Source organism: Variovorax paradoxus, from assembly GCF_024734665.1.
In the GTDB taxonomy this organism is placed as follows: Bacteria; Pseudomonadota; Gammaproteobacteria; order Burkholderiales; family Burkholderiaceae_C; genus Variovorax.
In genome coordinates, this window is the sequence record NZ_CP102931.1 from 1,945,555 (window position 1) to 2,000,687 (window position 55,133).

Below are 55,133 nucleotides of genomic sequence, written 5' to 3' on the forward strand. Positions count from 1 at the left end.
AGCCTCGGGGCATGGCAACCCGCACTCAGCGTACCGACGGCAACACCACGCGCCTGCACATCCTCGAAACCGCTGGCCGGCTGTTCGCGGCGCAAGGCTTCGCAGAAAGCACCAGCAAGGAAATCTGTACCCGCGCCGGCACCAACATGGCCGCCATCAACTACCACTTCGGCGGGCGCGACGGGCTCTACGAGGCGGTGCTGGTCGAGGCGCACAAGCAACTGGTGAGCCTCGACGAGCTGATGGCGCTGTCATTGGAGTCGACCGATCCGCGCCTGAAACTGCGCGCCTTTCTCACGCACATGCTCGAGATGAGCGCCCAGCCGAAGGCACCATGGGGGTTCCGCGTGGTGCTGCGCGAGGCGCTGTCGCCGTCGCCGGCCATGCCGGCGCTGATCCAGCGGGCTGTGCTGCCCAAGGCCAGGCTGATGCGCGGCATCGTCGGCGAGATCATGGGCCTGCCCGACGACCATCCCTCGGTGCAGCGCAGCCTGCTGCTCACGGTGCTGCCGTGCCTCGTGATGACGGTGGCGCCCAAGGACCTGAGCAGCAAGGTTCTGCCGGCCCTGAAGGACACGCAAGCCCTTGCCGAAGAAGTTGTGCGCTATGTGCTCGCGGGGCTCGATGCCGTGGCGAAGGAGGCAAAGGCCACCGAACCGCCCCAGGCGTCCACAACGCCTAAAGCTGGAAAGCGACGGTGAGCAGCAGCCCCTCGGCCACGTCGCGCATCAGCCCCGGGCGCCGCGCACGATAGGGCTCGCCAGCCGAGGCGGTGGTCTCGATCCACTCGGCCAGCCATTCGATGTCCTCACGGCCATAGAACACAACGGCTGCCTCGTGGTTCAGCAGCAGGCTGCGCAGGTCGAGGTTGATCGAGCCGCACATGGCGAGTTCGTCGTCCACCACCACGGCCTTGGCATGCGCCATGAACGGCAGCATGCTGAAGCTCACGCCCGCGCGTGCCAGGTCGCGCATGGCGCGCGCGCGTACGAAGTCGGCAAGGCGATGGTTCGACTGCGCGGGCATCGCGATGGTCACTTGCACGCCGCGCCGCGCGGCCAGCCGCAGTGCATCGCGCAGGCCGTCGCCGGGCACGAAGTAGGGCGTGATCGCAAGCACGCGATGCTCGGCGCGAAAGCAGGCGTCGATCAGCAGCGCATGTGCCGTGTCCTCTGTCTGGTCGGGGCCGCTCGGCAGGAACTGCGCCATCGCTGTGCCCGGCCCTTCGGGCACGTCGTCGGCCGTGATGGCACGGGCCTTTCGGCTGCGCACCGAGGCCCAGTCGTGGTCGAACTGGCGCGCCGCCGCCGCGGCCACGCTGCCATGCAGGTCGAAGGACAGGTCGCGCCAGGCCTCGGGGTGCTTGTCGTTGCCGGTGAAGTATTCGCCCGCGAGGTTGCGCCCGCCCGACCAGAGCCAGCCGTCGTCGGCAATGGTGAACTTGCGGTGGTTGCGCAGGTTGCGAGGGCCGATGCGGCGCAGGCTGAAGAAGGGGCGGAACACGGCCACCTCGCCACCTGCCACACGCAGCCGGTCGAAGTGATGGCGCGGCAGCGACAGCGCGCCGAAGCCGTCGAGCAGCACCCGCACCTTGATGCCCTCGCGCGCCCGCTTGGCGAGCCGGTCGATCACCGCGTGGCCGAGCGGATCGTCGCCGATGATGAAGGTGCACACGTCGATGCGCTCGCGCGCGCCGTCGATCACCTGCCACAGCGCATCGCGCGCGGCCTCGCCGTCGGCATGCATGCGGATCGCGCAGCGCCCCGGCGGCGCGAGACCGAAGCTTTCGATCAGGTCGGCGGCCCAGTGGCCCGGCGGCACAGAGCGCGGCGGCCTGGGCGAGCCTGCCGGGCGCAGCTTGCGCTGGCCGAACAGCAGGTACATCGGCAGGATGAAGTAGGGCATCAGCACCAGCCCCATGACCCAGGCGATGGCCGTGGTGGGGGCGCGCTGCTCGCGGCGCGCGCGCGTGGTCAGCACGTAGACCAGCAGCGCGAAAGTGACGACGAGAAAATGCTGCGAAGGAGAGGGCAGCCAGTCGAACTCTTTGGTCGGCATGGACCGATGATGCCTCAGCGTTGCGGGCTGTGCCTTCAGTGTCCCTTCAGCGTTGCAGGAAGGCCGGCACACCGCGCCCTTGCGAGGCCAGGAATCGCATCATCGGATCGACCACCGCGCGCACTGCGGGCCGCTCGCCCACACGCGTGCGCCAGGCCAGCAGGCGCGGTGTGGCGTCGGTCATGCCGGCGCCCTTGCGGTCGGCGAACACGTAGGCCATGTAGAAGGCGATGTCGGCGAAGGAGTAGGGGCCGGCCAGGTATTCGCGTGTGGCCAGCAGGCCTTCCATTTCTTCGTAGAAGCGCGCGCAGCCGGCGCAGGCCGCGATCGCGGGAGGGCTCTGCATGGCGTCCTGCAGGCCGAAGAGCTTGATGACATTCGGGAAGAAGACCTCGTCGGACTTCTGCTCCAGCTGCCGCGCGCGGGCCCGTTCGGCAATGCCTGCGGGCCACAGCGCAAGGCTGGGGTAGCGGTCTTCGAGGTACTCGAAGATCTGCGTCGAGTCGAACAGCGAAACCGCGTCGTCGACCAGCACGGGCACCTGCTGCTTGACGGGATTGACCCGAAGCACTTCAGGGTGCTTGGGCTCGTAGGCATCGTCCTTGGTGAAGGGCACCATGACCAGTTCGAAGGGCACGCCTTTTTCGCGTGCCGCGATCTCGACCTTGGCGCCGAACATGCTGAGGGGGCCTGAGTAGATGTGAGTCGTCATGCCCCCGACTTCACCAGAAACGGCGCGTCAGGTCGAGCCCCAGACCTCCTGCGCCGTCTCGACCACCAGGCGCAGCTTGTTGCGCTGCGCTTCCACCGCGATGTTGTTGCCGTGCACCGTGCTGGAGAAGCCGCACTGCGGCGACAGCGCGAGCTGGTCGAGCGAGGCGTACTTGGCGGCGTCCTCGATGCGGCGCTTGAGCTCGTCCTTGTCTTCCATCTCGCCGAACTTGGTGGTCACCAGGCCGAGCACCACGGTCTTGCCCTTGGGCAGGTAGCGCAGCGGCTTGAAGTCGCCCGAGCGGGCGTCGTCGTATTCCATGAAGTAGGCGTCGAGGTCCATCTCCTTGAGCAGTGCCTCGGCCACGGGCTCATAGTTGCCGGCCGCGGCGTGCGTGCTCTTGAAGTTGCCGCGGCACAGGTGCATGGCCAGCAGCATGCCCGGCGGCTTCTGCGCGACCACCTTGTTGATGAAGGCGGCATAGCGGTGCGGCAGCTCGTTCGGGTCGTCGCCGCGCTTGCGGGCGGCTTCGCGCATGTGCTCGTCGCACAGGTAGGCGAGGTTGGTGTCGTCCATCTGCACGTAGGTGCAGCCGGCGGCGGCCAGCGAGCGCAGCTCGTCGCCATAGGCCTTGGCCACGTCGTCGTAGAACGTCGGGTCGAGCTCGGGGTACGCCTCCTTGCTGATGCCGGCGCGGCCGCCGCGGAAGTGCAGCATGGTCGGCGAGGGGATCGTCACCTTCGGTGTGCGGCCCGCCGAGACCTGGCTCTTGAGGTACTGGAAGTCGGCGAGCTGGATGTCCTTGATGTGGCGCACCTTGTCGAGCACGCGCATCGCGGGCGGAGCGAGTTCTTCGGTGCCGTCGGGCTTGCGGATGGTGACCGGAATGTCGGTCTTCACGCCGCCGAGCTGGTCGAGGAAGTCGATGTGGAAGTAGGTGCGGCGGAACTCGCCGTCGGTGATGCTCTTGAGGCCGATGTCTTCCTGGAAGCGGACGATCTCGGTGATTGCCTTGTCTTCGACGCGGCGAAGCTGTTCGGGCGTGATCTCGCCCTTGGCTTTCTGTTCGCGGGCTTCGAGCAGGTACTTGGGGCGCAGGAAACTGCCCACGTGGTCGTAGCGGGCAGGCAAGGCGGCGTGCTGTGACATGGATGACTCCGTCGTGATTTGGGGAACGAGCGGAACATCGTATCGCCTTCGAAATGTCGATGCCTGTATACAGATGTCTCGGTGTTTACCCTCGAAATGATTCAAAAGACTGGAAATTTCAGGTTTTCTGTATACATTGAGTATTCATGAAAACGCCCACGACCGCCTTTCCACTGAACGCTTGGTATGCCGCCGCCTACGACGTCGAAGTGCGTCACGCGCTGCTGCCACGCACCATCTGCAACCAGAAAGTGGTGCTGTTCCGCCGCACCGATGGCCAGGTGGCCGTGCTCGAAGACGCCTGCTGGCACCGGCTGATGCCGCTGTCGCTGGGCCGCCTCGAGGGCGACGAACTGGTCTGCGGCTACCACGGCCTCGTCTACAACAGCCAGGGCCGCTGCACCCACATGCCGAGCCAGGAAACGCTCAACCCCTCGGCTTGCGTGCGCAGCTTTCCGGTGGTGGAGAAGCACCGCTTCGTGTGGATCTGGCCAGGCGATCCGGCCAAGGCCGACCCGGCGCTGGTGCCCGACATGCACTGGAACGACGACCCCGCCTGGGCCGGCGACGGCAAGATGATCCGCGTCAACTGCGACTACCGCCTCGTGGTCGACAACCTCATGGACCTGACGCACGAGACCTTCGTGCACGGCTCGTCCATCGGCAACCGCGAAGTGGCCGAGGCGCCTTTCGTGGCCACGCATGGCGACCGCTCGGCAACCGTCACGCGATGGATGGAAGACATCGACCCGCCGCCGTTCTGGGGCAGCCAGATCCGCCATGCGCGCGGCTACACCGGCAAGGTCGACCGCTGGCAGATCATCCGTTTCGAAGGCCCGTGCACCGTGAACATCGACGTCGGCGTGGCCGAGGCGGGCAGCGGCGCGGTGCCCCAGGGCAGCGACCCTGGCGACCGCAGCAAGGGCGTCAACGGCTACGTGCTCAACACCATCACGCCCGAGACCGACAAGACCTGCCTCTACTTCTGGGCCTTCTCGCGCAACTACTGCCTGGGCGAGCAGCGCCTCACGCACGAGCTGCGTGAAGGCGTCGCCGGCATCTTCCGTGAAGACGAGCTCGTGCTCGAGGCGCAGCAGAAGGCGATGGATGACCACCCCGACCACAAGTTCTACAACCTCAACATCGACGCCGGCTCGATGTGGGCGCGACGGCTGATCGACCGCATGATCGAAAAGGAAAAGCCCGCGCGCGCCGCGATCCCGATCCGGCCGGCCGAAAAGGCAGCCGCGTGAAGGTCGCTGCCGTTTCCACCGCCGCCGAGCCCGGCGACAGCGGCAGTTCGCAGGCCGTGAAGGCGCAACTGCGGCTGCGCGAGATGATCCTTGCGGGCGAGCTGCCCGGTGGCGCGCGCATTGCCGAAGTGGCCATCTCCGAGCAGCTCGGCGTGTCGCGCACGCCGGTGCGCACCGCGCTCATGCGGCTCGAACAGGAGGGCCTGCTCGAAGCGCTGCCTAACGGCGGCTATGCGGTGCGTACTTTTTCGGAGCGCGACGTGGCCGACGCCATCGAGCTGCGCGGCACGCTCGAAGGACTGGTCGCCCGGCTCGCGGCCGAGCGCGGCGCGGCGCCCGTCGTGCTGCGCGAAGCGCGCGCCTGCCTGCAGCGCATCGACGAGCTGCTGCGCGAGCCCGCACTCGACGACGCGGCCTTCTCGCGCTACGTGACGCACAACGAGCGCTTCCACGCGCTGCTCTGCGAAATGGCGGGCAGCCCCGTCATCGCGCAGCAGCTGGAGCGCGTGATCAACCTGCCGTTTGCCTCGCCCTCGGGCTTCGTCATCGTGCAGGCCAACTCGCCGGCCGCGCGCGACATGCTCGTGATTGCGCAAGACCAGCATGTGCAGGTGCTCGACGCCATCGAGTCCGGCGAAGGCTCGCGTGCCGAGGCGCTGATGCGCGAGCACAGCCGCATCGCGCGGCGCAACCTGCGCGATGCGCTGCACGGCACGCCCACCGCCGAACAGCGACCGCTGCCGGGCGTGCAGCTGATACGCCGGCGCGGCTGATTTCTCCTTTTTCTCTCTCCGGTTGTTCTCCCGATGAAAAGCGATCTTCAATGGATGCAGGCGCAAGTCGTTGCGCTGCGCGATGTCACGCCCACCGTGCGCGAATTCGAACTGCGCCCCGACGGCGGCTTTGCCGAATCCCATGAACCCGGCGCCCACCTGCAAGTGCAGGTGCTGACGGCGCAGGGCAAGGTGCAGACCCGCTCGTATTCGCTGGTGGGCGAGGGCGACGGCCAGTGCTGGCGCATCGCCGTCAAGCGGCTCGACGACGGCCGTGGCGGTTCGCTCGCAATGTGGCGGCTGGCCGTGGGCGACCGCCTGCAGGTGAGCGCGCCGCAGAACCACTTTCCGCTCGACCTTTCGGCGCCGGGCTACCTGCTGGTGGCGGGCGGTATCGGCATCACGCCGCTGGTGCTGATGGCGCAGCGGCTGGGCGCGCACGCAAGGCGCACCGGCGTGCCGGTGAAGATGCTCTACGGCGCGCGGCATGCGGGCGAGCTCGGCTATCTGTCGCATCTGCAAGAGGCATTGGGCGAGGGCGTCGAAGCTCATGAAGGCTCGGCTCCCATCGACTTCGCCGCTGCCATCGCCGCGCTGCCGTCCGGCGGCCAGCTCTACACCTGCGGCCCGGTGCCCATGCTCGAGGCCGTCAAGCGCGCGTGGCACGCAGCCGGCCGTGCCATCGAGGATTTGCGCTTCGAAACCTTCGGCAGCAGCGGCCGCCTGGCCACGCAGTCCTTCCAAGTGCGCATTCCCCGGCACGACCTGGCCATTACGGTGCCGGCCGACTGCACGCTGCTCGAAGCCCTCGACGCAGCCGGCGTACAGACGCTCTCGGACTGCAAGCGCGGCGAATGCGGCTTGTGCGCCATGGACGTGATCGCCGTCGACGGCGAGATCGATCACCGCGACGTGTTCCTCAGCGAGCACGAAAAGAAGTCGACCACGCGCATCTGCGCCTGCGTGTCGCGCGCCGTGGGCACCCTCACGCTCGACTCCGCCTACCGCGCCGACAGCTGACCTGCCCGCTCTGCAAGCTGCCTTGCGCGATGATCGCGCAGTTCATTTGGCAATCGCGCAACAAAGGTCAACGGTAATGGCCGGCTAGGTGATTGCCTGCTCCGCCGGATGTTGCAAAGTGTTGAAAATAGCCCCGGTTCGCGTTCCGCCCCTCAAAGGAAAAAACATGCAAAGACGCCATCTCATCCAGACCGCCGCCCTCTCGGCACTTGCGCTTTCAATGTCGCTGGCCAGTGCCCAGGACGCCAACAAGTTCAAGATCGGCCTGATCCTTCCGATGACGGGCCAGTCGGCCTCCACCGGCCGCCAGATCGAAGCCGCCGCGCGCCTGTACATGGCCCAGAACGGCGACACCGTGGCCGGCAAGAAGGTGGAGCTGATCGTCAAGGACGACACTGGCCTGCCCGACGTGACCAAGCGCCTCGCGCAGGAGCTGGTGGTGAACGACAAGGTCAACGTGCTGGCCGGCTTCGGCCTGACGCCTCTGGCCCTCGCCGTGGCGCCAATTGCCACGCAGTCGAAGACGCCCGAAGTGGTGATGGCTGCTGCCACGTCGAGCATCACCGAGGCTTCGCCCTACATCATTCGTTCGAGCTTCACGCTGCCGCAGGTGTCGGTGGCCATGGGCGACTGGGCGCCGAAGAATGGCGTGAAGACGGTCGTCACGCTGGTGGCCGACTACGGCCCGGGCAACGACGCCGAGAAGTTCTTCAGCGAGCGCTTCCAGCTCAACGGCGGCAAGGTGCTCGACAAGCTGCGCGTGCCGCTGCGCAACCCCGACTTCGCGCCGTTCCTGCAGAAGGTGCGTGACGTGAAGCCCGACGCGCTGTTCGTCTTCGTGCCCTCGGGCGCGGGCGCGGCGGTGATGAAGCAGTTCCTGGAGCGCGGCATGGACAAGGCCGGCATCAAGATGATCGCCACCGGCGACGTGACGGACGACGACCAGCTCAACGACATGGGCGACGGCGCGCTGGGCGTGGTCACCTCGCACCACTACTCGGCCGCGCACCCCTCGGCCATGAACAAGAAGTTCGTCGAGGCCTTCGAGAAGGCCAACCCGAAGATGCGCCCCAACTTCATGGCTGTGGGCGGCTACGACGGCATGCGCGTGATCTACGAAGCACTCAAGATCACCAAGGGTCAGGGCGGCGGCGAAGCGCTGCTGGCGGCCATGAAGGGCCAGGTCTTCGAGAGCCCGCGCGGCCCGGTGCTGATCGATGCGCAGACGCGCGACATCGTGCAGGACGTGTACCTGCGCAAGGTCGAGAAGAAGGACGGGCAGCTTTACAACGTCGAGTTCGATGTGATCAAAGGCGTGAAGGACCCAGGTAAAGCCAAGTGAGGCTTGTCTCTGGGGGGCGTTGTTGTTCGGGGCGCGATCACGCCGACGGGGTACCTTGCTCCGCGAATGTCCCCCGGCCTTCGGCCTCCTCCTTTATTTCGCTGCGCAAGGCACCCCATCGGCGTGATCTTTCAGAGCAGTCGTTGATCGGCCGGCATAAGCACGCACCCCGAACGAAACGAACAGCCCCAGAAATAGCTTCGTAAAAAACACGACATGCTGACCATTCTTTTCGACGGCATCGCCTACGGCATGCTGCTCTTCGTGCTGGCGGTAGGCCTCGCCGTGACGCTCGGCCTGATGAACTTCATCAACCTCGCGCACGGCGCTTTCGCCATGGCGGGTGGCTACCTCACGGTGTTCGCAATGCAGAAGCTCGGCGTGCCCTTCCTGGCCTGCCTGCCGCTCGCATTCATCGTCGTCGCGCTGGCCGGGGCCTTGCTCGAACGCACGCTCTACCGGCCGATGTACGGCAAGCCGCACCTCGATCAGGTGCTCTTTTCCATCGGCCTTGCCTTCATGGCGGTGGCGGCCATCGACTACTTCGTGGGCTCCTCGCAGCAGAACGTGCAATTGCCTGAATGGCTGCGCGGGCGCACCGAGATCGGCGACGGCGCGCTGCTGCTGGGCATGGGGCACTACCGGCTCTTCATCATCGGCGTGTGCGCGGTGCTCACCGTGGTGCTGCAGCTCATTCTTTCGAAGACGCGCTTCGGCAGCCGGCTGCGCGCCGCGGTCGATGACCCGCGCGTGGCGGCGGGCCTGGGCATCAACGTGAACATCGTGTTCCTGCTGACCTTCGCCGTGGGCTCAGGGCTCGCGGGGCTGGGCGGTGCGCTGGGCGCGGAGATCCTCGGCCTCGACCCGACATTCCCGCTGAAGTACATGATCTATTTCCTGATCGTGGTGTCGGTCGGCGGCACCTCGTCGATCACCGGGCCGCTCGCGGCGGCGCTGCTGCTTGGCATTGCCGACGTGGCGGGCAAGTATTTCATTCCGAAGATGGGTGCATTCACCGTCTACCTCCTGATGATCATGATCCTGATGTGGCGGCCCCAGGGCCTGTTCACGCGCAAGGGAGGCCGTTGATGAGCACGCCTTCAACCACCGAGTTCCAGTCGGCCCTCTTGCGCAAGGCGCGCTGGCACCCGCTCGAATTCGTGGCCTGGGCCGTGGCCTTCGCGCTGCCGCTCGTCATGCCTTCGCACTCGCTGCTGGTCAATGAGATCGCCATCGTTGCGTTGTTCGCGATGTCGCTCGATTTGATTCTTGGCTACACCGGCATCGTGTCGCTGGGCCATGCCGCCTTCTTCGGTTTCGGCGCGTATGCGGCGGCGTTGTTCGCCAAGCTCGTGATGCCGGACCCGACCGTGGGGCTGGTAATCGCAACCGTGCTGTCGGCCTCGCTGGGCCTCGTGGCCAGCGTGACGATCTTGCGCGGCAGCGACCTCACGCGGCTGATGGTCACGCTCGGCACCGCGCTGCTGCTGCTCGAACTCGCCAACAAGCTCGACTGGCTCACCGGCGGCGCCGACGGCCTGCAGGGCGTGGTGATGGGGCCGGTGCTCGGCCTGTTCGAGTTCGACCTGTATGGCCGCACGGCCGCCTGGTATTCGCTGGCCGTGATGCTGGTGCTGTTCCTCGTGATGCGCCGGCTCGTGCATTCGCCGTTCGGCGCCACGCTGAAGGCCATTCGCGACAACCGGCTGCGCGCCATGGCAATCGGCATTCCGGTCGTGTCGCGGCTCGTGGTGATCTACACCGTGGCGGCGGGCATCGCCGGCGCCGCGGGCGCGCTGCTCGCGCAGACCACCGGCTTCGCCTCGCTCGACGTGCTGGCCTTCGACCGCTCGGCCGATGTGCTGCTGATGCTCGTCATCGGCGGCGTGGGCTGGCTCTATGGCGGCGTGGCGGGCGCCATCGTGTTCAAGCTGCTGCAGACCTGGCTGTCGGCCGTGACGCCGCAGTACTGGATGTTCTGGATCGGCCTGATCCTGGTGCTGCTGGTGCTGGTGGGACGCGACCGCCTGCTCAAGCCGTGGACATGGTTTGGCTTGGGCGGCAAGAAGAAGGGCGAGAAAGGTGGTGTGGCATGACCGACACCGTGCTCTCGACCCATGGCCTCGTGATGCGCTTCGGCGGCATCACCGCCACCAACAACGTGACGATGGAGCTCAGGCGCGGCGCACGCCACGCGCTGATCGGCCCCAACGGAGCGGGCAAGACCACGCTCATCAACCAGCTGACGGGCGTGCTGACGCCCACCGAAGGTCGCATCACGCTGCTGGGCGAAGACATCACCACGCTCGCGCCGCACAAGCGAGTGGCGCGCGGGCTGGTGCGCACCTTCCAGATCAACCAGCTGTTCGATTCGATGACGCCGCTCGAAACGCTGGCGCTCGTGGTGTCGCAGCACCAGGGCATCGGCGCGCAATGGTGGCGGCCGCTCGGCGCCAGCAAGGCGATTGCCGAGCGCGCGGGGCAACTGCTCGAACAGTTCCACCTGGGCGACGTGGCGCAGCAGCAGGTGAAGCACCTGGCTTATGGCAAGCGCCGCCTCCTGGAGATTGCGATTGCGCTGGCTTGCGAGCCTCGCGTGCTGCTGCTCGACGAGCCCGTGGCGGGCGTGCCCGCCGGCGAGCGCGAAGAACTGCTGCAGACCGTGGCCGCGCTGCCTGCCGATGTGTCGGTGCTGCTGATCGAGCACGACATGGACTTGGTGTTCAGCTTTGCCGACCGCATGACCGTGCTGGTCAACGGCACGCTGCTGACCGAAGGCGACCCAGAAACCATTGCCAACGACCCGAAGGTGAAAGAGGTCTACCTGGGCCACGGGGAGAGCGCTCATGTCTGAGCTGCTGCGCATCGAGAACCTGAGCGCCGGCTACGGCGAGGCCGTGGTGCTGCACGACGTGGCGTTCGCGCTCGGCGAAGGCCAGACGCTGGCTCTGCTGGGCCGCAACGGCACGGGCAAGACCACGCTGATCAACACGCTCGCGGGCGCAACGCGCCAGCACGGCGGCAGCATCACGCTGGGCGGCCAGGCGCTGCACAAGCTCGCGCCGCATCAGCGTGCGGCGGCCGGCATCGGCTGGGTGCCGCAGGAGCGCAACATCTTCAAGTCGCTCACGGTGCACGAGAACCTCACGGCGGTGGAGCGGCCGGGCAAATGGAACCCGCAGCGCGTCTACGAGATGTTCCCGCGCCTTGCCGAACGCAAGACCAACCTCGGCACGCAGCTCTCGGGCGGCGAGCAGCAGATGCTGGCCGTGGGCCGTGCGCTGGTGTTGAACCCGAAGCTGCTGCTGCTCGACGAGCCGCTCGAAGGGCTCGCGCCGATCATCGTGGAAGAGCTGCTGCGCGCCATCCGCCGCATCACCCAGGACGAGGGGCTGGCCGCGATCATCGTGGAGCAGCATCCGCAGGCGATCCTCGCGATTTCCGACGAAGCGGTGGTGCTCGACCACGGCACCATCGTGCACACCGACAAGGCCGCGACATTGCGCACGCAGCCTGAAGTGCTCGACCGCCTGCTGGGCGTCGCGCGCTAGACGAGTTCCGCGAGGCGCGCCTTCCAGTCTTCCGCGCGGCCGAGCCATGGGCCGATGTCGATGCGGCTGGCGCTGCCATCGGGCCGCGTCAGCACGAAGGTCGGAAAGCCCTGGCCGCCAGCGCGCTGCAGGAACTGGCGGCTTTCGGCGAAGTGCCGTGCGGTCGATTCGCCTGACAGGCCCTCGAAGGCCGACGCGAAGGCTTCGGCATCGAAGCCGAGTTCGGTGGCGATCGCCTTCAGCACCTGCTCATCGGCGATGCGCCGACCCTCGACGTAGTGCGCCCGCTGCAGGCGATGGATCATGTCCAGCCCGCCGCCTGCCCGCAGCGACTCGGCCGCGAGGATGGCGGTGGTCGGCGGCTCGGAGTCCATCGTCGCGCCAGTGTCGCGAAGCAGGCCCTCGAAGTAGCCTTCGCCGAAGGGCTGGCCCGTGAGTTCCGCGATGCGCCGGTCGTGCGGCATCACGTACTCGCGCCACTGCGGCGTGATCGAGCGGCGGTTGGCGCCGGTCATCATGCCGCCGCCGTGGAACTCGACCTTCAGGCCCGGCACGCCGCGTGCCGCGTCGACCAGCGGTGCGGCGGCGTAGCACCAGCCGCACAGCGGATCGAAGATGTAGTGGAGCGTGGCGCCTTCGCTCACTGCTTCGTTCATTGCGGCCACTTCATTTCTCCCTTGATGACCTTGGCGCCGAGTTCCAGCGACGAGGCGTCTTCCAGCTTCGGGTAGCGCTTCTTCATCGCGGCGATCAGCGCTGCCGAGTCCTTGGCCTTGGCGGCTTCGGTTTCGAAGGCCTGCAGATAGCTTCGCGTGAATTTCACCGAGGCGAGCGAGTAGGGCGCGCTGCCGTCGGCATTCGGCAGGTAGTGGCCGGGCACCACGGTCTTCGGGTGCAGCGCTTCGATGCGGCCCAGCGTCTTGATCCAGTCGCGGCGCGATTCAGGCGTCTGCGTGTCGGCCACCCAAACGTGGATGTTGGCCGACACCGGAATGCCGCCGACCACCGCCTTCAGCGAGGGAATCCACGCGAAGCTGCGCTCGGGCGTGGGGCCGTCGAGGCCGACGACCTGGATCTTGCGGCCTTCGAGCGTGAGGCTGTCGCCGGCCAAAGGTTGCGGCACGACCAGCGCCTTGGGCGCGTTGTCTTTCAGGATCGGGCCCCAGTGCGCGAGCTTGCCGTCCTTCGAGGCCTGGATGGCGGCCACGGTCTGGGGCGTGGCGACGATCTTCGCGTCGGGGAAGGCGGCCTGGATCACGTCGAGGCCGAAGTAGTAGTCGGGGTCGCTGTGGCTGATGTAGACCGTGGTGAGCTTCTTGCCCGTGGCCTTGATCTTCTGCACCAGCGCCTCGGCGTCGTTGCGCTGGAACTGCGCGTCGATCAGCACGGCATCGGTCTGGCCGGTGACGATTTCCGAAGAGACCGGAAACATCGACTTCGCGCCGGGGTTGTAGACGTCGAGCTTGAGCGGCTGGGCAGCCTGCGCAGCGAGCGGGGCGAGGCTCAGGGTGGTGGCAAGGGCGGCGGCGGAGAGGAGGGCTCTGCGGAACATGCGGTGGTCTTTCTGTGTGCGGTGTGAAGGAGTGACAGCTCTGACCTTTCGAATGTAGGTTGCGCGAATCGAAATAAAAACCCGCTCCAGGGCAATGAATAGTTTCGAATTCCGGTCGAATGGGGTGGTTGGCCGTCAGTCTGTGGCGCGTCGCTCAAGGTGCGCGACCAGCAATTGAGCAGACGGCGACAGTGCCGCCTCACTGCGGAAGCAGATCGCAAAACGCCGCCGCGCCCACGCATCGGTAAGCGGCATCAGCCGCAGGCCGAAGGCATCGGTGAAAGGCCGCGCGACCTCCGCCGGCACCACGCTGATCGCCAGTCCGGCGCGCACCACGCGCAGCGCCGCATCGAAGTTGGACACCAGCACGCGGTAAACCAGCGGCTTGCCCGCCACCGCCGCCTCGCGCGCGAGCATCAGCTGCACTGCGCTGAGCGCGGGCATGCCGACGAATTCATGGTCGAGCACCTGCTCGAAGCGCACGTGCTCGTGCCTTGCCACCGGGTGCGAGGGGTGCGCGACGATGGCGAGGTGGTCGGTGCGGTAATCGCGCCGCTCCAGGCCTTCGAGGTCGGCCGCGTCCCAGCACAAACCGATGGAGGCGCTGCCCTCGCGGATGCCGCGCACTATCTCGGGGCTCACGCGCTCTTCCATGTCGACGCGGATGTTGCGGTGCGCCGGGTCTTGCAGAAAGTCGGCCACGTCCTCGGCCAGCGATTCGGCCATGACCGAGGCCGAAGCCAGGATGCGCACGTGCCCGCGCGCGCCGCCGGCATAGGCGGCCATGTCGCGCTCGATGCGGTTCGCGCTGCCGAGCATGGCACGGGCGTGCTCCAGCAGGGTTTCGCCGGCCGGCGTGGGCACTGCGCCGCGCCGCTTGCGCAGCAACAGCGGCGTTCCGACGGTTTCTTCGAGCTGGGCCAGCCGCTTGCTGATGGCCGAGCCGACGATGCTGGCCTGCTCGCCGGCGCGCGCGATGCTGCGCGTTTCGCAGACGGCGACGAACAGGCGCAAGGTGGTCAGGTCGAGGTCTCTCATGGTGTTCCGTTCTGGAATCAGATGGCTTCCAAAATATACCTTCTGGATCAAATCGGAACTTCTAACATTGACTCCGTACCCTCACGACGGAGACAAAGTCTTGATTCACGCCTTCCTGCCGCCGAGCGCGGTCGTCCGCGAAGTGGGCCTGCGCGACGGGCTCCAGAGCATCGCGCGCGTACTGCCCACCGAACGCAAGCTCGAATGGATCCGCGACGCGTACGCGGCCGGACAGCGCGAGATCGAGGTCGGCTCGTTCGTACCGGCGCATCTGCTGCCGCAGCTTGCGGACACAGCCGAACTGCTGGCCTATGCCAAGACCTTGCCGGAGCTCTTCGCCTCGGTGCTCGTGCCCAACCTCAAAGGCGCCGAACGAGCCATCGAGGGCGGGGCCGACCTGATGGTCGTGCCGCTTTCGGCCAGCCACGCGCACAGCCTCGCCAACCTGCGCAAGACGCCCGACGAGGTGGTGGCCGAGGTCGGGCGCATGCGCGCGGCGCGCGATGCGGCAGGCTCCAAAACGCTGATCGACGGCGGCGTGGGCACGGCCTTCGGCTGCACGCTGCAGGGCCACGTCGAGCCGGACGAGGTGCTGCGGCTGATGCAGGCGCTGCTCGACGCCGGCGCTGACCGCGTGAGCCTCGCTGACACTGTGGGTTATGCCGATCCGGCGATGGTGCGCAGCCTGTTCGAGCGCGCCTTGCGCATCGCGGGCGACCGGCTGTGGTGCGGCCATTTCCACGACACGCGCGGTATGGGGCTCGCGAATGCGTATGCCGCGCTGGAAGTCGGCATCACGCGCTTCGACGCCTGCCTGGCCGGCATCGGCGGCTGCCCGCATGCGCCAGGCGCCAGTGGCAATGTCGATACCGAAGACCTTGTCTTCATGCTCGAGAGCATGGGCGTTGCGACCGGCGTCGATCTGCCGAAATTGCTCGACCTGCGCCGGCGCGTGGCGGGCTGGCTCGAAGGCGAGACTTTGCAGGGCACGGTGTGGCGCGCGGGCTTTCCGAAGACCTTTTCTGCGACGGCGGGAGTCACGGCATGAGCACGACAGGCACTGAAGAAAAGCGCCTGCCGCTCACCGGCATCCGTGTGGTCGAGTTCACCCACATGGTCATGGGCCCGACCTGCGGCATGGTGCTCGCTGATCTGGGCGCGGAGGTCATCAAGGTCGAGCCCATCGATGGCGACCGCACGCGGCACCTGTTGGGCGCGGGCGCGGGCTTCTTCCCCATGTTCAACCGCAACAAGAAGAGCATCGCGCTCGATCTGCGGCACCCGCAGGGGCTGGAAGCCGCGCTGCGCCTGTGTGCCACGGCCGATGTGGTGGCGCAGAACTTCAAGCCCGGCACCATGGACAAGTACGGCCTGGGCTACGCCGCGCTCGGCAAACTCAACCCGCGCCTCGTATACGTCAACCACACGGGCTTCTTGCCAGGCCCTTATGAGCACCGCACTGCGCTCGACGAGGTGGTGCAGATGATGGGCGGACTGGCCTACATGACCGGCCGCCCCGGCGATCCACTGCGCGCGGGCACCAGCGTCAACGACATCATGGGCGGCATGTTCGGTGCCATCGGCGCCATCGCTGCGCTGATGCAGCGCGCCGAGACCGGCAAGGGGCAGGAGGTGCAGTCTGCATTGTTCGAGAACAACGTGTTCCTGGTCGGGCAGCACATGCTGCAGTACGCGATCACCGGGCAGGCGGCGGCGCCGATGCCCGATCGCATCTCGGCCTGGGCGCTGTACGACGTGTTCACCGTGAAGGACGGCGAGCAGATCTTCCTGGCCGCCGTGAGCGACGCGCAGTGGAACACTTTCTGCGACGCGCTGGGCTTCGACGACCTGAGGGCCGACTCCGCCTTGCGAACCAACAACGACCGCGTGCGCCTGCGGCCCACGCTGCTCGCCGACTTGCGCGAGCGCCTGGCCGGGCATTCGGCGGCGGAGCTGTCGGCGATCTTCGAGGCCAGGGGGCTGCCGTTCGCGCCGATCACGCGGCCCGAAGACCTCTACGACGACCCGCACCTGAAGGCCACCGGCGGCCTGGCGGACATCCGCCTGCCGGACGGCGAGCGTGCCGGAGAAATGGCGCAGACGACGCTGTTCCCGATCACGCTCGGCGGCGAACGCCTCGGCGTGCGGTTGCATCCGCCGACGCTGGGCGAGCACACGCGCGAGTTGCTGACCGAACTGGGCTATGCGCGTGAGCAGGTCGATGCGCTACACGCCGATTCGGCGGTGGCCTGATCGAAGCGCTTTTCCAAAACCATAAAGAGAGACAAAACCGATGACCAAGACACTTTCCCCGATGAACCGCCGCGCGGTGCTAGGCCTCGGCGCGTGCGCCGCCGTGGTGGCCGCATGCCCGGCGCTTGCGCAGAGCTCCGACAAACCCATTCGCTTCATCCTGCCGATCAGCGCGGGCTCGGGCGTTGACACCATCGTGCGCGCTGCATCGGTCGCGCTCGGCAAGGCCTTCGGCCAGCCGGTGGTGATCGAGAACCTGCCGGGCGCGGGCGGCATCACCGGCGCCGCGGCCATCGTCAAGGCCGCGCCCGACGGGCTCACACTGGGCATGGTGTCGAACAACCACGTCATCAACCCGGCAGTGTTCAAGAAGATGCCCTTCGACGCGATCAACGACGTCACGCCGATCAGCGTGGTGGGCGCGACGCCGCTGGTGCTGGTGGTGAACCCGAAGCTGCCCGCGAAGAACGTGAAGGAGCTGGTCGCGCTGCTGCGCGCGAAGCCCGAGGGCTACAACTACGCCTCGTCGGGCAACGGCACCATCATTCACCTGGCCGGCGAGATGTTCATGGACGAGGCCGGCGTGAAGGCGCGGCACATTCCCTACAAGGGCACCGGGCCGATGGTGACCGACATGATCGCGGGGCAGGTCGAGATGGGCGTGGTCGCGCTGCCGGCCGTGCAGCAGCACATCAAGAGCGGGGCGTTGCGCGCCATCGGCCTGTGCAGCGCCGCGCGCTCGCCAGCCGCGCCGGACATTCCGACCATCGCGGAGCAGGGATTGCCGAACTACGCGGTCGAAGGCTGGTTCGCGGTGATCGGCCCGCCGAAGATGCAGGCGGCCGATGTCCAGCGCGTGCACGACGCGGTGGCCGCCGCGTTCACCAGCGCCGAGGTGCGCGATGCGATGGACAAGCAGGGCAACGTCATCAAGCCCACGACACCGGAGCAGGCCGCGAGCTACTTCCGCAGCGAGGCGTCGCGCTATGCCGTGCTCGTGAAGAAGGCGAACGTGGTGCTGGAGTAAAGGCGTAAGGGCGTGGCGGCTGCCTACGCCGGCGCAACCGCGCGGTAGAGCGCGCGCACGAAATCCGACTGCGTGATCATCCCCGCGAGGCGCTTCTCGCCATCGATGATCGGGATGTGGTGGTGCCCGCCCTCGGAGAACAGCGGCACCAGGTCGACCACGGGCCGGTCGGCGCTGGCCACGCGTACCTGGCGCGTCATGATCTGGCCGACCACCTCGGGCTTGTTCGACATCACGGTGCGCGTGGCGCGGATCAGGTCGCGCAGCTTGCCGGCAATGCCCTCGTGATGCTGCAGGTCGAGTTGGCGGAAGAAGTCGGCCTGCGTGACGATGCCCACCACGCGGCGCGTGCGGTCGGTGATGGGCAGGGCCTTGATGCGGCGCTCGTGCATCAGCGCCCACGCCTCCTGCAGCGGCGTGCCGAACTCCACCGAGACCGGCGTGCGCGACATGATGTCGGCGCAGTGCAGCGTGCCCAGGCGCCGCTTGTATGACTCGAGCTCGGTCTGCTGGATCAGCGATTGGAGGTCGTCGCGGCTGATGTCCAGCACCTGGTTGTAGCGGGCCAGCACGGCGTCGATGTCGGCCTGGCTGAAGCGCGCATCGGACGCAGGCGGGCGCGCCACCTGCACATGCGGATAGCGCCGACCGGTCAGCGAGTTGTAGGCCACGCCGGCCAGCACCAGCAGCAGCGAGTTGGTGAAGAAGGGGAACAGGGCGGACGAGAAATGCGTGGTGTGCGTCAGCACCGCGAGCAAGGCTGCGGCGCCACCCGGCGGGTGCAGGCAGCGTGCGCTGAACATCAGGCCGATGGCGCCGGCCACTGCGACGGCAGCGCCCAGTGCCGGGTCGGGAATCCAGTTGGCGGCCGCGATGCCGACCACCGCTGACAGCGTGTTGCCGCCGATGACCGACCACGGTTGCGCGAGTGGGCTGGCCGGAACCGCGAACACCAGCACGGCGCTGGCGCCCAGCGGCGCGATCAACCAGACAGAGGCGGCGAGCGGGCCGGCCAGCCAGCGGCACAGCAGCGCAGTGACCAGCAGGCCGAGGCCCGCGCCCGCCACTGCGCGCAAGCGTTCGCGGGCATCGACGGTGGTGCGGCCCGGCAGCCAGGCGCGCGCATGGGTCAGGAATGTTTCGAAGCGCATCGGAGCCTCGTTCCTGTGTTCAGCCTTCGTGCGCCACCATGCGCCCGATCTCGGGCCAGCGGTCATGCAGCCACACCCAGGCGACCAGCCCGATGGCGAGCATGCCCATGGAGGTCAGCGCCAGCGCGAGCGTCGAATGCATCACCAGCGGCGCCACCGCGCCGGCCACGATGCCGTTGGCGGTGGAGCCGATCACGGCCTGTAGCGACGAGGCCATGCCGCGGCGCTCGGGGTGCAGGTCGAGCACCAGCAGCGTGACCACCGGCACCATCAGCGCCCAGCCGAAGGCGAACACCGCGAGCGGCCACAGCGCCCAGGCCACGTGCGCCTGGAAGAAGGTGTTGGCCACCACGTTGACCACCGAGGTGGCCAGCATGATGACGAAGCCGTCGCGGATCTGCCGCTTGGGCGCGACCTTGCCGGCCATGCGGCCGCTGGCGCGCGCGCCGAGCATGATGCCGCCGATGGTCAGCAGGAAGAACCAGAAGAACTGCTGCGGCTGCAGCGCGAGGTGGTCGCCGAGGAATGCGGGCGCGGCCAGCACGTAGAGGAACATGCCGTTGAAGGGCACGCCGCTCGCAAAGGCCAGCAGCAGGAAGCGCGGGTCGGAGCACAGGTCCCAGTAGCCGCGCATCAGGTGGCGCACCTGGAAGGGCTGGCGGTGGTCCTTGTGCAGTGTCTCGGGCAGCAGCTTGTAGTTGGCCGTGAACAGCACCACGCCCACCGCCACCAGGAACCAGAACACGGCGTGCCAGCCCGCGTGCACGAACAGGAAGCCGCCCACGATGGGCGCGATGGCTGGCGCCACGCCGAAGTAGATCGTGACCTGGCTCATGACCCGCTGCGCCTCGGCGGGCGGGAACATGTCGCGGATCACCGCGCGCGAGACCACGATGCCGGCGCCGGTCGACAGGCCCTGCAGCCCGCGGAACAGCACCAACTGCGTGATGTTCTGCGACAGCGCGCAGCCCAGCGAGGCGAGCGTGAACACTGCCAGGCCCCACAGCACCACGGGGCGGCGGCCGAAGCTGTCCGACAGCGCGCCGTGGAACAGGTTCATGAACGCGAAGCCGAACAGGTAGGCCGAAAGCGTCTGCTGCATCTCGGCCGGCGTCGCGCCAATGGACTGTGCAATGCCCGAGAAGGCCGGGATGTAGGTGTCGATGGAAAAGGGCCCGAGCATGCCGAGCACCGCGAGCAGCACGGCAAGCGCCCAGCGCGGGGCCTGCCAGAGTTTGTCTGCATCGGGATTCATGAGGTTTGCTCCGTTCTTTTTATCGCGAAGGCCAAAAAAGAAAGCGCCCTTGCGGGCGCCTCCTCGTCGGGGAAATACCGGGAGACCGGCTTAGAGCGTATCAATAAAGCTGCGCAGCTTGTCCGAACGCGACGGATGCTTGAGCTTGCGCAGTGCCTTCGCCTCGATCTGGCGGATGCGCTCGCGGGTCACGTCGAACTGCTTGCCGACTTCTTCCAGCGTGTGGTCCGTGCTCATCTCGATGCCGAAGCGCATGCGCAGCACCTTGGCTTCGCGCGGCGTGAGGCTGTCCAGGATGTCCTTGACCACGTCGCGCAGGCCGGCCTGCATCGCGGCTTCGATAGGAGCCGTGTTGCTGCTGTCCTCGATGAAGTCGCCCAGGTGCGAATCGTCGTCGTCGCCGATGGGGGTTTCCATCGAGATCGGCTCCTTCGCGATCTTCATGATCTTGCGGATCTTGTCTTCCGGAATCTCCATCTTCGCGGCCAGGATGCCGGCGTCGGGCTCGAAGCCGAACTCCTGCAAGTGCTGGCGCGAGATGCGGTTCATCTTGTTGATCGTCTCGATCATGTGCACCGGGATGCGGATGGTGCGCGCCTGGTCGGCAATCGAGCGGGTGATGGCCTGGCGGATCCACCACGTCGCGTACGTCGAGAATTTGTAGCCGCGACGGTATTCGAACTTGTCGACCGCCTTCATCAGGCCGATGTTGCCTTCCTGGATCAGGTCAAGGAACTGCAGGCCGCGGTTGGTGTACTTCTTGGCGATGGAGATCACGAGGCGCAGGTTGGCCTCGATCATTTCCTTCTTGGCGTCGCGCGAAGACGATTCGCCTTCGTTCATGCGCTTGTTGATGTCCTTCAGCTCGGACAGCGGCACCACCACGCGCGACTGGATGTCGGCGAGCTTCTGCTGCAACTCTTGCACCGGCGGGATGTTGCGCGCGAGCACCGTGCTCCAGGGCTTGCCGGCGGCGGCCTGCTTCTCGACCCACTTCAGGTTGAGCAGGTTGGAGGCGATGCGGTTGCCGTTCTTGTCGTAGCCGCTGAAGTCGCGGATGAACTCGTCCTGCGGGAAGCCGCACTTGTCCACGATGATGCGGCGCAGTTCGCGTTCCTTCTTGCGCACGTCGTCCACCTGCGTGCGCACCAGGTCGCACAGCTTCTCGATGGTCTTGGCGGTGAAGCGGATGGTCATCAGCTCGTCGGACACGGCCTGTTGGGCCTTGACGTACGCCGGCGTGCCGTAGCCTTCCTTCTCGTAGATCTTGTGGATCTTCTCGAACATGCCGGCGATGCGGTCGAAGCGATCGAGCGCTTCACGCTTGAGTTCTTCGAGCTTCTTGGTCAGGGCCTTGGAGCCGCCCTTGCCGTCGTCGTCGTCTTCCTCGTCGAACTCGTCGAAGTCTTCTTCGGCCACGTAGTCGTCGGCCTCGTTGGGGTTCGAGAAGCCGTCGACGATGGTCGAGATGACGACCTTGCCTTCACGAATCGTCGCGGCCATTTCGAGGATCGCGGCGATGGTGGCGGGGGAGGCCGAAATGGCTTCCATCATGGCCATCAGGCCGCCTTCGATGCGCTTGGCGATTTCGATTTCGCCTTCGCGCGTCAGCAGCTCGACCGTGCCCATTTCGCGCATGTACATGCGGACCGGGTCGGTGGTGCGGCCGAATTCGCTGTCCACCGTGGAGAGAGCGGCTTCGGCTTCTTCCTCGGCTTCTTCCACCGTGGTGGCGGTGGGCGCGGTGTTGTTCAGCAGCAGGGTTTCGGCGTCGGGCGTCTGCTCGTACACCGCCACGCCCATGTCGTTGAGCATGGTGACCACGACTTCCATGGTCTCGGCGTCGACCAGCTTGTCGGGCAAGTGGTCGGAGATTTCGCCGTGCGTGAGGTAGCCGCGGGTCTTGCCCAGCGTGATCAGGGTCTTCAGGCGCGAGCGGCGCTTGGCCAGGTCTTCTTCGGAGAGCACGGTCTCGTCGAGGCCGAACTCCTTCATCAAGGCGCGTTCCTTCGCCTTGCTGATCTTCATGCGCAGCGGCTTGACCTTCTCTTCGGTGGTCGTGGCAACCGCGGGCTCGTCGCCGGCCAGGTCGTCTTCGATGTCCGACAGGTCGACGTCGCTCTCGGGGGCTTCCTTGTCAGCCTTGGGCTTGCGGCCGCGCTTGGCGCCGGTGGCGGGCGTGGCGGCGCCGGCGGCCTTGGGCGGGCGGCCGACTTTCTTGGCTGCGGGGGCGGCTGCTTTTTTGGGATCGTCGAGAGAGGTCGATTTCGTGGGCACGGTTTTCACTTTCGTTGCGGCTGCCGATTTGGATGCGGCGGCGGCCGTCTTGGTTGCCGGCTTCGCGCCGGCTTTCAACGGTTTTTCTGTTGCGGGCTTGGTGGCGACGCTTTTGGCAAGTGAAGGAGCAGGCTTCTTTGAACTGGGCATACGACCTCGTTACGGCAAGAAAGAACAAGCGGGATCACAGGCGCACCGTCACGCGGACAGCGCCACCACAGCCCGTGCACAGGCACGGACTAAAAACAAATGGGAAAGAGGAATTAATTCCTCAACAGGCAAGATGTCGGGCGAACATTTGGTATGCAGTCCTTGCGGTTGTTGACCCTTTCCGCCGGAATTTACCGTTGGAGTGCGTTGCGCTAGGGGTCGGCCCGGAGGTGCTGCTGTCGCTCTTGCCTAATTTCGCCAGTTGCGAAGCCCTACATTATAGCGTGTTGCGCAAATTTCAAGCAGTTTCTGAACCCGAGGCGCGCAAACGGGCACGCAATTCGAGCCGTCGGGTTTCCAGCGCCTTGTAGCGCTCCAGGGCTTTCGGGTCTTTTCCCACGGCGGCGATGGCCTCGCTCTGCTGGGCCTTGAGAAGGTCGTCGAGCATGAAATCGAGCACGCTGGAGAGTTCGCGGGCGGCGTCGGCCAGATGCTGCGCCTCCTCGCCCTCGGGCACCGGGCCGGCCTCGGAGACGGACATCAGCCGCTCGGCCAGCGGCTCGAAGTCGAGTCCGCGCAGGCCTTCGCGCAGGGCCGCCCAGGGCTGGACACCGTGCTCGTGCAGCTGGCTGTCGAGCCAGGTGAAGAGCGCGCCGTGCTGGCCGGGCAAGTCGCACAGCATCACGTGGAGCTCGTGCGACAGGGCTTCCCATTGCGCCATGTTCGACAGCAGCAGCCGTACTGCCACGTCCGGGCGGCTGGGCGGGGCGCCGCGTCCGCGCAGGGGCTCGATGGGTTCCTCGAACTTGCCGCCCCAGCGCTTGCCCTTGACGAACTTGCGTTGCTGGAACCTGGGCTTGCTATCGCTTTCATAGCGCGGCGGCTCGTAGTCCTGCGGCGGGGGCATGTCCGGGTAGTAGTCGTCACCGCCACTACCGCCACCGTAGCCGGAGGGCTCGCCTTGGCGCTGCGGCACGGGTGCGCCGCCAGCCTTGCGCGGCCCGGGCGTGGAGGCCCAGAGCTCCGACAGCGCTGGCGCGTCGAGCTGCACCAGCGTCGCGATCTCGCTCAGCAGTTGCCGCTTGAGCGCGCCGTCGGGCATGGCGCTCCAGAGCGGGCGCACGTTGCTCGTCATGTGGGCGCGGCCCTCGGCGGTGGTCAGGTCGCAGCCTTCGCGGGCGGCCTCGAGCATGAAGCGCGACAGCGGCGTGGCCTCGCTGACGAAGCGGGCGAAGGCCTCGGCGCCGTGCTCGCGGATGAAGCTGTCGGGGTCGTGCTCGGCCGGCAGGAACAGAAACTTGATGCTGCGCACGTCGGTGGCATAGGGCAGGGCACCGTCGAGCGCCTTGCGCGCGGCGCGGCGGCCGGCGGCGTCGCCGTCGAAGCTGAACACCACCGATTCGGTGAAGCGGAAGAGCTTCTGCACGTGCTCCGTGGTGCAGGCCGTGCCGAGCGTGGCCACCGCGTTTGGAAAACCGAGCTGGGCCAGCGCCACCACGTCCATGTAGCCCTCGGTGACGAGCGCATAGCCGCGGTCGCGGAAGGCCGCGCGGGCTTCGTAGAGGCCGTAGAGCTCGCGGCCCTTGCTGAACACCGGCGTTTCGGGCGAGTTCAGGTATTTGGGCTTCTCGTCGCCCAGCACGCGGCCACCGAAGCCAATGCATTCGCCCTTCACGTTGCGGATCGGGAACATCACCCGGTCGCGGAAGCGGTCGTAGCGCTTGGCTTCTTCGTCGCTGAGCTTGCCTTCCTCGTTGTTGACGATCACCAGCCCGCTCTCGGCGAGCAGCGGGTCGTCGTAGTCGGGGAAAACGCTGGCCAGCGCGCGCCAGCCGGCCGGCGCATAGCCGATGCCGAACTGCTTGGCCACCTCGCCCGAGACACCGCGGCCCTTCAGATATTCGATGGCGCCGGGTGCCTGGCGCAGGTGCTTGCGGTAGGCGTCGCCGGCTTTTTCGAGCACGTCGGTCAGTGTGGCCTGCTTCTGGCGCTGGCTGGCGGCGCGGGCGCGCTCGGCGGGGGAGGCGTCGTCCTCAGGCACCTGCAGGCCGTACTGGCCGGCGAGGTCGTGCACCGCCTCGACGAAGCCCATGCCCGCATGCTCCATCAGAAAGCCGATGGCGTTGCCATGCACCCCGCAGCCGAAGCAGTGATAGAACTGCTTGGTCGGGCTGACGGAGAAAGAGGGCGATTTCTCACCGTGGAACGGGCACAGCCCCATGAAATTGGCGCCGGCTTTCTTGAGCTGCACATAACGGCCGACGATCTCGACCACATCGGCGCGCGCGATGAGTTCCTGGATGAATGAAGCGGGGATGGTCATGTAGGCGAAGAGCGGCAAATCATACGCAAGCGGGCGAAGGCTCGCGGCCGGACGGCATACTGAAAGCGACCGGAATCCATGCATGACGACGCCCAAACCCCTGCAACACATCGCTCCGCTACTGCGCCACCCCCTGAGATTCGCCTGGGATGCGCTCAAGGAATTTCGCGCCAACCAGGGGCTGCTGCTCGCGGGGGCGGTGGCGTACTACGCGCTGCTGTCCATCGTGCCGCTGCTGATCGTGAGCGTGATCGCGCTGTCGCACGTCATCGAGCAGGCCGAGCTGTTGCGCACCATCGGACAGTACCTGGGCTGGCTGCTGCCGGGGCAGTCGAAGGCCATCGTGGCCGAACTGTCGAGCTTCCTGGACCATCGCGACGTGCTGGGGCCGGTGCTGTTGGTGACGATGCTCTTCTTCAGCTCGCTGGCCTTCAGCGTGCTCGAAAGCGCGATGGCGGTGATCTTTCACCACCGCAAGGCCGATCACAAGCGCCACTTCCTGGTGTCGGTGGCCATGCCGTACATCTACATCCTGTGCCTGTGCGTGGGGCTGCTGCTGGTCACGCTGGTGTCGGGCGCGCTGCAATTGGTGGGGCGGGAAAGCGTCGACCTGCTGGGGCGCAGCTGGTCGCTGTCGGGCGTTTCGGGGCTGCTGCTGTACCTGCTGGGGCTGGGCGGCGAGATCTTCATGCTGACCTCGCTCTACCTCGTGATGCCGGCCGGGCGCATGTCGCTGCGCCATGCGCTGCTGGGCGGCGTGACGGCCGCGCTGCTGTGGGAGGCCACGCGGCGCGTGCTGATCTGGTACTTCTCGACCTTGTCGCAGGTGAACGTGGTCTACGGCTCGCTCACCACGGCCATCGTGGTGCTGCTGAGCCTGGAGATCGCCGCCATGCTGGTGCTGCTCGGGGCTCAGGTGATCGCGAACTACGAGCGCCTGGACCGCACCGGCAGTACGAAGCTGCCGGCCTCCGAGGTCAGCGGGGAGCCAATCGAATCGCTCCGTCCAGACGAATCACCTCGCCGTTGAGCATGTCGTTCTCGATGATGTGCTTGGCGAGCTTGGCATAGTCCTCGGGCGTGCCCAGGCGGGAAGGGAAGGGCACGCTGGCGGCCAGGGCGTCCTGCACCTCTTGCGGCATGCCGAACAGCATGGGCGTGCCGAAGATGCCGGGAGCGATGGTCATGTTGCGGATGCCGCTGCGCGCGAGGTCGCGGGCGATGGGCAGCGTCATGCCAACCACGCCGCCCTTCGAGGCGCTGTAAGCGGCCTGGCCGATCTGGCCGTCGTAGGCGGCGACAGAGGCGGTGGAAATCAGCACGCCGCGCTCGCCGGTGGCTTCGGGCTCGTTCTTGCCCATGGCGTCGGCCGCGAGCCGGATCATGTTGAAGCTGCCGATCAGGTTGACCGTGACGGTCTTGCTGAACACGGCCAGTGCGTGCGGGCCGTTCTTGCCCACCGTCTTCTCGGCCGGCGCGATGCCGGCGCAGTTGACGAGGCCGACCAGCTTGCCAAGCTTGAGTGCGGCGGCCACGGCTGCCTGGCCGTCGGCTTCCTGGCTCACGTCGCATTTGACGAACACGCCGCCAATTTCCTTTGCAACGGCTTCGCCCTTGTCAGCCTGCATGTCGGCGATCACCACCTTGGCGCCGTTGGCGGCCAGCATGCGCGCCGTGCCTTCGCCGAGGCCCGAAGCGCCACCGGTCACGATAAAAACCTTGCCATCGATCTGCATTGAAGTCTCCTGGATGAGACCGGCATTATCGAAGACGCCCCGCCAGGCCAAAAAAAAGGCCTCATCCGAGGATGAGGCCCTGAATTGGATCCGTGAGGACCCAAGGAGACAACTGGTGGTGGTCGGCGGCTTAGCGCTTGCGCGAAGCGGTGGCGGTCTTCGCGGCGGCGACGGCTTGGGTCGACACGGCGTTGAAGTTGGCTTCGGCGACGTCCGACGCTTGCTTGACGGCCTTTTGAACCGATTCGAAAGCGTTGTTGGCGGCAGCCACGGCGCTCTTCAGGACGGCAACGGCGGTTTCCGAACCGGCGGGGGCGTTCTTGGAAGCGCTGTCGACCAAGCCGACGAAGGCTTGCTGGGCTTCAGCAGCCTTGGCTTCAAAAGCCTTGGAGAACTCGGCGCCGGTGCCTTGGGCGATGTCGTACAGGTGACGGCTGTAGGCAGCGGTCTTTTCAGCCAGGGGCTGGAACAGGCTGGCTTGCAGCGTCAGCAGTTCTTGTGCGTCTTTCACGCTCAGGGCAGCCTGGGCGGTGCTCTGGGCTTCGACCAGGGCGGCCTTCGAAGCGGTCACGTTCAGTTCGACGAGCTTCTCTACGCCTTCGAAAGCCTTGGTGGTCAGGCCGAACAGGGTTTCGAGGTTTGCTTTTTGGGCGGCGAGGATTTGGTCAGCGGTCAGGGCCATTTGGGATCTCCAGAAGGGATGATTGAGTGGTCGGTTCACGTTGCGCTGTCTCGCCGTCTATGTTGCGGTGCAGCATGGCCTCAAGTATAGGCAGCTGAGTTTTGCGATCAAGGGGTTTTTGCTGCCCTGCAGCAATTTAGAAGCCGTCTTCTAAATTCGGTCGTCGAGCCGGCCTGCTCAAGTTCGAGGCCTCGTTCAAGGGCGACCGCCGCTGGCAAAATGCCGCGCGATGAGCAGCGCCCCCACCAAACCCACCCCGCATGCGCGCAGCAGCTACCGCGCGTTCCGCAGCATCCCGACGCGCTGGGCCGACAATGACATGTACGGCCACGTCAACAACGTCGTCTATTACAGCTGGTTCGATACGGCAGTGAATGCTTTGCTGATCGAGCGCGGCGCGCTCGACATCCACCAGGGCCAGGTCATCGGCTTCGTGGTGGAGACGCAGTGCAACTACTTTGCGCCGATCGCGTTCCCGCAGACGGTGGAAGCGGGCATCCGGGTGGCCCAGGTGGGCCGATCGAGCGTGCGATACGAGATTGCGTTGTTTGCCGAGGGGGCGGACACCGCCGCGGCGCAAGGCCATTTCGTTCACGTCTACGTGGACCGCGCCACGCAGCGGCCGGTGCCGCTGCCCGAGGCGCTGCAGCGGGTGGTCGATTCGCTCAAGGCCTGAGCACCTGAGCGGGGCCCACCCGCCGCGAAGGCCTTACATGGTCTTCTTCATGGCCTTGATGTCGGCCTTGCCCTGGGCTTCATCCGCCTTGGCCTGCTTCACGCAGGCGGTCTTGGCTTCGCCCTTCTGGTCGTCGCACTTTTCCTTCGCGACTTCGTAGGTGGCCTTCACCTTCTCTTCAGCCACGTTGCGGGCGTGGCTGTCGCTCGGCTGGTACTGCTGCTCGAGCTCCGCCTTGGCAACGTCTTCCTTGCCCTTGGCTTCCTTCTGGCAGACATCCTTGGCGTTGTCCTTCATCGTGTCGCACTGGGCCTTGGCGACCTTGTAGTCGGCCTCGATCTTTTCCTTGGAGACCTTGTATTCGTCCTTGGTCATGGCGCTGGCTTGCGTGGCCACGAAGCAGGTGGAGGCGAGGGCCAGCATGAGTAGATGCTTTTTCATGGGATGTTTTCCTTTGGAAGTTGATGGAATTCAGGGGCGCTCAGTAGCGTTCGAACCAGATCGCGTCCGGCGTGCGGCCGTCGCGCGATTCCCAGTCCTTGACCTGCTTTTCGGCTTCCTCGCGGCTGATGCCGTGGCGTTCCTGGATGCGGCCGAGCAGCTGGTCGCGCTTGCCGGCGATGACGTCGAAGTCGTCGTCCGTCAGCTTCCCCCATTGCTCCTTGACCTTGCCCTTGAGCTGTTTCCAGTTGCCTTCGATGGTGTCCTTGTTCATGCGAATCTCCTTTGAGACAGTTGATTCGACGGGCTGTGTTCGCCGCCGTGAAATCACTGTCGCGGGGGTGATTCACCCTCACGGTAGGACGTGCTGTCCAGGCCCCGTAGGCAGAGGCCGACGCGCCCCGTGATAATCGAACGGCCGCCGAAAAGTTTGAGACACCGCGCCCAGCACCATGATCATTCACAGCCTGCTCGACACCGACCTCTACAAGTTCACGATGATGCAGGTGGTCCTGCATCACTTCCCGGGGGCCCGGGTCGAGTACCGCTTCAAGTGCCGCAACCCCGGTGTCGACCTGGCCCAGTTCGCGGGGCAGATCCGCGACGAGGTGCGCAGCCTCTGTTCGCTGCAGTTCCGCGATGCCGAGCTGGCCTACCTGCGCTCGATGCGCTTCATCAAGAGCGACTTCGTCGACTTCCTCGGGCTCTTCCGGCTCAACGAGAAGTACATCAACATCATTCCCCAGCCCTCGGGCGAGCTCGAGATCCGCATCAAGGGGCCGTGGCTGCACACCATCCTGTTCGAGATCCCGGTGCTGGCCATCGTCAACGAGGTCTACTTCCGCAACACGCAGAAGAAGCCCGACATCGCGGAAGGCCGCCGCCGCCTCGAAACCAAGATCGCGCAGCTGCAGGACGCCGGCCTCGCCGACCTGAAGATCGCCGACTACGGCACGCGCCGCCGCTTCTCGAAAGACTGGCACGAAGAGGTGCTGCGCACTCTCACCGCCCGCCTCGGCGCCGTCACCTCGCCGCCGGTGCAGGCACCGCCCGGCACGCGGCTGCCGCAGCTCGCGGGCACCAGCAACGTGCTGTACGCCATGAAGCTCGGCCTTATCCCGCTGGGCACCATGGCCCACGAATACCTGCAGGCCTGCCAGGCGCTCGGCCCGCGGCTGCGCGACAGCCAGATCTTCGGCTTCGAGAGCTGGGCGCGCGAGTACCGCGGCGACCTGGGCATTGCGTTGTCCGACGTGTACGGCATGAGCGCCTTCCTGCGCGACTTCGATCTGTACTTCTGCAAGCTCTTCGACGGCGCGCGGCACGACAGTGGCGACCCCTTCCAGTGGGGCGAGCGCATGCTCGCGCACTACATCGCCAACCGGGTCGACCCGCGCACCAAGACGCTGATCTTCAGCGACGGCCTCACGGTGCCGCGCACCATCGAGCTGTATCAGCAGTTCCGCGGCCGCTGCCAGCTGGCCTTCGGCATCGGCACCAACCTCACCAACGACCTGGGCTACGAGCCGCTGCAGATCGTCATCAAGATGATCCACTGCAACGACCAGCCGGTGGCCAAGCTGTCGGACACGCCGTCCAAGAACATGTGCGAGGACGAAAAGTACCTGGCCTACCTGCGCCAGGTGTTCGAAATCGAACAACCCCCGGCTTGAAGGCTGTACTGACCTGTCTGGTACGGTACAGCCCCCCATGCAAAAAACGATTCGACTGAAGGCGGCCGCAGTGCCGCTGTCGCTGCTTTTTCTTCCCGCCCTGGCCTCGGCCGCCGACTTCGACGGCGGCAGCCTCTCGCCGCTGTGGGGCGTGCCGTTTGCCGGCATCCTGTTGTCGATCGCGCTGTTTCCGCTGCTCGCGCCTGCGTTCTGGCATCACCACTACGGCAAGATTTCCGCGGCCTGGGCGCTGGCGTTCCTGCTGCCCTTTGCCGGGGCCTTCGGCGTGCAGCTTGCCGGCGTGCAGCTCGTGCATGCGCTGGTGGCCGAGTACATCCCGTTCATCATCTTGCTGACGGCGCTGTTTACCGTGGCGGGCGGCATCCACATTCGCGGCAACCTGCACGGTGCGCCCGGCCTCAACACGGCGATCCTCGCCATCGGCGCGGTGCTCGCGAGCTTCATGGGCACCACGGGCGCCTCGATGTTGCTGATACGGCCGCTGATTCGCGCCAACGACAACCGCCTGCACAAGGTGCACGTGATCGTGTTCTTCATCTTCATCGTGTCGAACGCGGGCGGTGCGCTCACGCCGCTGGGCGATCCGCCGTTGTTCCTCGGCTTCCTGAAGGGCGTGGGCTTCTTCTGGACCGCGCAGAACATCCTGCCTGAAACCTTGTTCATCCTCGGTGTGCTGCTGGCGCTGTTCTATGCCATCGACCGCCACTACTACCGCAAGGAAGGCGTGTTGCCGGCTGACCCGACACCCGACACGCCGGGCATCGGCTTCGACGGCGCCGCCAATTTCTGGCTCCTGGGCGGCGTTGTTGCGCTGGTGCTGCTCAGCGGCTTCTGGAAATCGCCCGTGACCTTCGACGTGTTCGGCACCGAGGTCGGCCTGCCGGGGCTGGTGCGCGACGTGGGGCTGGCACTGATCGCAGTGGTTTCGTACAAGCTCACCGCGCCCAAGGTGCACGCCGACAACCAGTTCGAGTGGGAGCCCATGGCCGAGGTGGCCAAGCTGTTCGCTGGCATCTTCCTGACCATCATCCCGGTGATCGCGATGCTCAAGGCCGGCACGCAGGGCCCGTTCGGCGCCATCGTCTCGGCCGTGACGCGCGCCGACGGCCAGCCCGATCCGGCGATGTACTTCTGGGCCACCGGCGTGCTGAGCTCCTTCCTCGACAACGCACCGACCTACCTGGTGTTCTTCAACACCGCGGGCGGCGACCCGGCGGCGCTGATGACCACCTATGCCAGCACGCTGGCTGCCATTTCGGCCGGCGCGGTGTTCATGGGCGCCAACACCTACATCGGCAACGCGCCCAACCTGATGGTCAAGGCCATCGCCGAGAGCCGCGGCGTGCGCATGCCGAGCTTCTTTGGCTACATGGCGTGGTCGGTGGCCATATTGGTTCCGCTGTTCGTCATTTGCACCTTCATCTTCTTCCGCTGACCCTTCTTCGCAGAGAGAGACAACATCATGAGCAAGCCCAAGATCCTGGTCGCGCGCGCGATCTTTCCCGAGACCATCGAACGCCTGTCGCAGCATTTCGAGGTCGAGTCGAACCAGTCCGACGAGAGCTGGAGCAAAGAGCAACTGATCGCCAAACTGCAGGGCAAGCAGGGCGCCTTCACCACCGGCAGCGAGCGCATCGACGCCGCCGTGCTCGACGCCTGCCCCGACCTGAAGATCTGCGCCAACATGGCCGTGGGCTACAACAACTTCGACGTCGATGCGATGGCCGCGCACGGCGTGCTCGGCACCAACGCCCCCGACGTGCTGACCGAGACCACCGCCGACTTCGGCTTTGCGCTGCTGATGGCTACGGCACGCCGCATCACCGAGAGCGAACACTTCCTGCGCGCGGGCAAGTGGCAGAAGTGGAGCTTCGACATGTTCGCGGGCTCCGACATCCACGGCTCGACGCTGGGCATCATCGGCATGGGCCGCATCGGGCAGGGTATTGCCAAGCGCGGTGCGCATGGCTTCGGCATGAAGGTGATCTATCACAACCGCTCGAAGCTCGACGCGGCGCTCGAAGCCGAATGCAAGGCCAGCTACGTGAGCAAGGAAGAGCTGCTCAAGACGGCCGACCACGTGGTGCTGGTGGTGCCTTACTCGCCGGCTTCCCATCACACCATCGGCGCGGCCGAGATCGCGCTGATGAAGCCGACCGCCACGCTCATCAACATTGCGCGCGGCGGCATCGTCGACGACGCGGCCCTGGCCGTGGCCCTGCGCGAAAAGCGCATTGCCGCCGCCGGCCTCGACGTGTTCGAGGGCGAGCCCAAGGTGCATCCCGACCTGCTGACCGTGCCCAACGTGGTGCTGACACCGCATATCGCCAGCGCCACCGTGCCCACGCGCCGCGCCATGGCCGACCTCGCGGCTGACAACCTCATCGCGTACTTCGGCGGCAAGGGGCCGCTGACGCCTGTGACGCCGGTGCCCGGCAAATAGGCAGAGGCGATACCGCAACCTTGGACACTTCACTGGTTCTTATTGCACTGGCCGTACTCGCAGCCATCCAGCTCGTGCTGGTGATCTGGCTGCTGGCCCGTCGGCAAGCCCCAGCCGACCATAGCGACCTGCTGCGCGTGCTGGCTGCGCTGGGCTCGGCCAACGAGCGCACCGAGCGCGAACTGCGTAACGACATCGGCGAAAGTTCGCGCGGCGCGCGGCAGGAAACCGCGCAGGCCTTCGCCACTTTCCAGCAGGCGCTGGTGCAGCAGGGCGCCGAAGCCACGCGCACGCAGAACGCGCAGCTCGATGCCTTCTCGCTGCAGCTCGCGTCCCTGCAGAAGACGCTGGCAGACACGCTCAACACCCAGCTGCAGGGCCTGAGCGAATCGAACGCTCGGCGCCTATCGGAAGTGCGCGAGACGATGGAAACGCAGCTCGCGCAGCTGCAGCAGACCAACGCCGCCAAGCTCGACGAGATGCGCAAGACCGTCGACGAGAAGCTGCAGAGCACGCTCGAAGCGCGCCTTGGCGAAAGCTTCAAGCAGGTGGCCGACCGGCTCGAGCAGGTGCACAAGGGCCTTGGCGAAATGCAGACGCTGGCCGTGGGCGTCGGCAGCCTGCAGCGCGTGCTGACCAACGTGAAGACGCGCGGTATCTTCGGCGAGGTGCAGCTCGAAGCGCTGCTCGAACAGGTGCTCACGCCTGACCAGTACGCCAAGCAGATCGAGACCAAGCCGCGCAGCGGGCAGCGCGTCGACTTCGCCATTCGCTTTCCGGGTCGCGGCGACGACGGCGCGCCGGTGTGGCTGCCCATCGACGCCAAGTTTCCGCGCGACGACTACGAGCGGCTCCTCGATGCGCACGAGCGCGCCGATGCCGCGGGCGCCGAGCTGGCGGCCAAGGCGCTCGAGGCCCGCATCCGCACCGAGGCCAAGTCGATTGCCGACAATTACCTCGCGGCCCCGCACACCACCGATTTCGCCATCCTCTTCCTGCCGGTCGAAAGCCTCTATGCCGAGGTGCTGCGCCGGCCCGGGCTGATGGATGCGGTGCAGCGCCAGCATCGCGTGACGCTGGCCGGCCCGACCACCTTGCTCGCCATGCTCAACAGCCTGCACATGGGCTTTCGCACCCTGGCATTGGAGCGGCAGGCTTCCGAGGTGTGGAAGGTGCTGGGCGCGGTGAAGACCGAGTTCGAGCGCTATGGCGAATGGGTCGCACGCATCAAGGAGCAGGTGGCCAAGGCTTCGGACACGCTCGACAAGGCCGACACGCGCGCCCGGCAGATGCGTCTGGCGCTGCGCAAGGTCGAGGCGCTGCCCGAGGCGCAGGCCCAGGCGCTGCTGCCACCCACGGCCGGCACCGACGCCGAACCTGACAGCGAGGGCGAAGACACTCCGTGAAAGGCTCCGAACTGCTGCGTGTCATCGGTGCCCAGGTGTGCCTGCACGCCACCATGGCCGGCATGCGGCTCGCCACGCCGCTGCTGGCACTTCAACAGGGGTATAGCGCGCTGGCGGTCGGCGTGCTGATTTCGCTGTTCGCGCTGACCCAGGTTTTTCTCGCCTTGCCGGCAGGGCGCTTTGCCGACCGATACGGCTTCAAGCGACCGCTGTGGCTGTCGGTCATCGCGGCAGTCGTCGGCGCGGGGCTGGTGGTGATCTTCCCGATCTTTCCGGTGATGTGCGTCGCAGCCCTGCTGACTGGCGGCGCCACGGGGGCGACGGTCATCGCGCTGCAGCGGCACGTGGGGCGCTCGGCCACCGACCCGACGCAGCTCAAGCGCGTTTTCAGCTGGCTCGCCATTGCGCCGGCCGTGGCCAATTTCGTGGGGCCGTTCCTGGCCGGCATGCTGATCGACCATGCGGGCCGTGCGCCTGCGGACATGCTCGCGTTCCGCATCTGCTTCGCGGTGATGGCGGCGCTGCCCATCCTCTGCTGGATGCTCGCGCGCGGCGCGCACGAGCCGCCGCCCACCGCCCCCGTGGCGGGCGCCAAGCCGACGCGTGCCTGGGACCTGCTGCGCGAGCCGATGTTCCGCCGCCTGCTGTTTGTGAACTGGCTGCAGTCGTCGAGCTGGGACGTGCACGCCTTCGTGCTGCCGGTGCTGGGGCACGACCGGGGCATCAGCGCTTCGGTGATCGGCTCGATCCTGGGCGCCTTCGCCATTGCGGCGGCGGTCATCCGCGTGGTGCTGCCGGTGATTGCCTCGCGGGCGTCGGAGCGCAGCGTGATCCTGAGTTCCACGGCGGTCACGGCGATGGTGTTCGCGATCTATCCGCTGCTGGATTCGGCCTGGACCATGGGCATCTGTTCGGTGGTGCTCGGCTTCGCGCTGGGCGCGGTGCAGCCGATGGTGATGAGCATGCTCCACCAGATCACGCCGCACACCCGCCACGGCGAAGCGCTGGGCCTGCGGCTCATGACCATCAACGCGTCGAGCGTGGCAATGCCGATGTTGTTCGGCTCGCTCGGCGCGCTGATCGGCATCGGTGGCGTGTTCTGGGTGGTTGGGGGCGTGGTGGCGATTGGCGCGCGCGCGACCTGGGGTTTGAAGGTCTGACGGGGCGAGGGCGCAAAATCCACATTCCAAATGAGATCAATTCTCATCTGATTGACAATTTACTGACTTGAAGTCAGTATCGGTGCCTTCTTCAACGATCCTGAAGGCGTCCATGGACTCCCCCATTCAGGCTGCGGCCGACCCGCGCCGCCGTCTCGCGCTGGTTGCCGCGGTGTACCTCGGCAGCTTCATCGCCACGCTCGACGTGAGCATCGTCAACGTCGCGCTGCCCACGCTGCAGCGGGCGCTTTCCACCGACCTCGCCGGATTGCAGTGGGTGATCGACATCTACGCGCTGTGCCTCTCGGCCTTCATGCTGTCGGCGGGGCCGCTGGGGGACCGCTATGGCCGCAAGCGCGCCTGGCTGGCCGGTGTGGCTGTGTTCACCGTTGGCTCGACGATGTGCGCGATAGCCGGCAGCCTGCCGATCTTGCTGGCGGGCAGGGCGGTGCAGGGCGTGGCCGGCGCGCTGATGATTCCGGGGGCGCTGTCGCTGCTGGCGCATGCGTTTCCGGAGCCGGTCGAGCGGGCGCGGGTGATCGGCGGCTGGTCGTCGTTCTCGGCGCTGTCGCTGGTCCTCGGGCCGTTGCTTGGCGGGCTGCTGGTGGACCATGCGGGCTGGCAGAGCATCTTCCTCATCAACATTCCGATCGGGCTGCTGACGGTGGGGCTGGGGCTCTGGGGCATCAAGGAAAGCTCGCATCCCGAACATGCCGCGCTCGACCCTGTCGGCCAAGTGCTCAGCGTGCTGTGGCTGGGCGCGCTGACCTATGGGTTGATCGCGGCGGGCGAGCATGGCTGGGGTTCTGTGCAGGCCGCGAGCGCACTGGTGGCGGCCGCCATCGGCCTCGCGCTGTTCCTGATGGTGGAGGCGCGCGTGGCGCGGCCGCTGCTGCCGCTCGGGCTGTTTCGCGATGCGCGCTTCTCGGTCACCAATTTCGCGTCGTTCGTGCTCGGCTTCTCGGCGTACGCCAGCCTGTTCTTCTTCTCGCTGTTCCTGCAGCAGGTGCAGGGCTGGTCGCCCAGCGACACCGGCTGGCGGCTGGTGCCGCAGTTCGTCGCAACTGGTGTCGTGGCCTCGCAGTTCGGCCGTCTTGCGAAACGCTTCGAGGTGCACACGCTGATGGTGGCGGGCTACGGACTCATCGGCGGCGCGATGCTGCTGCTGACGCTGTTCTCCGCCGACACGCCCTATGCGTTGCTGGCGCTGCTGTTCGTGTTCCTCGGCGCGGGCACCGGCCTTGCCGTGCCGGCCACGAGCACGGCCGTGATGGCGTCGGTGCCGGCGCAGCGCTCGGGCATGGCCTCGGCCACGATGAACGCGCTGCGACAGGCCGGCATGCTGATCGGCATCGCGCTGCTCGGCACGCTGATGAGCACGCGCGCCACCTCGCTGCTTGCCGATGCGCTCGCGCAGGCGGGCCTGGCCAATGCGCGGCAGGCTGCCGCCGCGGCCGTTGGCCGGCACGATCTGGGCGCACTGGCCTCGCTCGATGCGTCCACCGCGCACAGCCTCCTGGCCAGCGCATTGGCCGGTGGCTTCCATGCCGCCGTGGCTTGCGCCGGCATTGCCGGCCTGCTGGCGGCGGGGCTGCTCGTGAGCGTGCGGCCCCGCGCCGCCGCCTTGCCCGCGCGCGCCTGAGGCTTCGTCCAGCCATGCCCGCCGCATACGTGCCGGTGCGCTTTCGCGCGCGCCTTCATTCGATTTTTTCCAAGGAGCTTTTCATGATCCATCACGAACTCAGCCAATGGCCCCTCGTCATCAGCGTTACGGCCGGACTTCAGACACTCGAAGGCATGCAGGCCTTCACCGAAGACTGGAACCGCTGGCTCGATCGCGGCGAACCCTTCGCCTCGCTGCGCGTGTTCGCCGACGCCGATGCACTGGTCCACCCCGAAGGCAGCGCGCAGAGCGCCAGGCAGTGGCTGCAGGAGCGCGGCGCCGACATTCGCCGCCATATGATGGGCATGGCGAGCGTGGTGCCCGCCGACCAGTACGAGAAAATGCGCAAGATGAATGTCGAGAAACTCTTCGGCGTGCCGCCAGCATCTTTGCCGACGCCGACGACGCACTGGTGTGGCTCGGCGAGCGTGTGATGGCGCCGCGCGGCCTGCCCTTCGATCTGGCCGCCGTGCGTGCGGCGATCCGCTCGGCCCGCCTGGCGGCCGCCGTTTCCTGAGGCAGCCGATGGTCAAGAGCAGCGACCCCGTCACGATTCCTACGTCTCCCGAGGGGGAGGCCGCGCCACGCCGCCGCACCAAGGCGCCAGAAACGCGCGCCGCCGCGCTGATGGACGCCGCCGAGCGCCTCTTCATCGCAAAGGGCATTGCCACCACCAGCATCGACGACATCGCGGCCGGCGCGCAGGTGGCCAAGGGCACCTTCTATCTGTACTTTCCGTCGAAAGAGGCAATGCTCGGCGCATTGCAGCAGCGCTTCGTCGACACCTTCTGCGCGCGGCTGCAGGAGTCCATGGACCGCCATCGGCCCGACAACTATCACGCGCGCCTGAAGGCCTGGGTGGAGACGGGGCTCGAAACCTACCTGGACAACGTCGCCTTGCACGATGTGGTGTTCCACGAGTACCGGCCCGAAGACCGCCGCATGCGCAACGACAACGCCGTTATCACGCAACTGGTCGGGCTGCTGAAGCAGGGCGATGCCGCCGGCTTCTGGGACGTGGAGGACGCGACCCTCAGCGCCGTGATCCTCTTCAATGCGCTGCACGGCGTGGCCGACGACGCGGTGGCGATGGGGCAGACCGGCGAGGCGGAGCGCAAGCGCCGTGCACGCACGCTCACGAGATTCCTCGAGCAGGCGCTGCACCCGGCCGAGGATGACAGCGCCGACTGAACCCAGTGCGGGTTCAGTTCAGAGCTTGTAGAAGCGCTTGATTGCGCTCCACGCGTCTTCCGGCGCGTCGACGTACTCGAAGAGCTTCACGTCGCCCGGCGAGATCACGCCCTCTTCGACCAGGAAGTCGAAGTCGATCAGGCGCTTCCAGTAGTCGGAGCCGAACAGCACGATCGGCACCGGCTTCGACTTCTTCGTCTGCACCAGCGTGATCACCTCGAACAATTCGTCGAGCGTGCCAAAGCCGCCTGGGAACGCCACCAGCGCCTTCGCTCGCATCATGAAATGCATCTTGCGGATGGCGAAGTAGTGGAACTTGAAGCTCAGCGCCGGCGTGACGTACGGGTTGGCTTCTTCTTCCATCGGCAGCGCGATGGCCAGGCCGACGGAGAGGCCGCCGCCCTCGTGCGCGCCGCGGTTGGCCGCCTGCATGATGCCGGGGCCGCCGCCGGTGCAGACGAAGAGCTTGTCCTGCGGTTCCTTGTCGTTGCTGTACTGGGCGACCAGCTTGCCGAAGGCGCGCGCCTTCTCGTAGTAATGCGAGTTGCGCGCCAGCCGGCGCCAGCGCTCGGACGCTGCTGCGTCACCGCTGGCATCGGCCTGGGCGATCATGGCGGCGGCGTCTTCCTCGCTGCGAAAACGGGCGCTGCCGAACACCACCACGGTGTTCTCGATGCCATGGGCGCGCTGCTCGATGTCGGGTTTCATCAGCTCGAGCTGCATGCGGATGCCGCGCGTCTCGCGGCGCAGCAGGAACTCGGGGTCGGCGAAGGCGATGCGCGAGGGATCGGGGTCGAGCGGCAGGCCCTGGTCGGCATGGGACCGGAGCGTGGCCCAGGCATCGGCCAGGCGTTTGTCGTGAATGTTGTGCGTGTTGTTCATGGGGAAACCAGACAGAAGTACCTTGGAGATTGTGCAGCGTTGCAACCACCATGCCCACCAAGCAAAAAAGGCTCCTTGCGGAGCCTTTTTCGAGGGTGGTGGTCAGCGGGGGGGCCGAGACTCAGACGCGCTTGCGGTATTCGCCGGTGCGCGTGTCGATTTCGATCTTGTCGCCTTGCGACACGAAGAGCGGAACCGGCACTTCGAAGCCGGTGGCGATCTTGGCGGGCTTGAGCACCTTGCCCGAGGTATCGCCCTTGACGGCGGGTTCGGTCCAGGTGATTTCGCGCTCGACGCTGGTCGGCAGTTCGACCGAGATGGCCTTGCCGTCGTAGAACACCACTTCGACAGCCATGCCGTCTTCGAGGTAGTTCAGGGCGTCGCCCATGTTTTCGGCTTCGACTTCGTACTGGTTGTAGTCGGCGTCCATGCAGACGTACATCGGGTCGGCGAAGTAGGAGTAGGTGCAATCCTTCTTCTCGAGCACGATCTGGTCGATCTTGTCATCGGCCTTGAAGACCACTTCGGTGTTGAAGTTGGCGATCAGGCTCTTCATCTTCATGCGCACGGTGGCGGAGTTGCGGCCGCCGCGGCTGTATTCGGTCTTGAGGACGACCATCGGGTCCTTGCCGTGCATGATGACGTTGCCGGCGCGGATTTCTTGAGCGATTTTCATAACAGGGTCTCTGGATGTTGGCCGCTCGGTGCACGGGGCCATCGGCGACCGTCTCAATGTGTTTGGACGTTTGCCGCTATGTCTGGCCCCGCGGTACAGGTCCCGCGGCAGGTTTAGCGGAGAGCATCTCGGATCGATGAGATCCGGGCCGAAATCCGCAAAGCCCACTATTTTAGCTTTTTTGGGCGATCAGTTCCCGCAGTTGGGTGACCAAGTCGTCCTGCGCTAGCAGCCGCGTGCGGGCATCCAGGGCCGTTTCGCGCCACGGGCCCTGCGTTTCCAGTGCGGGCAGGGCGCCGCCGCCAAAGCCATTCCAGGCGTGGTGAAAAAGCCTCAGCGAGGCCGGGGCGCCGAGCCAGTCGAGCCAGGCATTCAGCTTGACATGGTGGGCGTCGTCGTCCTGCGGGTAGATCTGCCAGACCAGCGGCGCGCCGGCCCAGAGGGCGCGCACCAGCGAATCTTCGCCGCGCACGAAATTCAGGTCGCAGGCCCACAGCAGGTGGTCGAAATCGGGCTGGGTGAGGTAGGGGAGGTATGAAATTGATAGCGCACCGCTCCCTTGAGGCAAGGGAAGTGCCTGGACTGCCTGCGTGGCGCGACCCGCCGTCACCAGCAGGCGCGTGGGCTCTGGGTCTTCCGCCAGCCGGGCCAGCAGGGCGGCCAGCGCCGGCGGCTCGTAGCAGAAGAGCGACACCAGCCGCTCGTGGTTTTGCCACGGGATCTGCTGTGCGGCCAGCCACTGCGTGCGGTCGAAGCGCGCCCGGCGTTCCATCAGGTCGGGCTCCCGCAACAGTCCTCCCGTGGCGGGGGTGAAGCCCGGATAGAAAAAGCGCTTCGTCAACCCGGCGCCGGGCCCCTTGAACACCGGCGAAGGCAGTCCGTGCAGCCGTTCCACATACGGCTCGGCCGACAGGTATTCGAGGTTGATCCAGGCAAGGCCCGGCCCTTCGGCAAAGCGGGCGATCAGTTCCGGTGCCGGCTCGCAGCCGAAGGCTTCGATCAGCACATCGGGTGCCGGCCCTGCTACGGCCGCCTGAAGTGCGGCGAAATCGAGCCAGTCGATCACCTCCACGCCGTCACGGCCGGTGCGAGCCTCGGGCGCCATCCAGCGCAGCGCCGCCGCATCGTCGACCCACAGCCGCGTGCGTTCGCCAAGTGCAGCCAACTGGCAGGCCAGCCTCCAGCAGACGCCGAGGTCGCCGTGGTTGTCGATGACCTTGCAGAAGATGTCCCATTGCCTGGATTGCATGGCCGCGAGTGTGCCTGTCTTCGACCGCCGGGCCGCCGGCCGTGCTTGCTATGCTGACGGCACAACCACCACCGGAGAGAGAACCCATGAGGATGCAGACCCGTCGCCGCTCGCCCCTGTCCTTTCGTTCCGCGAGAACCGTGCTCGCCCTGTCGCTGGCCTTGTGCGGCATGGCCGGTGCGTCGGCCCAGACTTCGGCTCCTGCGCTCACGCCGCAGCAGCAGCGCTTTCACGACATCTACAAAGAGCTGATCGAGATCAACACCACGCACTCGGTGGGCGACAACACCGTGGCAGCGCGCGCCATGGAAAAGCGCCTGGTCGATGCGGGCTTCGCGCCCGGCGACGTCCAGATCTTCGAACCCTTCCCGAAGAAGGGCAACCTGGTGCTGCGCTTCAAGGGCGACGGCAGCAAGAAGCCGCTGCTGCTGCTGGCCCACATCGACGTGGTCGAGGCCCGGCGCGAAGACTGGAAGACCGATCCCTTCAAGCTGCAGGAAACCGGCGGCTACTTCACCGCCCGCGGCGCCATCGACGACAAGGCCATGGCCGCGGCGCTGGTCTCTGTGGTGGGGCAACTGAAGCAGGAAGGCTTCAAGCCCAAGCGCGACATCATCCTCGCGCTGACTGCCGACGAAGAGCGCGGCGATGCGCTCAGCAACGGCGCCTTCTGGCTCATCAACAACAAGCCCGAGCTGCTGCAGGCGGAGTTCGGCATCAACGAAGGCGGCGGCGGCGAGCTGCGCGGCGGCAAGCCGAACCTGCACCGCATGCAGGTGGCCGAGAAGATGTACACCACCTACATGCTGGAGGCGCGCGACGTGGGCGGCCACAGCTCGGTGCCGACGAAGAACAATCCGATCTACGCGCTGGCCGCGGGCCTGGAGCGCCTGGGCAACTTCAGCTTCCCGGTCAAGCTTGCGGATGTCACCAAGACCTACTTCGCGCGCAGCGCACCATTCGCCACCGGCCAGCTGGCCGACGACATGCGCGCGGTGGGTAACGGCAACCCCGATCCCGCGGTCATCGAGCGCATGTCGGCCAACCCGGCCTACAGCGCACAGTTCCGCACCACCTGCGTCGCAACGATGGTGCAGGCCGGCCATGCCGAGAACGCGCTGCCGCAATCGGCCAAGGCTACCGTCAACTGCCGCATCCTGCCGCACGACGACCCTGAGGAAGTGGAACGCCTGCTGACCCAGGCCATCGGCAACGACAAGATCGTGGTGCGCAACCTGGGCAAGCCGCTGCGCAGCCCGGCGTCGCCGCTGAACGGCGACCTCGTGAAGACGGTGGAGTCGATCACGCAGCAGATGTGGCCGGGCGTGCCAGTGGTGCCCGCCATGAGCACCGGCGCCACCGACAGCCGCTTCATGCGCAACGCGGGCATCCCGATGTACGGCGTGACCGGCATGTTCCTGGAGCCGGCCGATGCACGCGCGCACGGTCTCGACGAGCGCATCGAGATCCAGCGGCTGTACGACGGCCGCGAGTTCCTGTATCGGCTGGTGTCGGAGCTGGCCAAGTAAGCGCGCCGATGAGCGACGCTTACGAACACCATTTCGTCCAGGCCAACGGCATTCGCTTTCACGTGGTGCAGGCCGGCCCGGTCGATGGGCCGGTGGCCATGCTGCTGCACGGCTTTCCGGAGTTCTGGCGTGGCTGGGCGAGCCAGATCGATGCGCTGGCGGCCGCCGGCTATCGCGTGTGGGTGCCCGATCAGCGCGGCTACGGCGAGAGCGACAAGCCCGAGGGCGTCGATGCCTATGGCCTCGAAACGCTGGCGGACGATGTTTGCGCGCTGATCCGCAGCACGGCCCGGGAGGCGGTGACGCTGCTCGGCCACGACTGGGGCGGCGCCGTGAGCTGGCGCGTGGCGGCGCGCAACCCGGCGCTGGTGGAGCGGCTGGTCATCGTGAATTCGCCGCATCTGGCGGTGATGCTCCAGCACATGTCGCGCGGGCGGCAGCGGCTGCGCAGCTGGTACATGCACTTCTTCCGCATTCCGCGCTTGCCCGAACGGCTGCTGAGCCGTCACGGCTTTCGCGGGCTGACCCGGGTGCTGACGCAGAGCAGCCGGGCCGGAGCTTTTTCCAATGCGGAGCTGGCGCTGTACCGCGAGGCCTGGGGCCGGCCGGGCGCGCTGACCGGCATGCTCAACTGGTACCGCGCGCTGATGCGCAACCGGCCGAACATTCGAGCCGACGCGCGCATCCCGGTGCCCACGCTGCTGCTGTGGGGCGTGCAGGACCAGGCGCTCGGCACCGAGATGGCCCAGCCCAGCATCGATCTGTGCGACCAGGGCGAGCTGCAGCGCATCGAGGGCGCGGGGCACTGGGTGCTGCACGAGGAGGGCGTCGACGTGAGCCGGCGCATCCTCGTTTTTATCGGCTCCGCGGCCGCTCCTGCTTCCGCCCTCAGGGCGTGAAGGTATCGCCCAGCACGATGCCTTCGCGCCGCGGGTCGGCACCGCCGGTCAGCACCGGCTTGCCGCCCGCGTTGGCACGGATGATGGTGCTGGTGCCGCTCGACTGCGCGCCGAAGTTCACCGTGTGACCCAGGGCGCGCAGCCCCGCGATCAGCGTATCGTTGTTGCCGTTGTTGGTGATGTCCACGTTGGGATGCTCGCCGCCCACGTTGGTGGCGCTGTTGGTGGCGCCGGCGATGGGGGTGTTGGTGGCGCCGAAGTCGACCAGCGACGTGGCCTGCTGGGCATCGAGTCCCCAGTCGAGCACGCCGACCACGGTTTTCACCACGTACTGAATGATGGTGCCGCCGCCCGGCGAGCCGGTGCCCATGACGAACTCGCCCATGCTGCCGTCGGCGTTCTTCTTGAACACGAGCGTGGGGGCCATCGTGCTGCGCGGGCGCTTGCCTGGCGCGACGCGGTTGGCCACCTTGATGCTCGGATCGACCGTGTCGTTCGGGTTGGCCGAGAAGTCGGTCAGCTGGTTGTTCAGCATGAAGCCTTGCGTCATGTGGAACGAGCCCAGCGTGCTTTCCACCGTGGTGGTCATCGAGACCACGTTGCCCTGCTTGTCGACGATGGTGAAGTGCGTGGTGCCGTGCTCCTCGGTCTTGTCGATGCCCAGCGGCACCGCGCCCAGGTTGCCGGCCTGGGCCACGCCCATGCTCTTCGTCAGGCTGATGAGGCTGGCGCGGCTCTGCAGGTAGGGCTTGTTGATCATCGTGTCGACCGAGCCGCCCGGCAGCGGGACGAAGTCGGTGTCGGCCACGTACTTGTCGCGGTCGGCGTAGGCCAGGCGCTCGGCCTCGCTCACCAGGTGCACGCCCATCACGGTCGGCTTGCCGCCTTCGATGTCGATGGCGGTCGGCTTGTACAGGCCCAGGTTGAAGGTCTCGAGAATGCCCAGGCTCGCCACCACCGCGATGCCGCCCGAGGACGGCGGCGACATGCTGCACACGTAGTAGTCGCGGTAGGTGCCGCAGACCGGGTCGCGCCGCTTGGCTTTGTAGTTGGCCAGGTCGGTCAGCGTGGTCATGCCGGGCGTGATGGCCGAGCCGTCGTTCGCGGCGGTGGTGTTGCCGATCTTGTCGACGATGCCCTTGGCGACGTCGCCCGTATAGAAGGCGTTGGCGCCCTGCGTGGCGATGGTGGTCAGCGTCTTGGCGTAGGCCGGGTTCTGCAGCCGCGTGCCCAGCGCCTTCGGCGTGCCGTCGGCGTTGAAGAAGTAGGCCGTGGCTTCGGCGTCGCGCTTGAGGCTGGTGGCCGACGACGAGATGGCAGCGGCCATGCGACCGCCGATCAGGAAGCCGTCGGATGCCAGCGTGATGCCATAGCCGAAGAGGTCTTTCCATGGCAGCTTGCCGTGGTCCTGATAGGCGAGGTCGAGCATGCGCACCGCGCCTGGCGTGCCGATGGAGCGGCCACTGGCGCGCGCGCCGCCGGGCACGGGCGGCGTGGTGTCGGTGCCGGTCGGATCGATGTAGCGCAGGTAGTTCTCGTTGGCGGCGGCAGGCGCGGTCTCGCGGCCGTCGTAGGCCTGCACCTTCTTGGTTGCGGCGTCGTAATAGAGCATGAAGGCGCCGCCGCCCAGGCCGCTCGACTGCGGTTCGACCAGGCCCAGTACGGCCTGCACGGCCACTGCCGCGTCGACGGCGCTGCCGCCAGCCTTCAGCACGTCGCAGCCGGCGCGGGTGGCGAGCGGATGGTTGGCCACCACCATGTAGGTCTTGGCATACACCAGCTTGTGGCCCGGCGCATAGCCCGACGCCGCCTCGGGTGCCGCTGGGTCGCCGGCATCGCCCGAGCCGACCACCACGGATGAATTGCCGGTCGAGGTGAGGCAGCCGTTGTCGGGCGGGGGTGGCTGGTTGGCCGCATTGATTGCGGCGATGGTTGCAAGAATCGTTGCCGTGTCTTGAGCGTCGTTTCTGGAGGCGCCACCGCAGCCCGCCAGGCTCAGCGAGAGAGCGATGGGCGAGAGCGTCCACCAGACGCGTCTGTTGTTTTTGTTCATGCAGATTTCCCGAGTAGGTATGTTGAAAAAACCACGGGCGCTCCTCGCGCCCGTGGTCATCTTCAGCACATTCCATTCCAGCCGCGTCGGGGTTTGCGCGCGGGCGGGCGCCAGGCTGCGTGCCGCGCGCCACAATAGCCGCCATGTCAGACGTGCATTCCGATCAATTGCTCAGCGAAGTCGCGGCCCTGCCGCAGTTGCCAGGCGTCTACCGCTATTTCGATGCGGCGGGCGCGGTGCTCTACGTGGGCAAGGCGCGCAACCTCAAGAAGCGGGTTGCCAACTACTTTCAGAAGAGTCACGGCGGTACCCGCATCGGCCACATGATCTCGAAGATCGTGCGCATGGAAACCACGGTGGTGCGCTCCGAGGCCGAGGCGCTGCTGCTCGAGAACAACCTGATCAAGACGCTCAAGCCGCGCTACAACATCCTGTTTCGCGACGACAAGAGCTATCCCTATCTCAAGATCGCGTCGCACCAGTTTCCCCGGCTGGCCTACTACCGCGGCGCGGTCGACAAGAAGCACCGCTACTTCGGGCCGTACCCGACTGCCTGGGCGGTGAAGGAGTCGATCCAGCTGTTGCAGAAGGTGTTTCGCCTGCGCACTTGTGAAGACACGGTGTACGCCAACCGCACGCGGCCTTGCCTGCTGTACCAGATCAAGCGCTGCAGCGGGCCGTGCGTTGGCTACATCGAGCCCGAGGCCTATGCGCAGGACGTGGCCAGCGCCGAAGCCTTTCTCATGGGCGACACGCAACTCGTGCTCTCGAAGCTCGAACAGCGCATGACGGCGCATGCCGAGAAGCTCGAATTCGAGCAGGCGGCCGAGCTGCGCAACCAGATGTCGGCCATCTCGCGCGTGCTGCACCAGCAGTCGATCGAGATCGCGTCCGACAAGGACGTGGACATCCTCGCCGTGAAGGTGCAGGGCGGCAAGGCCTGCGTGAACCTCGCGATGGTGCGCGGCGGCCGGCACCTTGGCGACCGGCCGTACTTTCCCGTGCACGTGGAAGACGCGGCGCAGATTCATCACGGCGAACTCGACGACGATGGAGACGATGCGCTGCCCGTTGCTGCCGACCCGATCGAGGTGCAGGTGCTCGAAGCCTTCATCGCCCAGCACTACATCGACGTGCCCGTGCCGGCCACGCTGGTGCTGAGCGAGCAGGTGAGCCGCGAGCTGATCGAGGCGATTTCGCAGCAGGCCGGTGCGCGCGTGACGGCGGTGTTCCAGCCGCACGAGCAGCGCCGGCACTGGCTCGAAATGGCCGAGACCAATGCCAAGCTGCAATTGGCCCGTCTGCTGGCCGAAGAGGGCTCGCAGCAGGCACGCACGCGCGCGCTGGTCGATGCGCTGGAGCTGGCGTCGGACGACCTCGACAACTTCCGCGTCGAGTGCTTCGACATCTCGCACACTGCGGGCGAGGCAACGCAGGCTTCGTGCGTGGTGTTCGAGCACCACACCATGCAGAACCGCGAGTACCGCCGCTACAACATCGAAGGCATCACGCCCGGCGACGACTACGCGGCCATGCGCCAGGTGCTGCACCGCCGCTACGGCAAGCTGGCAGAGGCCATGGCGGCCGAGACCGACGCCTTGCCTCCGGGCGACGCCGAGAGCGACGACACCGACGCGCCACCGAAGCCCCGGACCGCACGCATGCCCGACCTGGTGCTGGTGGACGGCGGCAAGGGGCAGGTGTCGATGGCGCGCGAAGTGTTCGGCGAGCTGGGCCTGCCGCTGTCGCTGATCGTCGGGGTCGAGAAGGGCGAGGGCCGCAAGGTCGGACTTGAAGAACTCGTGTTCGCCGACGGCCGCGAGAAGGTCTACCTGGGCAAGGACTCGGCCGCGTTGATGCTGGTGGCCCAGATCCGCGACGAGGCGCACCGCTTCGCCATCACCGGCATGCGGGCCAAGCGCGCGAAGGTACGCGTCGGCGGCAGCCAGCTCGAAGACATTCCGGGCATCGGGCCGAAGCGGCGTGCGCGGCTGCTGCAGCGCTTCGGCGGCATCCGCGGCGTGGCTGCGGCGAGCGTGGAAGACATCGCGTCGGTAGAGGGCATTGCCTCCGACCTGGCGGAGGAAATCTACAAGGCGTTGCATTGAGGGCGTGACCCCCGAAGGGGGTTACTGCCACCATGACACAATCAAGCGATGTTCTGGACACTACCGACCATCATGACCTGGACGCGCATCGTCGCGATCCCTTTGATCGTTGGTGTGTTCTACCTGCCGATGGCCGAGCCAATGCGCAACCTGATCGCCACGGTCATGTTCATCGTCTTCGCCGCGACCGACTGGCTCGACGGCTTCCTGGCACGCCGGCTCAATCAGACCTCGGCCTTCGGGGCCTTTCTCGATCCGGTGGCCGACAAGTTCCTGGTGTGCGCCTCGCTGCTGGTGCTGGTGCATCTCAATCGGGCCGATGTGTTCGTGGCGCTGATCATCATCGGCCGCGAGATCGCCATCTCGGCGCTGCGCGAATGGATGGCGCAGATCGGCGCCAGCAAGAGCGTGGCGGTCCACATGATCGGCAAGGTCAAGACAACCGTGCAGATGATCGCCATTCCGTTCCTGCTCTATGACGGGCGCCTGTTCAAGGTGATCGACACCGGCGTCTGGGGCCAGTGGCTGATCTGGATCTCGGCCGTGCTCACCATCTGGTCGATGGTGTACTACCTGCAGAAGGCCATTCCGGAAATCCGGGCCCGTACCAAATGACCTCGGCGGCCACGGCCCCCGGCGGGGGCTGGCTGCGGGCGATGCCGGCGGTCTTCGTGCTGATCTGGAGCACGGGCTTCATCGTCGCGCGCTACGGCATGCCGTATGCGCCACCCCTCAAGTTCCTGGCCGTGCGCTTCGCTTTGTCGCTGGTGTGCTTCGGCGTGTGGGTCGCGCTGGCGCGGGTCGAGTGGCCGAAGCAGCGCGCACAGTGGGGGCACCTGGCGGTCACGGGCATCCTGATGCAGGCGGGCTACCTGGGCGGCGTGTGGGCCGCGGTGCATGCCGGCATGGGCGCGGGGCTGGTGGCATTGCTGGTCGGCATCCAGCCGGTGCTGACGGCGGTGTGGATGTCGTTCAATGGCGGGCGCATCTCGGGCCGGCAGTGGGCCGGGCTGGTGCTGGGCTTCGCGGGGCTGGTGCTTGTGGTGTCGCGCAAGTTCGGACAGGGTGCCGAGGTCAACGTGCTGACGATGACGCTGGTGGTGATGGCGCTGCTGTGCATCACGGCGGGCACGCTCTATCAGAAACGCTTCGTCGCGCCCTGCGACGTGCGCAGTGCCAGCGCCGTGCAGATGGCGGCGGCGTTGCTGGTCACGCTGCCGTTCGCGGCGCTGGAGTCTCAGGGCATCGAATGGAACGCGTACTCGGGCGGCGCGATGGCCTGGTCGGTGCTGGCGTTGTCGCTGGGCGGCAGTTCGTTGCTCTACATGCTGATCCAACGTGGCACGGCGACGGCTGTCACCAGTCTGCTGTATCTGGTGCCGCCCTGCACGGCAGTGATGGCGTGGTTATTGTTCTCCGAGCCGATCACGCTGGTGACGGTGCTGGGCATTGCGCTCACCGCCGTGGGCGTGAGCCTCGTGGTGCGCAACGGGCGCTGAGCGGCCAGTTTCTTAACGTGCGCCGGCCTTGCCCGGCTTCCAGGGCTCGCCGCGGAACTGTTCCACGAGGTGATCGACCAGCAGCCGCACGCGTCGCGGCGTCTTCGGCCGCCATGGTGCAATCCAGTGGATGTCTGCTTCCGCCATTGCGTATTGCGGCAGCACGCGCACGAGTTCGCCGCTCGCGAGTTGCGGTGCGATGTCCCACAGGCTGCGCAGCATGACGCCGTGCCCGGCCACGCACCAGTCGCGCACCATCTCGCCCGAATTGCTGGCCAGCGGCCCTTGAACACGCACGCGCGCCGTGCTGCCGTCGCGCGCATGGCGCAGGGTCCAGAGCGCGTACTGGCGCTGGCTGGCATCGCCGTTCTCGCGTGCGACCAGGCAATCGTGAGAAGCCAGTGCCTCGACGGTGGCTGGCGTGCCGCGGCGCTTCAGGTAACCTGGCGAAGCAGCCAGCACGCGCTGGTTGCGCGCGATGCGCCGCGAAACCCAGTCGGCCGCGTGGCGCTGCTGCACGGCCCAGAGCCAGACCGCGCCGTCGTAGCCTTCGGCGCCGAGGTCGGGCAGTTGCTCGGTCAGCATCAGCTCGATCTGCAGCGCAGGGTGCCGCGCCTGAAAGGCCGCCACCGCCGGTCCGAGCCAGCGTCGGCCGAAGCCGAACGTTGCGGCCAGGCGGACCGTGCCGGTCAACTCGTTCTGGCGTTCGCCGAGCTCGCTTTCGAGCGCGGCAAAGCCATCGAGCAGCGTTCGCGCATGCAGGCAGACCGCTTCGCCTTCAACCGTGACGCTGAGCCGCCGGGTGGTGCGGTCGAACAGGCGCTGGCCCAGGCGGGCCTCCAGCGCACCCAGCCGCTTGGTGATGACGGAGGGCACGACATCGAGCGTGGCGGCCGCACCCGCCAGGCTGCCCTGGTCGCGAATGGCCAGCACGAGCGCCAGGTCGCTGCGGTCCATCGAGGGAGAATTCATGCCAGATCGGAAAGTATGAATTGGCTGATTGTTGCTTGATGATCGAAGGGGCGCAACGCACAATCGTTCCCGTGACGGCCTCTTTTCTCTCCCTTCCCACTTTCGACATCGAGCGCAACGGCGTGCGCATCCATGGCCGCATCGGCGGGCGCGGCGCGCCCTTGCTGTTGCTGCACGGACATCCGCAGACGCACGCTATCTGGCATCGCGTGGCGCCGGCATTGATGGAGCGGTTCACGGTGGTAGCGGTCGACCTGCGCGGCTATGGCGATTCAGGCCGACCGGCAGCCGATGCCGAGCACGTGGCCTATAGCAAGCGGGAGATGGCGCTCGATGCGCTCGCGGCCATGCAGCATCACGGTTTCGAGCGCTTCGGCGTGCTGGCGCACGACCGTGGCGCGCGTGTGGCTCATCGGCTTGCGATGGACCATCCCGCGGCAGTCGAGCGCATGCTGCTGCTCGACATCGCACCCACGCTCGCGATGTACGAGCAAACCTCAGAAGCATTTGCCAAGGCCTACTGGCATTGGTTCTTCCTGATCCAGCCGCCGCCGCTGCCAGAGGCGCTGATTGCGTCCGACCCGGTGCGCTACGTGCGCAGCGTGATGGGTGGGCGGCATGCCGGCCTCGCGCCCTTTGCGCCCGAGGTGCTGGCTGAATACGAACGCTGCGCCGCCATCGCGGGCACCGCCGAATCCATCTGCGAGGACTATCGCGCCTCCGCCACCATCGACCTTGTACACGACCGCGAAGACATCGCCGCTGGCCGGCAACTGGCACAGCCGCTGCGAGTGCTGTGGGGCGAGCATGGTGCGGTCGGCAAGGCCTTCGATGTGCTCGCGCTGTGGCGCGACCGTGCCGCCGATGTGTCGGGCCGCGCCTTGCCGTGCGGCCACTACGTTCCCGAAGAGGCCCCGGACGAATTGCTCGCCGAGACCCAGGCATTCTTTCTACCTCTACAACACGCACACGCAGGAGCCAACCCATGAGCACCCACAGAATCGCAGTCATCGCCGGCGACGGCATCGGCAAGGAAACCATGCCTGAGGGCGTGCGCGTGCTGGATGCCGCGGCGCGCAAGTTCGGCATCGACCTGAAGTTCGACCACTTCGATTTCTCGAGCTGGGACTACTACGAGAAGCACGGCCAGATGCTGCCCGACAACTGGAAGGACCAGATCGGGGGGCACGATGCCATCTTCTTCGGTGCGGTCGGCTGGCCCGAGAAGATTGCCGACCACGTGTCGCTGTGGGGCTCGCTGCTGATGTTCCGCCGCGAGTTCGACCAATACGTCAACCTGCGTCCGGCACGCCTGATGCCCGGCATCATCGCCCCGGTGGTGCGGCGCGACGGCACGCCGCGCGAGCCCGGCGAGATCGACATGTACATCGTGCGCGAGAACACCGAGGGCGAATACTCCAGCATCGGCGGGCGCATGTACCAGGGCACGCCGCGCGAGATCGTGGTGCAGGAGACCGTGATGTCGCGCGTGGGCGTCGACCGGGTACTGAAGTTCGCGTTCGAGCTCGCGCAATCGCGGCCGAAGAAGCACCTGACCAGCGCCACCAAGTCGAACGGCATCTCGATCACCATGCCGTACTGGGACGAGCGCGTGGCCGAGATGGGCAAGAACTACCCGGGCATCACGCTCGACAAGTTCCACATCGACATCCTCACCGCGCACTTCGTGCAACGGCCCGACTTCTTCGACGTGGTGGTGGCGAGCAACCTGTTCGGCGACATCCTGTCGGACCTGGGCCCGGCCTGCACCGGCACCATCGGCATCGCGCCGAGCGCCAATCTCAACCCAGAGCGCACCATGCCCTCGCTGTTCGAGCCGGTGCATGGCTCGGCGCCCGACATCGCCGGCAAGGGCATCGCGAACCCCATCGGGCAGATCTGGTGCGGCGCGATGATGCTGGAGTTTCTGGGCCACAAGCAGGCGCACGACGCCATTCTTTCGACCATCGAGAAGGTGCTCGCGCCCCAAAGCGGAGCACCGCGCACCCCGGACATCGGCGGGACGGCCAGCACCAGCGACCTCGGCAAGGCGATCGCCGAGGCGCTTTGAAAAAGGAGTTCACGAAAGGCCCCTAAAATCGCGCGCTCCGCTGATCGGCATGGCTCTGTGTCTTATTGACACCCTGCAGACCAGTGGTTGTAATCCTCGCTGGCAGTGCGCTGCCGAGGCGTCAGGCCTGCCAGGCTCTTGAGTCGCACCGTTTGCGGCCAGGTCGCAGCTGACGGAAGCCGACCAACTTTTTTTCTACAAGGGGCCCTTGTGAACAAGACCGAACTGATTGAGCACATCGCAAAGAACGCCGATATTTCCAAAGCCGCAGCGACCCGTGCGCTCGAATCCACCATCGGCGCTATTCGTACCACGCTCAAAAAGGGCGGCTCCGTTTCGCTCGTCGGTTTCGGCACTTTCGCAGTAGGCAAACGCGCGGCCCGCACCGGCCGAAATCCCCGTACCGGCGACGCGATTAAAATCAAGGCAGCCAAGATCCCGAAGTTCCGTCCGGGCAAGGCGCTGAAAGACGCGCTGAACTAAGACGTTAGACTCGGAAAGTATTCCCGGTGGGGTGCTTAGCTCAGTTGGTAGAGCGGCGCCCTTACAAGGCGTAGGTCGGGGGTTCGAGCCCCTCAGCACCCACCACCACCAGATGCAAAGGCGAACACCAGTTCGCCTTTTTTATTGCCGTCCGACAGCCGTCGAAAAAGAGTGTTCAAGCATGTTTGATTTCTTCCGCAAGTACAACAAGATCGTCATGATTTTCTTGTTCTTGCTGATCATTCCCTCGTTCGTGCTCTTCGGTGTCGAGCGCTACCAGGGCTCCGGTCGCGACGAGAAGGTAGCCCGCATCGAGGGCCACGACATCACGAAGCCCGAATGGGATCAGCAGCACCGCGTTGAGACCGATCGCATTCGCCAGCAATCGCCCAACGTCGACCCGACGCTGCTCGACTCCGATGCCTTGCGCTACGCCACTCTGGAGCGCATGGTGCGCGACCGCGTGCTGGCCGCAGCGGCTGCCAAGGCCAACATGACGGTGTCTGAAGACCGCCTGTCGCGCATGTTCGCGCAGGACACGGGCCTGGCTGCGTTCCGTACGCCCGACGGCAAGTTCGACCGCGAGGCTTTCCAGCGTGTGACCGGTCGCACGCCTGAGCAGTACGAAGCGTCGGTGCGTTCCGACATGGCAACGCAGCAGGTGCTGCTGGGCATTTCGGGCACGACCTTCACGCCGCCGGCACTGGCCGCCACCACCATCAACGCCTTCTACGACAGCCGCGAAATCCAGGTGGCCCGTTTCAGCCCCGAGAGCTTCGCATCGAAGGTGACGGTGAGCGATGCCGACATCGAGACCTACTACAAGGACCACACGGCACAGTTCCAGGCGCCCGAGCAGGCCAGCATCGAGTACCTCGTGCTCGACCTTGAGGCGGCCAAGAAGAACGTCGTCGTGAACGAGGCCGACCTCAAGACCTATTACGAACAGAACGCCTCGCGCTTCGGCACCAAGGAAGAGCGCCGCGCCAGCCACATCCTGATCACCGCGCCAGCCAGCATGTCCGCCGCCGACCGCGAAAAGGCCAAGGCCAAGGCTGAGCAACTGCTGGCCGATGTGAAGAAGGCGCCCAACACCTTCGCTGAAGTCGCGCGCAAGAATTCGCAAGACCCCGGTTCGGCAGAGAAGGGCGGCGACCTCGACTTCGTGACGAAGGGCGCCATGGTCAAGCCTTTCGAGGACGCGATGTTCGCGCTCAAGAAAGGCGAGATCAGCAGCGTCGTCGAAACCGAATTCGGCTACCACATCATTCACCTGACTGACATCAAGCCGGCCGTGGTGCCACCCTTCGAGCAAGTGCGCGCGACCATCGAGAACGACATGCGCTCGCAGCAGGCGACACAGGAGTTCGCGAAGGCTGCCGAGGCATTCACCGATGCGGTCTACCAGTCGCCCGAGAGCCTCAAGCCGGCCGCCGACAAGCTGAAGCTCACGATCAAGACAGCCGACAACGTCGCGCGCCTGCCTGCACCGGGCGCCACCGGTCCGCTGGCCAGCCGCAACTTCCTGAGCGCGCTGTTCGCCGCCGACTCGCTCGACCGCAAGCAGAACACCGAAGCGATTGAAGTCGGCCCCAGCCAGCTCGCATCGGGCCGCGTGACGAAGTACGCGCCGGCGCACCCGGTGCCGCTGGCCGACGTGAAGGACAAGATCCGTGCGCAGCTCGTCACCGAGCGCGCCGCGGTGCTGGCCAAGACCGAGGGCGAAGCCAAGCTCGCCGCGTGGACCGCCAAGGCGGACGGTGCGACCTTCGGTGCACCCGTGACGGTGTCGCGCCGCGACGCGCAATCGCAGCCGCTGCCGGTCATCGACGCCGCGCTGCGTGCGGATGGCTCCAAGCTGCCCGCGATTGTGGGCGTGGACCTCGGCGCGCAGGGCTATTCCGTGGTCCGCGTGACCAAGATTGTTCCCCGCACGCCGCCGCCGCCCGAGCTCGCAAAGCAGGAGCAGGCGCAGGTCGGCCAATCCGTGGCCGCGGCTGAAGATGCCGCCTACTACAACATGCTGAAAGACCGCTTCAAGGCTGAGATCCTGGTGCCGAAGCCAGCGGAGACGCTGCCGCAAGCCGCAGGCCGCTGAGACACACGGAACACCGCCAGACAAAGCCCGAGCCATTCAATGGCTCGGGCTTTTTTCATGGCCGCGCGAACCCGTCGCACGAGGGACAAGCGGCGTCTTCGCTTCTTGCCAGAATCCCGTGCATGGGAACCCTCTACCTCGTGCGCCACGGACAGGCCAGCTTTGGCGCTGCCGACTATGACAACCTGAGTGAACTCGGACACCGGCAGGCTGTTCGCCTCGGTGAGTACTGGCGTGAGCGCGGCATGAAGTTCGATGCTGTCATCACCGGCACGTTGAAGCGCCATCGCCAGACCTGGGAAGGCATCGCCAAGGGCCTTGGTCTCGAGCGCGACGACGTACTGCCGTGGCCTGGCCTCAACGAGTACGACAGCGAAGCGGTCATCGCCACCATCCACCAAGGCAAGCTGCAGAAGCCCGACTCGCCCGAGATGTACCGTCACCACTTCCGCCTGCTGCGCGAAGGGTTGAGCGCGTGGATGCAGGGCAAGACGGCGCCGGTCGGCATGCCGAGCTATGTCGACTTTCTGGCCGGCGTGACGACGGCGCTCGACCATGTGCGTGACAAGCACCATGGCGCGAAGGTGCTGGTGGTGTCGAGCGGGGGGCCGATCAGTACGGCGGTGGGGCATGTGCTC

Annotated in this window: 51 protein-coding genes, 1 tRNA gene and 1 pseudogene (1 of these 53 running past the window's edge); 34 read left to right on the top strand and 19 right to left on the bottom strand. The window is 66.4% G+C overall.

The genetic code is table 11. The features are described from left to right. Positions 1-11: 11 nt before the first annotated feature. A complete protein-coding gene (locus tag NWF24_RS09050) occupies positions 12-701 on the top strand; it encodes a TetR/AcrR family transcriptional regulator (RefSeq protein ID WP_258353896.1) in 690 nt (229 codons plus the stop codon). On the opposite strand, the gene NWF24_RS09055 is transcribed toward NWF24_RS09050, so the two are convergent. The 3 genes from NWF24_RS09055 to NWF24_RS09065 are packed head-to-tail and all read right to left on the bottom strand — an operon-like array spanning position 679 to position 3,919. Continuing rightward, on the bottom strand, positions 679-2,058 hold the full coding sequence (locus tag NWF24_RS09055; protein ID WP_258353897.1) for a phospholipase D-like domain-containing protein: 1,380 nt from the start codon (positions 2,056-2,058) through the stop codon (positions 679-681). The genes NWF24_RS09050 and NWF24_RS09055 overlap by 23 nt on opposite strands. Positions 2,059-2,104: 46 nt before the next feature. Further along, the gene (locus NWF24_RS09060) at positions 2,105-2,770 is read right to left on the bottom strand and encodes a glutathione S-transferase family protein (RefSeq protein WP_258353898.1); all 666 of its coding nucleotides are present in this window, start codon (positions 2,768-2,770) and stop codon (positions 2,105-2,107) included. Positions 2,771-2,797: 27 nt separating this feature from the next. Beyond that, positions 2,798-3,919 (bottom strand): 5-methyltetrahydropteroyltriglutamate--homocysteine S-methyltransferase, encoded by a 1,122-nt coding sequence (locus NWF24_RS09065; RefSeq protein ID WP_258353899.1) that lies wholly within the window; start codon positions 3,917-3,919, stop codon positions 2,798-2,800. A 146-nt stretch (positions 3,920-4,065) separates the two neighbouring features. Between NWF24_RS09065 and NWF24_RS09070 the strand changes: the two genes are divergently transcribed. The 8 genes from NWF24_RS09070 (at position 4,066) to NWF24_RS09105 (ending at position 11,858) form a co-directional block, all read left to right on the top strand. Next, entirely contained in the window at positions 4,066-5,172 is a 1,107-nt protein-coding gene (locus NWF24_RS09070) for an aromatic ring-hydroxylating dioxygenase subunit alpha (RefSeq protein WP_258353900.1), read from the top strand. After that, a complete protein-coding gene (locus NWF24_RS09075) occupies positions 5,169-5,945 on the top strand; it encodes a GntR family transcriptional regulator (protein WP_093051306.1) in 777 nt (258 codons plus the stop codon). Before NWF24_RS09070 ends, NWF24_RS09075 begins: the two co-directional genes overlap by 4 nt. Positions 5,946-5,978: 33 nt before the next feature. Then, positions 5,979-6,965, top strand: coding sequence for a PDR/VanB family oxidoreductase (locus NWF24_RS09080; RefSeq protein WP_258353901.1), 987 nt, complete (start codon positions 5,979-5,981; stop codon positions 6,963-6,965). 166 nt (positions 6,966-7,131) lie between these two features. Then, positions 7,132-8,307 (top strand): ABC transporter substrate-binding protein, encoded by a 1,176-nt coding sequence (locus tag NWF24_RS09085; RefSeq protein ID WP_258353902.1) that lies wholly within the window; start codon positions 7,132-7,134, stop codon positions 8,305-8,307. A gap of 216 nt (positions 8,308-8,523) precedes the next feature. Further along, complete coding sequence (locus tag NWF24_RS09090) at positions 8,524-9,396, top strand: branched-chain amino acid ABC transporter permease (RefSeq protein ID WP_258353903.1); 873 nt, start codon at positions 8,524-8,526, stop codon at positions 9,394-9,396. Then, positions 9,396-10,403: a branched-chain amino acid ABC transporter permease gene (locus NWF24_RS09095; RefSeq protein WP_258353904.1), complete on the top strand. Its 1,008-nt coding sequence runs from the start codon at positions 9,396-9,398 to the stop codon at positions 10,401-10,403. The genes NWF24_RS09090 and NWF24_RS09095 overlap by 1 nt, the downstream gene beginning before the upstream one ends. Then, positions 10,400-11,161 carry an ABC transporter ATP-binding protein gene (locus tag NWF24_RS09100; RefSeq protein WP_258353905.1) on the top strand — a complete coding sequence of 254 codons (762 nt, stop codon included), beginning with the start codon at positions 10,400-10,402 and terminating at the stop codon, positions 11,159-11,161. The genes NWF24_RS09095 and NWF24_RS09100 overlap by 4 nt, the downstream gene beginning before the upstream one ends. Continuing rightward, positions 11,154-11,858: an ABC transporter ATP-binding protein gene (locus tag NWF24_RS09105; RefSeq protein WP_258353906.1), complete on the top strand. Its 705-nt coding sequence runs from the start codon at positions 11,154-11,156 to the stop codon at positions 11,856-11,858. The genes NWF24_RS09100 and NWF24_RS09105 overlap by 8 nt, the downstream gene beginning before the upstream one ends. On the opposite strand, the gene NWF24_RS09110 is transcribed toward NWF24_RS09105, so the two are convergent. The 3 genes and pseudogenes from NWF24_RS09110 to NWF24_RS09120 form a co-directional block, all read right to left on the bottom strand. Further along, positions 11,855-12,514, bottom strand: coding sequence for a DsbA family protein (locus NWF24_RS09110; protein WP_258353907.1), 660 nt, complete (start codon positions 12,512-12,514; stop codon positions 11,855-11,857). The two genes, NWF24_RS09105 and NWF24_RS09110, sit on opposite strands and share 4 nt — an antisense overlap. 2 nt (positions 12,515-12,516) lie before the next feature. Next, a pseudogene (locus tag NWF24_RS09115) lies at positions 12,517-13,410 on the bottom strand (MBL fold metallo-hydrolase); the annotation flags it as partial. Positions 13,411-13,545: 135 nt separating this feature from the next. Next, positions 13,546-14,448: a LysR family transcriptional regulator gene (locus NWF24_RS09120; RefSeq protein WP_258353909.1), complete on the bottom strand. Its 903-nt coding sequence runs from the start codon at positions 14,446-14,448 to the stop codon at positions 13,546-13,548. A gap of 100 nt (positions 14,449-14,548) precedes the next feature. Between NWF24_RS09120 and NWF24_RS09125 the strand changes: the two genes are divergently transcribed. The 3 genes from NWF24_RS09125 to NWF24_RS09135 are packed head-to-tail and all read left to right on the top strand — an operon-like array spanning position 14,549 to position 17,728. After that, positions 14,549-15,496, top strand: coding sequence for a hydroxymethylglutaryl-CoA lyase (locus NWF24_RS09125; protein ID WP_258353910.1), 948 nt, complete (start codon positions 14,549-14,551; stop codon positions 15,494-15,496). Next, positions 15,493-16,701: a CaiB/BaiF CoA transferase family protein gene (locus NWF24_RS09130; protein WP_258353911.1), complete on the top strand. Its 1,209-nt coding sequence runs from the start codon at positions 15,493-15,495 to the stop codon at positions 16,699-16,701. Before NWF24_RS09125 ends, NWF24_RS09130 begins: the two co-directional genes overlap by 4 nt. A gap of 40 nt (positions 16,702-16,741) precedes the next feature. After that, positions 16,742-17,728: a tripartite tricarboxylate transporter substrate binding protein gene (locus tag NWF24_RS09135; RefSeq protein ID WP_258353912.1), complete on the top strand. Its 987-nt coding sequence runs from the start codon at positions 16,742-16,744 to the stop codon at positions 17,726-17,728. A gap of 23 nt (positions 17,729-17,751) precedes the next feature. On the opposite strand, the gene NWF24_RS09140 is transcribed toward NWF24_RS09135, so the two are convergent. From NWF24_RS09140 to rpoD, 3 genes are all read right to left on the bottom strand, one after another. Continuing rightward, complete coding sequence (locus NWF24_RS09140) at positions 17,752-18,879, bottom strand: HPP family protein (RefSeq protein ID WP_258353913.1); 1,128 nt, start codon at positions 18,877-18,879, stop codon at positions 17,752-17,754. Positions 18,880-18,898: 19 nt separating this feature from the next. Further along, complete coding sequence (locus NWF24_RS09145) at positions 18,899-20,134, bottom strand: multidrug effflux MFS transporter (RefSeq protein ID WP_093051261.1); 1,236 nt, start codon at positions 20,132-20,134, stop codon at positions 18,899-18,901. 90 nt (positions 20,135-20,224) lie between these two features. Further along, a complete protein-coding gene (gene rpoD, locus NWF24_RS09150) occupies positions 20,225-22,411 on the bottom strand; it encodes an RNA polymerase sigma factor RpoD (protein WP_258353914.1) in 2,187 nt (728 codons plus the stop codon). Between rpoD and NWF24_RS09155 the strand changes: the two genes are divergently transcribed. Continuing rightward, positions 22,404-22,736 (top strand): hypothetical protein, encoded by a 333-nt coding sequence (locus tag NWF24_RS09155; RefSeq protein ID WP_258353915.1) that lies wholly within the window; start codon positions 22,404-22,406, stop codon positions 22,734-22,736. The two genes, rpoD and NWF24_RS09155, sit on opposite strands and share 8 nt — an antisense overlap. Before the next feature lie 123 nt (positions 22,737-22,859). On the opposite strand, the gene dnaG is transcribed toward NWF24_RS09155, so the two are convergent. Then, positions 22,860-24,884: a DNA primase gene (dnaG, locus tag NWF24_RS09160; protein WP_258353916.1), complete on the bottom strand. Its 2,025-nt coding sequence runs from the start codon at positions 24,882-24,884 to the stop codon at positions 22,860-22,862. Positions 24,885-24,966: 82 nt separating this feature from the next. On the opposite strand from dnaG, the gene NWF24_RS09165 reads away from it, so the two are divergent. Then, entirely contained in the window at positions 24,967-25,914 is a 948-nt protein-coding gene (locus NWF24_RS09165) for a YihY/virulence factor BrkB family protein (protein ID WP_258353917.1), read from the top strand. Here NWF24_RS09165 and NWF24_RS09170 read toward each other — a convergent pair. Next, positions 25,862-26,620 (bottom strand): 3-hydroxyacyl-CoA dehydrogenase, encoded by a 759-nt coding sequence (locus NWF24_RS09170; RefSeq protein ID WP_093051251.1) that lies wholly within the window; start codon positions 26,618-26,620, stop codon positions 25,862-25,864. The genes NWF24_RS09165 and NWF24_RS09170 overlap by 53 nt on opposite strands. Before the next feature lie 130 nt (positions 26,621-26,750). Beyond that, on the bottom strand, positions 26,751-27,302 hold the full coding sequence (locus tag NWF24_RS09175; protein WP_258353918.1) for a phasin family protein: 552 nt from the start codon (positions 27,300-27,302) through the stop codon (positions 26,751-26,753). Positions 27,303-27,531: 229 nt separating this feature from the next. Between NWF24_RS09175 and NWF24_RS09180 the strand changes: the two genes are divergently transcribed. Beyond that, a complete protein-coding gene (locus NWF24_RS09180) occupies positions 27,532-27,978 on the top strand; it encodes an acyl-CoA thioesterase (protein ID WP_258353919.1) in 447 nt (148 codons plus the stop codon). 33 nt (positions 27,979-28,011) lie between these two features. Here the strand turns inward: NWF24_RS09180 and NWF24_RS09185 are convergent, their stop codons facing one another. After that, entirely contained in the window at positions 28,012-28,419 is a 408-nt protein-coding gene (locus tag NWF24_RS09185) for a hypothetical protein (RefSeq protein ID WP_258353920.1), read from the bottom strand. Positions 28,420-28,459: 40 nt separating this feature from the next. Continuing rightward, on the bottom strand, positions 28,460-28,693 hold the full coding sequence (locus NWF24_RS09190) for a CsbD family protein (RefSeq protein WP_258353921.1): 234 nt from the start codon (positions 28,691-28,693) through the stop codon (positions 28,460-28,462). A gap of 178 nt (positions 28,694-28,871) precedes the next feature. On the opposite strand from NWF24_RS09190, the gene pncB reads away from it, so the two are divergent. The 8 genes from pncB to NWF24_RS09230 all read left to right on the top strand — a co-directional run bounded on the left by pncB (position 28,872) and on the right by NWF24_RS09230 (position 37,976). Continuing rightward, positions 28,872-30,092: a nicotinate phosphoribosyltransferase gene (gene pncB, locus NWF24_RS09195; RefSeq protein ID WP_258353922.1), complete on the top strand. Its 1,221-nt coding sequence runs from the start codon at positions 28,872-28,874 to the stop codon at positions 30,090-30,092. Between the two features lie 37 nt (positions 30,093-30,129). Continuing rightward, a complete protein-coding gene (locus tag NWF24_RS09200; RefSeq protein ID WP_258353923.1) occupies positions 30,130-31,548 on the top strand; it encodes a sodium:proton antiporter in 1,419 nt (472 codons plus the stop codon). A gap of 27 nt (positions 31,549-31,575) precedes the next feature. Continuing rightward, positions 31,576-32,556: a 2-hydroxyacid dehydrogenase gene (locus NWF24_RS09205; RefSeq protein ID WP_258353924.1), complete on the top strand. Its 981-nt coding sequence runs from the start codon at positions 31,576-31,578 to the stop codon at positions 32,554-32,556. Between the two features lie 20 nt (positions 32,557-32,576). Next, a complete protein-coding gene (gene rmuC, locus NWF24_RS09210; RefSeq protein ID WP_258353925.1) occupies positions 32,577-33,962 on the top strand; it encodes a DNA recombination protein RmuC in 1,386 nt (461 codons plus the stop codon). After that, complete coding sequence (locus tag NWF24_RS09215; protein ID WP_093077717.1) at positions 33,959-35,122, top strand: MFS transporter; 1,164 nt, start codon at positions 33,959-33,961, stop codon at positions 35,120-35,122. The genes rmuC and NWF24_RS09215 overlap by 4 nt, the downstream gene beginning before the upstream one ends. 112 nt (positions 35,123-35,234) lie before the next feature. Beyond that, the gene (locus NWF24_RS09220) at positions 35,235-36,764 is read left to right on the top strand and encodes an MFS transporter (protein ID WP_258353926.1); all 1,530 of its coding nucleotides are present in this window, start codon (positions 35,235-35,237) and stop codon (positions 36,762-36,764) included. 83 nt (positions 36,765-36,847) lie between these two features. Next, positions 36,848-37,219: a hypothetical protein gene (locus NWF24_RS09225; protein ID WP_258353927.1), complete on the top strand. Its 372-nt coding sequence runs from the start codon at positions 36,848-36,850 to the stop codon at positions 37,217-37,219. A gap of 91 nt (positions 37,220-37,310) precedes the next feature. After that, on the top strand, positions 37,311-37,976 hold the full coding sequence (locus tag NWF24_RS09230; protein ID WP_258353928.1) for a TetR/AcrR family transcriptional regulator: 666 nt from the start codon (positions 37,311-37,313) through the stop codon (positions 37,974-37,976). 18 nt (positions 37,977-37,994) lie between these two features. On the opposite strand, the gene NWF24_RS09235 is transcribed toward NWF24_RS09230, so the two are convergent. The 3 genes from NWF24_RS09235 to earP form a co-directional block, all read right to left on the bottom strand. Then, positions 37,995-38,858: an LOG family protein gene (locus tag NWF24_RS09235; RefSeq protein WP_093051216.1), complete on the bottom strand. Its 864-nt coding sequence runs from the start codon at positions 38,856-38,858 to the stop codon at positions 37,995-37,997. 121 nt (positions 38,859-38,979) lie between these two features. After that, positions 38,980-39,534, bottom strand: coding sequence for an elongation factor P (gene efp / locus NWF24_RS09240; RefSeq protein ID WP_007830687.1), 555 nt, complete (start codon positions 39,532-39,534; stop codon positions 38,980-38,982). Between the two features lie 172 nt (positions 39,535-39,706). Continuing rightward, positions 39,707-40,783 (bottom strand): elongation factor P maturation arginine rhamnosyltransferase EarP, encoded by a 1,077-nt coding sequence (gene earP, locus NWF24_RS09245; RefSeq protein ID WP_258353929.1) that lies wholly within the window; start codon positions 40,781-40,783, stop codon positions 39,707-39,709. Positions 40,784-40,869: 86 nt separating this feature from the next. On the opposite strand from earP, the gene NWF24_RS09250 reads away from it, so the two are divergent. Further along, positions 40,870-42,312: a M20/M25/M40 family metallo-hydrolase gene (locus NWF24_RS09250; protein WP_093077708.1), complete on the top strand. Its 1,443-nt coding sequence runs from the start codon at positions 40,870-40,872 to the stop codon at positions 42,310-42,312. Between the two features lie 8 nt (positions 42,313-42,320). Continuing rightward, a complete protein-coding gene (locus tag NWF24_RS09255; protein ID WP_258353930.1) occupies positions 42,321-43,211 on the top strand; it encodes an alpha/beta fold hydrolase in 891 nt (296 codons plus the stop codon). Here the strand turns inward: NWF24_RS09255 and ggt are convergent. Then, entirely contained in the window at positions 43,201-45,264 is a 2,064-nt protein-coding gene (gene ggt / locus NWF24_RS09260) for a gamma-glutamyltransferase (RefSeq protein ID WP_258353931.1), read from the bottom strand. The two genes, NWF24_RS09255 and ggt, sit on opposite strands and share 11 nt — an antisense overlap. A 143-nt stretch (positions 45,265-45,407) precedes the next feature. On the opposite strand from ggt, the gene uvrC reads away from it, so the two are divergent. The 3 genes from uvrC to NWF24_RS09275 are packed head-to-tail and all read left to right on the top strand — an operon-like array spanning position 45,408 to position 48,871. Further along, complete coding sequence (uvrC, locus tag NWF24_RS09265) at positions 45,408-47,372, top strand: excinuclease ABC subunit UvrC (protein ID WP_258353932.1); 1,965 nt, start codon at positions 45,408-45,410, stop codon at positions 47,370-47,372. 48 nt (positions 47,373-47,420) lie between these two features. Then, the gene (gene pgsA / locus NWF24_RS09270) at positions 47,421-47,987 is read left to right on the top strand and encodes a CDP-diacylglycerol--glycerol-3-phosphate 3-phosphatidyltransferase (RefSeq protein WP_093051202.1); all 567 of its coding nucleotides are present in this window, start codon (positions 47,421-47,423) and stop codon (positions 47,985-47,987) included. Further along, positions 47,984-48,871, top strand: coding sequence for a DMT family transporter (locus NWF24_RS09275; RefSeq protein WP_258353933.1), 888 nt, complete (start codon positions 47,984-47,986; stop codon positions 48,869-48,871). Before pgsA ends, NWF24_RS09275 begins: the two co-directional genes overlap by 4 nt. Before the next feature lie 12 nt (positions 48,872-48,883). Here the strand turns inward: NWF24_RS09275 and NWF24_RS09280 are convergent, their stop codons facing one another. Further along, complete coding sequence (locus NWF24_RS09280) at positions 48,884-49,843, bottom strand: LysR substrate-binding domain-containing protein (protein ID WP_258353934.1); 960 nt, start codon at positions 49,841-49,843, stop codon at positions 48,884-48,886. 71 nt (positions 49,844-49,914) lie between these two features. Here NWF24_RS09280 and NWF24_RS09285 point away from each other — a divergent pair, with 71 nt between their 5' ends. The 6 genes from NWF24_RS09285 to NWF24_RS09310 all read left to right on the top strand — a co-directional run. Further along, positions 49,915-50,832, top strand: coding sequence for an alpha/beta fold hydrolase (locus NWF24_RS09285; protein ID WP_258353935.1), 918 nt, complete (start codon positions 49,915-49,917; stop codon positions 50,830-50,832). Then, positions 50,829-51,914, top strand: coding sequence for a tartrate dehydrogenase (locus NWF24_RS09290; protein ID WP_093177052.1), 1,086 nt, complete (start codon positions 50,829-50,831; stop codon positions 51,912-51,914). The genes NWF24_RS09285 and NWF24_RS09290 overlap by 4 nt, the downstream gene beginning before the upstream one ends. Positions 51,915-52,124: 210 nt before the next feature. Then, positions 52,125-52,397 carry an HU family DNA-binding protein gene (locus NWF24_RS09295; RefSeq protein WP_007830705.1) on the top strand — a complete coding sequence of 91 codons (273 nt, stop codon included), beginning with the start codon at positions 52,125-52,127 and terminating at the stop codon, positions 52,395-52,397. A gap of 29 nt (positions 52,398-52,426) precedes the next feature. Then, positions 52,427-52,502, top strand: a tRNA-Val gene (locus NWF24_RS09300). 76 nt (positions 52,503-52,578) lie between these two features. After that, positions 52,579-54,495 carry a SurA N-terminal domain-containing protein gene (locus tag NWF24_RS09305; RefSeq protein WP_258353936.1) on the top strand — a complete coding sequence of 639 codons (1,917 nt, stop codon included), beginning with the start codon at positions 52,579-52,581 and terminating at the stop codon, positions 54,493-54,495. A gap of 122 nt (positions 54,496-54,617) precedes the next feature. Beyond that, positions 54,618-55,133, top strand: the 5' portion of a protein-coding gene (locus NWF24_RS09310) for a histidine phosphatase family protein (protein WP_258353937.1). It continues 159 nt past the right edge of the window; the window shows 516 of its 675 coding nt (coding positions 1-516); its start codon is at positions 54,618-54,620; its stop codon lies off the right edge, out of view.

Excerpts from the sequence above, each read along its gene's own strand:
- NWF24_RS09050 (WP_258353896.1), top strand. The coding sequence starts at position 12 with ATGGCAACCCGCACTCAGCGTACCGACGGCAACACCACGCGCCTGCAC.
- NWF24_RS09055 (WP_258353897.1), bottom strand. The coding sequence starts at position 2,058 with ATGCCGACCAAAGAGTTCGACTGGCTGCCCTCTCCTTCGCAGCATTTT.
- NWF24_RS09060 (WP_258353898.1), bottom strand. The coding sequence starts at position 2,770 with ATGACGACTCACATCTACTCAGGCCCCCTCAGCATGTTCGGCGCCAAG.
- NWF24_RS09065 (WP_258353899.1), bottom strand. The coding sequence starts at position 3,919 with ATGTCACAGCACGCCGCCTTGCCTGCCCGCTACGACCACGTGGGCAGT.
- NWF24_RS09070 (WP_258353900.1), top strand. The coding sequence starts at position 4,066 with ATGAAAACGCCCACGACCGCCTTTCCACTGAACGCTTGGTATGCCGCC.
- NWF24_RS09080 (WP_258353901.1), top strand. The coding sequence starts at position 5,979 with ATGAAAAGCGATCTTCAATGGATGCAGGCGCAAGTCGTTGCGCTGCGC.
- NWF24_RS09085 (WP_258353902.1), top strand. The coding sequence starts at position 7,132 with ATGCAAAGACGCCATCTCATCCAGACCGCCGCCCTCTCGGCACTTGCG.
- NWF24_RS09090 (WP_258353903.1), top strand. The coding sequence starts at position 8,524 with ATGCTGACCATTCTTTTCGACGGCATCGCCTACGGCATGCTGCTCTTC.
- NWF24_RS09095 (WP_258353904.1), top strand. The coding sequence starts at position 9,396 with ATGAGCACGCCTTCAACCACCGAGTTCCAGTCGGCCCTCTTGCGCAAG.
- NWF24_RS09100 (WP_258353905.1), top strand. The coding sequence starts at position 10,400 with ATGACCGACACCGTGCTCTCGACCCATGGCCTCGTGATGCGCTTCGGC.
- NWF24_RS09105 (WP_258353906.1), top strand. The coding sequence starts at position 11,154 with ATGTCTGAGCTGCTGCGCATCGAGAACCTGAGCGCCGGCTACGGCGAG.
- NWF24_RS09110 (WP_258353907.1), bottom strand. The coding sequence starts at position 12,514 with ATGAACGAAGCAGTGAGCGAAGGCGCCACGCTCCACTACATCTTCGAT.
- NWF24_RS09120 (WP_258353909.1), bottom strand. The coding sequence starts at position 14,448 with ATGAGAGACCTCGACCTGACCACCTTGCGCCTGTTCGTCGCCGTCTGC.
- NWF24_RS09130 (WP_258353911.1), top strand. The coding sequence starts at position 15,493 with ATGAGCACGACAGGCACTGAAGAAAAGCGCCTGCCGCTCACCGGCATC.
- NWF24_RS09135 (WP_258353912.1), top strand. The coding sequence starts at position 16,742 with ATGACCAAGACACTTTCCCCGATGAACCGCCGCGCGGTGCTAGGCCTC.
- NWF24_RS09140 (WP_258353913.1), bottom strand. The coding sequence starts at position 18,879 with ATGCGCTTCGAAACATTCCTGACCCATGCGCGCGCCTGGCTGCCGGGC.
- NWF24_RS09145 (WP_093051261.1), bottom strand. The coding sequence starts at position 20,134 with ATGAATCCCGATGCAGACAAACTCTGGCAGGCCCCGCGCTGGGCGCTT.
- dnaG (WP_258353916.1), bottom strand. The coding sequence starts at position 24,884 with ATGACCATCCCCGCTTCATTCATCCAGGAACTCATCGCGCGCGCCGAT.
- NWF24_RS09165 (WP_258353917.1), top strand. The coding sequence starts at position 24,967 with ATGACGACGCCCAAACCCCTGCAACACATCGCTCCGCTACTGCGCCAC.
- NWF24_RS09170 (WP_093051251.1), bottom strand. The coding sequence starts at position 26,620 with ATGCAGATCGATGGCAAGGTTTTTATCGTGACCGGTGGCGCTTCGGGC.
- NWF24_RS09175 (WP_258353918.1), bottom strand. The coding sequence starts at position 27,302 with ATGGCCCTGACCGCTGACCAAATCCTCGCCGCCCAAAAAGCAAACCTC.
- NWF24_RS09180 (WP_258353919.1), top strand. The coding sequence starts at position 27,532 with ATGAGCAGCGCCCCCACCAAACCCACCCCGCATGCGCGCAGCAGCTAC.
- NWF24_RS09185 (WP_258353920.1), bottom strand. The coding sequence starts at position 28,419 with ATGAAAAAGCATCTACTCATGCTGGCCCTCGCCTCCACCTGCTTCGTG.
- NWF24_RS09190 (WP_258353921.1), bottom strand. The coding sequence starts at position 28,693 with ATGAACAAGGACACCATCGAAGGCAACTGGAAACAGCTCAAGGGCAAG.
- pncB (WP_258353922.1), top strand. The coding sequence starts at position 28,872 with ATGATCATTCACAGCCTGCTCGACACCGACCTCTACAAGTTCACGATG.
- NWF24_RS09200 (WP_258353923.1), top strand. The coding sequence starts at position 30,130 with ATGCAAAAAACGATTCGACTGAAGGCGGCCGCAGTGCCGCTGTCGCTG.
- NWF24_RS09205 (WP_258353924.1), top strand. The coding sequence starts at position 31,576 with ATGAGCAAGCCCAAGATCCTGGTCGCGCGCGCGATCTTTCCCGAGACC.
- NWF24_RS09220 (WP_258353926.1), top strand. The coding sequence starts at position 35,235 with ATGGACTCCCCCATTCAGGCTGCGGCCGACCCGCGCCGCCGTCTCGCG.
- NWF24_RS09225 (WP_258353927.1), top strand. The coding sequence starts at position 36,848 with ATGATCCATCACGAACTCAGCCAATGGCCCCTCGTCATCAGCGTTACG.
- NWF24_RS09230 (WP_258353928.1), top strand. The coding sequence starts at position 37,311 with ATGGTCAAGAGCAGCGACCCCGTCACGATTCCTACGTCTCCCGAGGGG.
- NWF24_RS09235 (WP_093051216.1), bottom strand. The coding sequence starts at position 38,858 with ATGAACAACACGCACAACATTCACGACAAACGCCTGGCCGATGCCTGG.
- efp (WP_007830687.1), bottom strand. The coding sequence starts at position 39,534 with ATGAAAATCGCTCAAGAAATCCGCGCCGGCAACGTCATCATGCACGGC.
- earP (WP_258353929.1), bottom strand. The coding sequence starts at position 40,783 with ATGCAATCCAGGCAATGGGACATCTTCTGCAAGGTCATCGACAACCAC.
- NWF24_RS09250 (WP_093077708.1), top strand. The coding sequence starts at position 40,870 with ATGAGGATGCAGACCCGTCGCCGCTCGCCCCTGTCCTTTCGTTCCGCG.
- NWF24_RS09255 (WP_258353930.1), top strand. The coding sequence starts at position 42,321 with ATGAGCGACGCTTACGAACACCATTTCGTCCAGGCCAACGGCATTCGC.
- ggt (WP_258353931.1), bottom strand. The coding sequence starts at position 45,264 with ATGAACAAAAACAACAGACGCGTCTGGTGGACGCTCTCGCCCATCGCT.
- uvrC (WP_258353932.1), top strand. The coding sequence starts at position 45,408 with ATGTCAGACGTGCATTCCGATCAATTGCTCAGCGAAGTCGCGGCCCTG.
- pgsA (WP_093051202.1), top strand. The coding sequence starts at position 47,421 with ATGTTCTGGACACTACCGACCATCATGACCTGGACGCGCATCGTCGCG.
- NWF24_RS09275 (WP_258353933.1), top strand. The coding sequence starts at position 47,984 with ATGACCTCGGCGGCCACGGCCCCCGGCGGGGGCTGGCTGCGGGCGATG.
- NWF24_RS09280 (WP_258353934.1), bottom strand. The coding sequence starts at position 49,843 with ATGAATTCTCCCTCGATGGACCGCAGCGACCTGGCGCTCGTGCTGGCC.
- NWF24_RS09290 (WP_093177052.1), top strand. The coding sequence starts at position 50,829 with ATGAGCACCCACAGAATCGCAGTCATCGCCGGCGACGGCATCGGCAAG.
- NWF24_RS09305 (WP_258353936.1), top strand. The coding sequence starts at position 52,579 with ATGTTTGATTTCTTCCGCAAGTACAACAAGATCGTCATGATTTTCTTG.